The organism is Methylophaga sp. UBA3192 (genome assembly GCA_002363955.1).
In the GTDB taxonomy this organism is placed as follows: Bacteria; Pseudomonadota; Gammaproteobacteria; order Nitrosococcales; family Methylophagaceae; genus Methylophaga.
In genome coordinates this window covers 1-57,671 of sequence record DEXE01000006.1, presented here as the reverse complement: position 1 = coordinate 57,671, position 57,671 = coordinate 1, and the positions used below count along the sequence as shown (strand labels likewise).

Sequence of the window (57,671 nt, the reverse complement as noted above, 5' to 3'; positions counted from 1 at the left end):
GACTTCGATATTAATATCAAACCTGAAACTTGGCACAATAACCAGCCAGCCATCTCTAACTTGTGTAACTTCCAGACCCAAACGTGTCAGCTGTTCTTCTACTTCAGCAGCTTCCAGCTCAATTCCCAATACCCGTTTAATACGATTTGCACGTAGCAGAATTTGCGGCGTTTCAGGTAATGCACTTTCTTCACTGACTACAGTAAGCGGGCCTGCCTGACCACCGACAATCTCCAGAATCAAGCTGGTGGCACGTTGCATTGCTTGCTGTGCCAATTCGGGATCAACTCCACGCTCAAACCGATGAGATGAATCAGTATGCAAGCCATAACTTCTGGCTTGGCCAGCGATAGCATCCGGAGCAAAAAAAGCGGCTTCGAGGAACAATGAGCTTGTAGCAGAATCCACTGCCGACGCATCGCCGCCCATAATGCCTGCAAGTGCCAATGGTCCAGAAGCATCTGCAATGATCAGTGTTTGTTCAGCAATCTCAACTTGCTGACCGTCTAACAAAGTCAGTTTTTCATTAGCTTTAGCAAAGCGCACGGTAATTGCTTGTTGTAATTTTTGCAGGTCAAAAGCATGCATCGGCTGACCGAGTTCCAGCATCACATAATTGGTGATGTCGACAACGGCACTCAGGCTACGCAAACCGCTTCGACGCAGTTTTTCCTGCATCCACAACGGCGTTTTGGCTTTTGGATTAATATTTTCAATTACCCGGCCAATATAATTGGGGCAGGCTTGTTTGGCTTCTACCGAAACCGGAAATGTTGTCTGTATCGTCGCAGGCACTTCATTAATCGTTACAGGTGTCAGATTGGTACGACTGATCACGCCCAGTTCACGGGCAATACCGGCTACGCCCAGACAATCACTACGGTTTGGCGTTAAATCAACTTCAATGGTGAAATCATTTAATGCCAGATAATCACGAATATCGTTACCAACCGGAGCATCTTCAGGTAATTCCAATAATCCTTCCGAAGATTCTGCCAAACCAAGTTCTTTAGCAGAACACAACATTCCGAATGACGGTTCCCCGCGTAATTTGGCCTTTTTGATTTTAAAATCGCCGGGTAATACTGCCCCAACGACAGCCACTGGAATTTTCAGGCCTTCCCGAACATTGCTGGCACCACAGACAATATGCAATAACGCATCACCGGCAACATCCACTTCACAGACGCGCAATTTATCTGCATCAGGATGTGGGGCAACTGATTTTACCTGACCAACCAACACACCAGAAAAATCACCAGCAACCGGTGAAACAGAATCTACTTCCAACCCTGCTTGCGTCAGTTTCTCGGCAATCAACTGCACGTCAAAATCAGGATTTACCCATTCACGTAACCAGTTTTCACTTAATTTCATGGCGAACTTCCTATCCTATTTGAACTGACGCAGGAAGCGCAGATCGTTCTCAAAAAATAATCGCAGATCATTCACGCCATAACGCAGCATCGCCAGACGCTCAACGCCCATACCAAAGGCCAGACCCAGATATTTTTCACTATCAATGTTTACATGTTCGAATACTTTTGGATGCACCATGCCGCAGCCTAATACTTCCAACCAACCGGTATGACTACAAACACGGCAACCTTCACCACCACAGATCACACACTCAATATCAGCTTCTGCTGACGGTTCGGTAAACGGAAAATAGGATGGACGAAAACGTACATTCAACGGTTTTTCGAAAAAAGCCTGCAGAAAGTCTGCCAGAATGCCTTTCAGATCGGTAAAACTGACATTCTCATCAACCATCAAGCCTTCGACCTGATGGAACATCGGAGTATGCGTTAAATCAGAATCACAGCGATACACACGACCCGGGGCAATGATGCGTAACGGCGGTTGCTGTTCTTCCATTACACGGATTTGTACTGGCGACGTATGGGTACGCAGCAGCATTTCAGCGTTGAAATAAAAGGTATCATGCATCGCACGCGCCGGATGGCTTTCAGGAATATTCAATGCAGTGAAATTATGATCACCGTCTTCGATTTCCGGCCCTTCGGCAATTTGAAAACCAATTTGACGAAAATATTGTTCAATACGCTGCAAAGTTCGGGTCACCGGATGCAAACCGCCTACTTCGGCGTTACGACCAGGCAAGGTGACATCAACGGTTTCAGCCGCCAAAGCAGCATTCATGGCCTGTTCAGCAAGCAACTTGGACCTGACTTCAGTCAGACCTGCAACCTCCTGCTTGGCCAGATTCACTTCCTTACCAATGAGTGGCCGTTCTTCAGCACTGAGGTTACCCAGTTCTTTTACATACCCGGTAATCAAACCTTTTTTTCCCAGATATTCGACCCGGACGTTATCCAGTGTTTTAGCATCGGTCGCGTTTTCAATCGCGGTCTTCGCTGCCTCAACAATATCTTTTAATGCCAATAACTGCGATGACAGTTCAGCCATATTTCCTCCACCTGAGGATCAATCAGAAATAAAAAAGGGCCGTCATCAACGGCCCTTTCCTGTGCAACTAATAATATGATTCGCCTTAGCGAACCGAGTGATTAGTTAGCCAAAGCCGCCTTTGCTTTTGCAGCAATAGCAGCAAATGCAGCAGAATCGTGATAAGCAATATCTGCCAATACTTTACGATCGATTTCAATAGATGATTTTTTCAGACCATCGATCAAACGACTGTACGAAATTCCACATTCACGGGCAGCAGCGTTAATACGCGCAATCCACAATGTACGGAATACACGTTTTTTCTGACGACGATCACGGTATGCATATTGACCGGCTTTGGTAACTGCCTGGACAGCTACACGATAGACATTCTTGCGACGACCATAATAGCCTTTGGCCTGCGCGATAACTTTTTTATGACGGGCTCTGGCTGTTACACCACGTTTTACTCTAGCCATTGGAATACTCCTTAATTATAGAAGAGGCAATAATTTGCGGACTGACAAATGATCTGCTTTACAGATTGTCAGAGTGGAACGCAGTTGGCGTTTCCGCTTAGTGCTTTTCTTGGTCAGGATATGGCTGGTAAACGCTTGAGCGCGTTTGAACTTTCCGCTACCGGTGCGTTTGAAACGCTTCGCTGCACCGCTATGATTTTTCAATTTTGGCATTTGGAACTCCGCATTGTTAATTTAATTAATAGTTATTTTTTATTACTTGGCGCCAAAACCATAATCATTTGCCGACCCTCTTTCTTCGGATGCTGCTCAATAACCGACAGTTCTTTCAGATCATCGGCTACTCGTTCGAGCAGTTTCAGTCCTAAGTCCTGGTGGGCCATTTCACGTCCACGAAAGCGGAGGCTGACTTTGGTTTTATTACCTTCTTCGAGGAAACGTGTCAGGTTGCGTAGTTTTACCTGATAGTCACCCTCTTCCGTCCCTGGTCGGAATTTTATTTCCTTTACCTGTATCTGTTTTTGCTTTTTCTTAGCAATGGCTTTTTGTTTATTAGCCTCAAACACATACTTGCCGTAATCCATAATACGGCAGACTGGCGGTTCTGCCTGAGGGGCAATCTCCACCAAATCCAGCTCGGCTTCTTCCGCTAACTCCAAGGCTCTCGCCAATGAGATAACGCCTAGTTGTTCACCGTTTGCATCGGTTACACGAATTTCTTTGGCTGTGATTTCAGAATTCAGCCTTTTTTGATCTGTAGCGATGTTTTTAATCCTCTAAAATAATTCGACCGCGGCGAGCAACGTCTTCTTGAAGCAATGAAACGAAGCTCTCAAGCGACATAGCGCCTAAATCTTCGCCTTTGCGAGTACGTACTGCCACGGCATTTTCTTGTGCTTCGCGATCCCCAACAACAATCAGATAAGGTACGCGCCGCAATGTGTGCTCGCGTATTTTAAAGCCAATCTTTTCATTTCTCAAGTCCGTATCGGCTCTAAATCCCTGATTTTTCAATTGTTGGGCAATTTGTTGAACATATTCTGACTGTTTATCGGTAATTCCCATGACCATTACCTGACGAGGTGCAAGCCATGCCGGAAACGCGCCAGCATATTCTTCGATGAGTATACCGATAAAACGTTCAAGTGATCCAAGAATCGCACGATGCAGCATTACCGGTACCTGTTTCGAGCCATCATCGGCCACATAAGTTGCATCCAAACGGCCCGGCATCGAGAAATCAACCTGAATGGTCCCGCATTGCCAGACCCTTCCCAGACAATCTTTCAGGGAGAACTCGATCTTCGGCCCATAGAATGCCCCCTCGCCAGGTTGTAGCTCCCAGTCCAGATCTTTGGCATTTAATGCCTGTTCAAGTGCATGTTCCGCTTTATCCCAAACAGCATCACTGCCCACACGATTCTCCGGACGTGTTGAGAGTTTGATAATAATCTCGTTAAAACCAAAATCGGCATAGACGTTAAACAGAAGATCGATAAAGGTAGCCACTTCGGACTGAATTTGGTCTTCAGTACAGAAAATATGCGCATCATCCTGAGTAAAACCACGCAGGCGCATCAAACCATGCAAGGTACCTGACGGTTCATTACGGTGGCATGATCCAAACTCCGCCATCCGTAATGGCAAATCACGGTAGCTCTTCAGACCCTGATTAAATATCTGGACATGACAGGGGCAATTCATCGGTTTAACCGCGTAATCACGATTTTCAGAATGGGTGCTGAAAATCATGTCACCAAATTTGTCCCAGTGACCGGATTTTTCCCAGAGGCTGCGATCGACTACTTGCGGTGTCCGCACTTCCTGATAATCATTTTGAGCCAACACGTCGCGAATGTATTTTTCTACTTCGCGATAAATCCGCCAGCCATTGTCATGCCAGAAGATCATGCCGGCCGCTTCATCCTGCAGATGAAACAGATCCAGACTTTTCGCCAGTTTACGATGATCGCGTTTTTCAGCTTCTTCAAGACGGTGCAAATAAGCCTTCAGATCTTTTTTATCCGACCAGGCAGTACCGTAGATACGTTGCAGCATTTCATTTTCAGATTTACCACGCCAGTAAGCACCGGCCAGTTTCATCAGTTTGAATGCTTTGAGTTTGCCGGTATTTGGCACGTGCGGACCACGGCATAAATCCATGAACTCGCCCTGACGATACACTGACAACACTTCATCTTTTGGAATATCTTCAATGATCTGCGCTTTATATTCTTCGCCCATTTCACGGAAGATCTGCACGGCAGCATCACGAGTGACTTCTTCACGAACCACTTCAAGATCCTGTTTGACCAGCTCTTCCATACGTTTTTCGATCTTTTGCAAATCTTCCGGTGTAAAACCTTTGGGATAGGAAAAATCGTAGTAAAAGCCATCTTCGATAACCGGGCCAATCGTGACCTGAGCATCCGGATAAAGTTGTTTGACGGCTTGAGCTAACAGATGCGAAGTCGAATGTCGGATGATATCCAGCCCTTCTTCATCACGTTCGGTAATGATGGCCAGTTCTGCATCATCTTCAATAACGTAATTGGTATCGACCAGTTTGCCATTCACTTTGCCAGCCAGAGCAGCACGGGCTAGACCGGCACCGATATCGGCGGCAACATCATGAATTGAAACGGGATGATCGAACTGGCGTTGACTGCCATCAGGAAGGGTAATTGAAATCATGCTATATCCTTGGTTGTGGCCAATACGAGAGGCCTTAAAAACCAAAAAGCACCTGCAAGAGGTGCTTGATGTATATATCTGGTAGGCACGATTGGATTCGAACCAACGACCCCCACCATGTCAAGGTGGTGCTCTAACCAACTGAGCTACGTGCCTACTGTGAAGCGCGAAATTATACGCAGTCGGGCAGTTTTTGCAAGCGCTTTATACCACCGATAAAGCTAAAGTCTCGTAATACATTCCAGCAATTTAATGGGGTGCTATTGCAGAACAACAGGCCCTAATGCCATCTTTCTCACTTTGTCTAACTCATCACGTAACTTAGCCGCTTCTTCAAACTCCAGATTCTGTGCATGTTTATACATTGCACTTTCAATCTGTTGAATACGTTTGGCCAATTGTTGTGGAGACAGCGAGGCATATTTAGCATGCTCTTCGGCCACTTCGGCAAACCGCAGTTTTTCCTCTTTCTTGCTCTTCGAATCATCCATGCCACCACGAATCGATTTGATAATACCCATCGGCGTAATGCCATGTTTCAGATTATGAGCAGTCTGTTTTTCACGACGTCGATCAGTTTCATCAATCGCCCGCTTCATCGAGCCAGTGATCTGATCTGCATATAAAATCGCTTTACCATTGAGGTTTCGGGCGGCACGGCCAATTGTCTGAATCAACGATCGATCACTACGCAGAAAGCCTTCTTTATCCGCATCCAGAATCGCCACCAGTGAAACTTCAGGTAAATCGAGACCTTCTCTCAACAAGTTGATCCCCACCAGCACATCAAATTCGCCCAGACGTAAATCACGCAAAATTTCCATCCGTTCGACGGTATCAATATCCGAATGCAAATAACGTACTTTGACATTATGCTCACGCAGATAATCGGTGAGATCTTCAGACATACGCTTGGTCAATGTGGTGACCAGCACCCGCTCGTTAACAGCCGTGCGTTTCGTAATTTCGGACAGCAAATCATCCACCTGCGTACCCACCGGGCGAATTTCAACTTCAGGATCGATCAAACCGGTTGGACGCACGACTTGTTCAACGATATTACCGGCATGTTCGGCTTCATATTTCCCAGGCGTAGCCGAAACAAAAATGGTCTGTGGCGCCAGTTTTTCCCATTCATCAAACATCAATGGCCGGTTATCCAGGGCCGAAGGCAACCGGAAACCATAATTTACCAGCGTTTCTTTACGCGAACGGTCACCTTTATACATCGCGCCAATTTGCGGAATCATGACGTGGCTTTCATCAATAATCAGAATCGCATCATCTGGCAGATAATCAAATAAGGTCGGTGGCGCTTCACCGGCCTGACGGGTGGATAAATGTCTGGAATAGTTTTCGATACCGTTGCAGTAACCGAGCTCAAGCAACATTTCAATATCAAAACGGGTGCGTTGCTCCAGTCGCTGTGCTTCTACCAGTTTATTTTGCTCGTTTAATTCAGCTAATCGCTCACGCAACTCGTCTTTGATTGAATCTACTGCCCCCAAAATGGTTTCGCGTGGCGTGGCATAGTGGGTTTTCGGGTAAATCGTAATGCGGTTCATCCGTTGCAATACCTCACCGGTTAACGGATCAAAATAGCTGATCTGTTCGACTTCATCATCAAACAGTTCAACCCGCACCGCATCGCGTTCGGATTCCGCCGGGAAAATATCAATCACCTCGCCGCGAACCCGGTAGGTACCGCGGGAAAGTTCAATATCATTTCGCGAATATTGCAACTCGGCCAGACGCCGTAAAATTTCGCGTTGATTAATGATATCGCCCTGAACCAGATGCATGACCATCGCAAGATAGGCATCTTTATCACCCAAACCATAGATACACGACACACTGGATACGATAATTGCATCGCGCCGCTCCAGCATGGCTTTGGTGGCCGATAAACGCATCTGCTCGATCTGTTCATTGACCGACGCATCTTTATCAATAAAGGTATCGGAAGAAGGCACATAGGCTTCCGGCTGATAGTAGTCGTAATAGGAAACGAAATATTCCACCGCATTGTTCGGAAAGAACTCTTTCATTTCACTATAGAGCTGGGCAGCCAGCGTTTTATTGGGTGCCAGAACCATCACCGGACGCTGCACAGCTTGCGCAACATTGGCGATGGTGAAGGTTTTTCCCGATCCGGTGACCCCTAACAGGGTCTGCCACATTTCACCGTTGTTTAATCCCTCAACCAGCGACGCAATCGCAGTTGGTTGATCCCCCGCCGGTTCAAACTCGCTGACTAATTCAAATTGTTTTTTCATACTCTTTAGCAATGTCCGTGTTTATCGTATATTACGGTTTTCTAATCACTTATCGTTTCTCGAAGGACAGATTTTGACTATCAAACTCTCACAGCGCGTACAAAGCATCAAACCCTCGCCTACTTTAGCCATCACCGCACGCGCCGCGGCCTTGAGAGCCGAAGGTAAAGATATTATTGGTCTGGGAGCCGGTGAGCCGGACTTCGATACCCCGGATCATATCAAGCAAGCGGCTGTCGAAGCACTTAACAAAGGCCAGACCAAATATACAGCGGTTGATGGTACAGCTGAATTGAAAAACGCCATTATCAAAAAGTTTTCCCGTGATAACGGCTTAAACTATGAGGCCAATCAAATTCTGGTTTCATGTGGCGGTAAACAAAGCTTTTTTAATCTGGCACAGGCCTTATTAGAGTCAGGCGATGAAGTTATTATCCCGGCACCTTACTGGGTATCTTATCCTGATATGGTTTTACTCGCTGATGCCAAACCGGTCATCATCATCGGTGACCGTGATCAACGTTATAAAATCACCCCGCAACAACTTGAAGACGCAATCACTGACAAAACCCGTTTATTTGTTATCAACAGCCCTTCCAACCCAACCGGCATGACCTACACCAAAGCCGAACTCGAAGCATTGGGTGAAGTGCTGCGTAAGTACCCGGACATTCTCATCGCCACGGATGATATGTATGAACACATATATTGGGCCGATGAACCATTTTACAATATCGTCATGGCCTGTCCTGATCTCTATGACCGTACTGTTGTCATGAATGGTGTATCCAAAGCCTACTCGATGACCGGCTGGCGTATCGGTTATGCCGGTGGTCCTGCTCAATTGATTGGCGCGATGAAAAAGATCCAGTCGCAAAGTACTTCCAATCCAACCTCTATCTCGCAAGCGGCGTCTGTTGAAGCGTTAAATGGCGATCAAGGTTGCGTACAAACCATGCTGATAGAATTCAAAAAGCGCCATGACTATGTGGTTGAAGAATTAAACAAAATGCAAGGCATCACTGCTTTGGAAACAGATGGTACGTTCTACGTATTTCCGGATATCACAGGCGTTTTATCCAACAAACCGGAATTAAACGATGATATGGACTTTGCCGAAGCTTTATTGGTAGAAAAAGGCGTTGCTGTCGTTCCCGGAACGGCATTTGGCCTGAAAAATCATATTCGTTTATCCATCGCTACCAGCGAAACAAATCTGAAAAATGCCTTGCAACGAATCGCAGAATTTATTGGTTAACAAAAAAACTTAATAGAGGCTTGACCCATCCGGTTCGAGTCTCTATCATACCCATCTTTCTGTTCCCCGATAGCTCAGTTGGTAGAGCAAATGACTGTTAATCATTGGGTCGCTGGTTCGAGTCCAGCTCGGGGAGCCAATGATTATAAAGCCTCAGAAGATTCGTCTCCTGAGGCTTTTTTGTTCAATGTAACTCATATGTAACTTCACTGCGTGATACTGGAGTAACTATAGTGAACTCCAAGTATCTCACCTCCCCTATCTTTTACTCAAAACGCGCAAGTTGAAGATGTGTTTATTTCATTCTACGCATCTTGTTATACCACCACTCACGGATATCCATAATCGCTTTTGGCACAGGCTTTCTGCCGGTTTTCAAATCTTTACGGCCCTCTTCCCAGAATCTTTCCGCCGCTAACGCTTCAGGAAGCTTACGAACAAGGTATGGCTTAATTAGTTCTATAGTTCGAAGCGCATATTTACCGTTAATATGGAGCGTGTAACATTGCCTATTTGTACCCATGTTTCTTTTGTTTTTAAATATCTTTGCATGAATATCCAAAACATCAATTATCCGCTCTAAAACTTCTAGGTTGTTCTGCCCTATACTAATTCTAAGTGAATGTGTAATGCCGCCATGCTCGCCAGTTGAGCGAGACTTATATTTTTGCTTGTAGATATGTATACAACCTTCCCCATCAATAAATCCTGCGACCCACGCAGTCATGTGGGAACGAGATACCAAATCGTCATATTCAGCCATGTAACTCTCCAATAATATACACATTGTGTATTAGATAGGTTTAAAAAAACCGCGTCAAGCGGGCAATGCATAATCTACACAATGTGTACACCATTGTCAAGTACAGTGTATTTAATTTTATTTTTAATACAAAACAGCTCTAACAAACCCTCTGGCATATTACGATGATTATCTGTTGCTTCATCTAATTCCCAGCTCATCCAGGTACGCGGAGTAACGAATATATATTTAGCGGCTTCTTCTCGGCTTAAGCCTAAGTTGTCGCGTAATTTTCTAAGTTGTTTAGACGTTATGGGCATATGTTATTAAGTGGTTGACTGCATAATCATCATATTGTGCCATAAACAAGAATCGCTAATCGATTCATAACATTGCGCCCTTGACACAAAACTACACATTGTGTAACTATATTCGCATGAACAACTAACCAAAAAGCTACGCAGCTTCTGGTTATTTTTGCCCATAATTATACACTTTGTGTATTTATGATGATGCTAATGAGACATTTGAGGAGATAAAACATGATGGATTCAAATTTCAATGAATTTATTCCAAATTCTGCTCTTATTAAAAATGAGTGTAAGAATTCAAATGAAACTGAAGCTGAAGCTGAAGCAAATGAAGCAGATCAAGTTATTAATATTTTTGACAAGACCTCAGTAACTAAAGCAATCGATGCTGAGACAAACCGCAATAGAATAATGATATTGCGTGACTTGTTAAAAGAATCTGATCACAAGCCTCTTGCTATGTTCAACTCGGACATCATCAGCAAACTTGAAAATTTGGCAGAAAAATTTGGAAATTTCAATGAAGTCATTGCTAGGGTGAAAAGCACGCTATGTTTAAGCGGCCTAGAAGACCCCAAGACGCTCTACATCCCTCCACTTCTTCTTACAGGCCCACCAGGTGTAGGTAAAACAAGATTTATCTCTGAACTGGCCGCTGTGCTTGGAACTGACTTCTTCTCGTTGGATTTTGCATCAGTTTCATCTAGTTTCGTTGTGGCTGGAGGATATAGCAGTTGGATGGATAGCAAGCCGGGTTTTGTTAGCAAGAGTATTCGCAAAAGTACCTATGCCAACCCAATTTTTATGCTCGACGAAATTGATAAAGTAACCACCGATTCACGCCACAATCCTCTCGGGCCAATGTATGGGCTACTTGAACGGCACACTGCAAAACACTTTGTTGATGAATATTTGGAAATTCCTTTTGATGTGAGCTTCGTTATTTGGATCGCTTCTGCTAATTATCCAGAACAAATCCCTGAGCCTATTCGCTCTCGAATGATTGAAATTGCCATTCATCCTCCAACGACAGCTCAAGCGAGAGCGATTATTTGTTCAATTTATGACGAACTTTTAAATATGAATGCTTGGGGCAAGCATTTCGCTACGAAACTGGATAAAAAAGTTATCGATAAACTTTCTACTCTTTCACCTCGATTGGTACGCATCCAATTAGAAAATGCTTTGGCAAATGCTGTTCAGCGTTCTCCAGCAAATAAGCGACCAATAGTTGTGATCCCGAAGGACGTAACGATTGCTTCTAATAGAACAAAATCACGCGGCATCGGTTTTATGGCCAATATCTGACGTTTCTTTAGTTCAACACCAAAATTCATGAACAGCTAATGGCTCATTTGAAAGCTGCCTGTTCGACTGTTGTTGACATCAATCCGCGTGCCTGCGTGAGGCGCAAATCCCGAAAGGAATTTTTTATTTCACCATGACTCCAGCACCGAACTTCGCTGGACTACGCCTAAGCCCGCTACAGCAGGTTTATCAATAACTTAGGCTAATTCATCATATGCCGGTGCTTTCCGAAACTTGACCCGGCTTCCGACCGCTTGGCTCCTAACAGGCTCCTGGAAACGGGTCTTTTAAAGAAGGAGTCAGCTATGGCTAAGATAAAACTCACCAAATCTGCCGTCGATGCGGCACAACCCCAGGCGCAGCCCATTGAGTTGCGCGACACGCTTGTTCCCGGCTTTCTGTGCAAGATCACACCGGCCGGTCGCAAGGTGTTCATGCTTCAGTATCGTACAAATGCTGGAGAGCGCCGCAAACCTGCGCTTGGCCAGTACGGCGAACTGACCGTCGAGCAGGCCCGTTCGCTGGCGCAGGAGTGGCTGGCCCAGGTACGCCGGGGCGGCGATCCGGGTGCAGCCAAGACCGAGGCTCGTAAGGCGCCTACTGTTGAGGAGTTGTGCAAGAAGTTCATGGAGGACTACTCCAAGAAACGCAACAAGCCCAGCACCCGAGTCGGCTATCAAGGCGTCATCAACCGCTGCATCATCCCTCTGCTGGGCCGTAAGAAGGTTCACGACGTGAAACGGCCTGACGTTGCCGGACTGATGGAAAAGCTTTCGTACAAGCAGACCGAGGCGAACAAGGCGTTCAGCATCCTGCGCAAGATGTTCAACCTGGCCGAAGTGTGGGGTTATCGGCCTGACGGCACCAATCCGTGCCGCCATGTCCCGATGTTCCCTGCTGGCAAGTCCACCCACCTCATCAGCGACGAGGACATGGGCAAGCTGTTCCGGAAGCTCGACAAGATCGAGGTCGAAGGGCTAGAGAACTATGTCATCCCTCTGGCGATCCGCTTGCAATTCGAGTTCGCTGCCCGCCGCTCCGAAATCGTCACGCTCGAATGGGAATGGGTCGATCTGGAAAACCGTCGCGTCGTCTGGCCTGACAGCAAGACCGGCGGCATGTCCAAGCCCATGAGCGAAGAAGCCTACCGGCTGCTTTCGACGGCACCGAGGCGGGAAGGCAATCCCTACGTGCTGCCGTCGCCACGCCATCCGAGGCAACACCTGACTGCGGGTGAGTATTACAGCGGCTGGAGCCGCACCCTCAAGGCGGCGGGTGCGACGCATGTGGGGACGCACGGCATCCGCCACTGCTCGGCCACCGACATTGCTAACTCAGGTATCCCGGTGAAAGTTGGCATGGCCCTGACCGCGCACAAGACCGTAGCGATGTTTATGCGCTATGTCCACACCGAGGACGATCCGATACGCCAGGCCGCAGAACTGGTGACGAACCGGCGTAAGACGATCACGGGTGCGCAGCGTGCCGAGGAGGCTACAGCATGAGTAAGAAAAGGCTTTCGGCGGCGGGAAAAGGCCCCGCCGCCTTGCCGGCCGGTTATGTCGGTATCCACAGCGGTATTGTGGAACTGCTCGATGCCGCGCGACATGCGGCAGCGCGCAGCGTCAATGCGCTGATGACGGCGAGCTATTGGGAAATTGGCCGCCGTATCGTGGAGGCCGAGCAACGGGGCAAGCGGCGTGCGGGTTATGGCGAACAGTTGATCGCTCGCTTGTCCGCCGACTTGACCGCGCGGTTCGGGCGTGGTTTCAGTGCGGATAATCTGGAGAACATGCGGCGCTTCTTCCTCGCATATCCCCTGGCTGCAATTTCCGAGACAGTGTCTCGGAAATCTGGAAACGAGCTGCCTGCCGGGAAATCCGAGGTACTGTCTCGGAAATTGGACCTCGCCGAACTTGCGCTGGTCTTCACGCTGCCGTGGTCGGCCTACGTCCGGCTGCTGTCGGTCAAGGACGACCATGCCCGCCAGTTCTATGAAGCCGAAGCCCTGCGCGGCGGATGGAGCGTCCGCCAGCTCGACCGGCAGATTGGCAGCCAGTTCTACGAGCGCACAGCGCTGTCCAAGGACAAGGCCGCGATGCTGACCAAGGGAGCGGCGTCGAGGCCAGAGGATACAGTCACGGCCGACGACGCGATCAAGGACCCGTATGTGCTGGAGTTTCTGGATCTCAAGGACGAGTATTCGGAGTCTGACCTTGAAGGCGCTTTGATACAGCGGCTGGAAGATTTTCTGCTCGAACTCGGTGAGGGGTTCACCTTCGTCGGGCGGCAGCGCCGGTTGCGTATCGACCAGACCTGGTACCGGGTGGACCTGCTGTTTTTCCATCGCCGATTGCGCTGTCTGGTCATCATCGACTTGAAGCTCGGCAGCCTGACGCATGCCGATGTGGGCCAGATGCACCTGTACTGCAATTATGCCAAGGAGCACTGGACGTTTTCCGATGAGAACCCGCCTGTGGGCCTAATCCTCTGCGCCGACAAAGGCCATGCCCTGGCGAGGTATGCACTGGAGGGCCTACCCAACAAGGTCATGGCGGCAAACTATCGGACAGTGCTGCCGGATGCCGAATTGCTGCAAAAGGAACTTGAGAATACGCGGCAATTGCTGGAATCGCGCGGTGCGATTCATCCCAAGCATCATCAATGATAACTACGTGTCCCGGCGTACCGCCGTCGGGCTCGCGGGCTAGGCCCCGCGACTCTGCAAGTCACGGCCATCCGGCTTTGATCCCTGACTTCTCCGGCCCTTGAGGGCCTGCGCGCTGCGCTTGCCTGTTGGTGCCTTCGTTGGGGTTTGGGTAGGCAGTCTTGCTGTTTCTCTGAATGTACCACGGCGTTCTCGCCGTCAAGGGCTGCGCGTGCGGTGCACGCTTGCGTCGTAGCCGTCGGTGACCCCTGACTGCTTGCGCTGCGCCGTGTTGCCACGGTTCCAGGCAATTCCGCCTGAGAAACCGGAGCACAATCATGTCGCACTCATATCCTGTTACTGAATCTTCATTGTTGGTACGTGATGCACAAGGTCATTACCTGCCAGCTACACCGGATCAAATCCTGGCAGCGGCTCGTCAGGCTGTTGAACAAAAAATTCATCGCGGAGAACCTTTTACTGCCCCGGCGGTTGTTAAAAGCTATCTCTGGAACAAGCTGGTTGGCTTCGAGCATGAAGTCTTTGCAGTGCTTTTTCTGGACAGCCAGCATCGGCTGATTGAATACGTCGAGATGTTCAGGGGGACGATTGACGCATCTCCAGTGTATCCACGCGAAGTGGTCAAAGAAGCGCTACGGCTTAACGCAGCAGCCGTTATATTTGCACATAATCATCCGAGTGGCATGCCTGAGCCAAGTCATGCTGACAAGGCGATTACCGTGCGGCTTAAAGAGGCGCTGGCAATGGTTGACGTGCGCACACTGGATCACATTGTCATCGGTAGCGAGGATACAGCGTCTTTTGCTGAACGGGGGCTGTTGTGATTACAGGGGGCTTCGGCCCCCTTTTTGCTGTGATCTATGTCGAATTCTCCGTGGCAGCGTGTTCCTTATGCTCTGGAGTACCTACTATATCTGCTGCCCACTTTTATTGAATATGGTTAAACTCAACCAATGTACGATTGACGTATGTCGTCAAAACTCTTACTCTCGGGTCATAGCCTGTCCATTTCGAGGCGCAATATGACCGCAGCAGCCCATCATCCAGGTGAAGTTCTCGCCCAACGGCTTGAAGCTGTTGGTGTGTCGCCGACAGAGCTGGCGCGCCAACTCGGCGTCCCAGCCAATAGGATCACTCAGATAATCAACGGCAAACGCGGGATTACCAGCGACTCAGCACTTCGGCTTGCTCATTGGTTCAGCGATTCCCCGCAGTTCTGGATGAACTTGCAAGCACTGTACGATTTGGAGCTTGCCGAAGCTGAATCAGGAATGGCTATCAGATCGCTCCCTACTGGCCCAACTGTTTACGGCCATAATATCAACAAGCATATGAAGCCTGAATAGGGAAAGTTTTATGACGGAAGGGAGCAAATCCTTTGCTTACATTGATGAGTGTATTGGGAGGGGAAGTAGCGCATGACTGATGCACCCTCAGATATCACATTCCACTATCCACCGGAGCTGTTCAATCTGCTGGTGGATGTCGTGCCGCTACTCAATCGCTCGAAGCAGGATGTGCTGGTGTTCTTCCGGGGCGCAGGAGTGCCTGACAACATAACTTCTGATATTGCAGCTCACTTGAGGGCTGCACCAAAGGATGTCAACAAGTACCAGATGGTTCGCACGGTGCTTGAACGCCTCAATGCGAAGGGAGAACCCGCTCTCCGTGAACGGCGCGAGGTGCTGCGGCGCGTGGTGGACTTTGCGAACTTCGATTCATGCTGGCCCGCCGACCAACTCAAGGCTAAGGGTCTTGTCGCTAGTATCCGCGAAGTCGTCAACCAGAAAGACGCTTTCACGCGTATGAACAATGCCCGCGAAGAAGAACGGCAAGCTCGCCTCGCTGAGTCACAGCGGATCGCAGCAGAAAAGCGTGAGCGCAGTGTCAGGATCGAGAATGCCAAGCAGGGTTTATATGCATTGTTTGGCACTACTGCGACGGCACAGGAACGCGGGAAATTGCTGGAGACGGCTCTCAACAATCTTTTTCAAGCCTACGGCGTTCTCATTCGTAAATCCTTCCACTTGGTTGGTGAGGCTGGTGAAGGGATCGTCGAACAGATTGATGGGATCATTGAACTCGGTGGTGTTCTGTACTTCGTTGAAATGAAGTGGTATCGCAATCCGGTGGGTAAGCCTGAGATTTCAGAGCATCTTGTTCGCCTCATGTCGCGTACCGAGGTTCGAGGCATCTTCATTTCTGCCAGTGACTACACGGAACCTGCCATTCATACGGTACGTGAATTTCTGCAACACAAAGTTCTAGTCCTCTCGACGCTTCAGGAGATCGTCCGTCTGCTTGAGCAACAAGACGATCTCGCGGAGTTTTTCACAAAGAAAGTTCAGGCAGCGCAGATACACAAAAACCCGTACTTCTGCCCTCACGATAGCCAAGGACAAGGTGCGTTATGACGGTGAGTTGGAAGGACATCAATAAGCCGCCGAGCTCATCGACCGCCGTTACGGCCGCTCAGGTGGCGAATGGCCCTGTTATGCCGCCACAGCAAAGGCTTCTGACCTACTCGCCAAGCGAGTGGGAGGGCTTCGTCGAGGAGTGGGCTTATTACTGCCTCACGACGAAGTACAAGCACGTCCAGCGTTTCTCTGGTGCTGGCGACATGGGGATCGACGTCGCCGGGTTCGTCGATGACAAACGCCTTCAGGGGGCGTGGGAAAACTTCCAGTGCAAGCACTACGACCATGCCATCAGACCCAGCGATGTTTGGGCTGAGTTCGGCAAGGTCATCTGGTACTCGTACAAAGGTGAATACACGGTTCCCTGTCGCTATTACTTTGTTTCGCCGCGCGGCGCTGGCACGTCGCTTAGCCGCCTATTTTCGAATGCTACGAAGTTGCGTGAGGAATTGTTTGCGAACTGGGATAAGCATGTAAAAGCTGCGATCACTAGCACGCAAGAAGTGCTACTCGACTCGAAGCTCCGAGCCTATGTGGATGCCTTCGATTTCTCCATCTTCGACGCCAAAACTGCACTCCAGCTTGTTGACGATCACCGTGTCACGCCGGTTCACACAGCGCGCTTCGGTGGTGGATTGCCAATGCGGCCTGCATCCGAAAAGCCGCCCCAGGAACTCGCTGCCACCGAGAGTCGCTATGTGACGCAGTTGTTTGGTGCATATAGTGAGCACACGGGAACAATCGTGACGGACCCTTCGGCCCTGTCCGTGCCGAAGCTCAAGGATCATTTCCGCCGCCAGCGCGAGGCGTTCTATGAAGCTGAGTCGCTGCGCGTCTTCGCACGCGACAGCGTGCCGCCCGGCACATTCGAGTCTTTGCTGGACGACATTCACGATGGTGTTATCGACACACACGACGGGAATCATGCCGATGGTTATGAAAAGGTCTGCGCTGTCACCAAGGCAGCCCGCGATATGCAGATTACGGCAAATGCCCTCATCACTTGTACGAACCCCAAGGATAGAGACGGAATCTGCCACCAACTTGTGAATGAGGAGCGCCTTCGGTGGACACGATCATGAGCCAAGAACATAAGCCAATTACCTTCAATAGCCCACTTGAGGCTGGTATCCGTGCGGTCTCGATTCTAGGCGCTGCCTATCCGCAAACCTATGACCTCCAGCGGCTTGTCGCCCTTGACTACCTTCTTGTTCATACAGGCGATATTGACGGACCAGACAATTTGCACCCACCGACGCCAATGCACTCGGCTGAATTGCTTGTGCGTCGCAAATTGGTCGAGCAATCGCTGCTTCTGATGATGACTCGGGATCTCGTGGAGCGCGAAGTCACGCCCGAAGGAATCAAGTACGGCGCAGGTGAGAATGCTGCGACGTTCCTATCGTCAGTATCTTCCAACTATTTGCTATCCCTGAAGGATCGCGCTGTATGGCTTGTCGAAACCATTGGTGATCTGACGGATGAACAGTTCAAAGGCATGATGCGCCGTTTCTTCGATAAATGGGTCGAGGAATTCCAGAACGTTGAGCAGAGCCTGGGAGGTGAGGCATGACGGCAGTAACTCCCGGCTTACGCTTGCGCTTCCTCGGTTTCTTCGGGCCACAGAAGCCACCCGCAACGGTGACCTTCGGTGCCGGACTCAATGTCATTTACGGCGCATCGAATACTGGAAAATCTTTTATTGTCGAAGCTATCGACTTCATGCTCGGTGGAAAACCACCCCTGCGCGATATCCCTGAGCGCGTCGGTTACGACCTTGTTCTCCTGGGGCTTGAGACCCTTGATGGGAAGTCATTTACACTTTGGCGCAGCATAGATGGCGGTGGTTTTCGGCTCTACGAAGACTTGCACCAGACGCCGCCAACGCCCGACATCCCGTACTCGCAGCTTGACGAAAAGCACAGCGATAAGAACGACACTAACCTTTCCTCATTCTTACTGGATCTATGCGGCCTTGGTGGCAAGCGTGTTCGCAAAAACTCCCGGAACGAAACCATCAGCCTGAGCTTTCGTAACATTGCGCGCTTGATGATCGTCGATGAGACAGAGATCACACAACAAAGCTCTCCGCTCATTGATGGCAATCCCACCGCCAATACACCGAACCTGGCGACGTTCAAGTTACTTCTAACCGGGGCAGACGACTCCGCATTGGTCGCCGCCAGTAATAAGAGCGAGCCGGAGGAGTTGTCGCGTGAGGCGCAATTGCATCTTCTCGATCAGCTTCTTGACGACTATCGCGACCGGCTCAAGGAGTTGACCAAGAGTCCGAGAGAACTGGAGGAGCAGCTAGAAAAGATCGACACCTCACTTCGCCAACAGGCGGCCCAGGTAAACACCACAGAAGCTGAGTTTCAGGAGGCTGCTGGGAAGCGGCGAGAACTGCGCAAGAAACTGGAGGAAAGCCGAGAGCGACGTGCAGAGGTCGGTGCGATGCTTGAGCGATTCAGGCTGCTCGACAGACACTACGTGTCCGATATTGAAAGGTTACGTGCCATTGAGGAAGGCGGGACGCTGTTTAGCGTACTGGGCGCCGGGCATTGCCCTCTCTGCGGCGCGGACCCCGATCATCATCGCGCCGATACTGGGTGTAATGGAGACATTGATGCCGTCGTTCAGGCCGCACGAATGGAGATAGCCAAGATAGAAGTTTTGCGCACTGAGCTTGTAGCGACCGTCCAAAGCCTTGAGCGCGAAGGTGCCAACTTTGATCGCAGGATGCCTACTGTTGTTCGAGAGTTGGAGGCAATCTCTAAGTCGGTTGAAGAATTGATCGCACCTAAGCTCTCGACCTTTCGTAAGTCCTATTCCGACTTTGCCGACAAGCGGGCCGAGGTGCGCGAAGCGCTGGCACTCTACGCCACCGTGCAAGACATGGAGCGCCGTCGCACCGATCTTGAGAAGGGGACTGAGGACGAGAAGGCCGGGGTGGTTGCTAACGCAGACCTCTCAACCACTGTGACCCATAGTTTTGCCAAGATTGTCGAGGGCATACTGACTGGTTGGCACTTCCCAGAGGCTGGGGATGTGTACTTCGATTCCAAGACTCGGGATCTTGTCATTGCTGGAAAGTCGCGTAGTGCTTTTGGTAAGGGCCTTCGCGCCATTACGCATGCAGCCTTCACCCTCGGGTTACTTGCTTTCTGCCGTGCGCGCCAGACACCGCACACGGGATTCGTCGTGCTCGACTCTCCTTTGCTGGCATACCGGGAGCCAGACGGAACGGAAGATGATTTGACCGGTACTGACCTTCAAGATCAGTTCTACGCATACCTTGAAGCGCTGCCTGGTGACACACAAGTCATCGTTGTTGAAAACACCGACCCGCCTGATGCAATCATGAAGCGTGAGCAGTCTCTTATGTTCGGCAAGAACCCGCATCATGGTCGGTACGGTTTGTTCCCTTTTACAGCGGACCCTGCACAATAAGCGAGTATGGAAATGGGAAGGCACCAATGGCTTGGTGACGATCCAGCGTTCTTTATCGAATAGTACACGGTACAATTCCGTGCATCTCCGCTTCGCGGATCTGGTTACTCCAGATTCGCTGTCCGCTTATCCCTGACGGGACTGGCTTAGCCAGCCTTTCGCATCCCTGACACCTCCGCCCCTACGGGCCTGCGCGCTACGCTTGCCTGTTGGTGCCTTCGTTAGAGTTGAGTAGGCGGTCTTGCTGTTCCCTTCACTGTACTATTTTTAACGAAGTGAGATGCTTTAGATAGTTTAAACATATTAAGCCTCCTCTCAGTTCTAGAACATTAGCATTTCTCAACCGCAAGCTAACATGAACTCATTAATAAAAAAATGCTAATACATTAAATGCACTAAATATTGATAATTTGTGATTCGCATCACATAACTTTGCACGTAATGTATAAAACTTCTTACAGACCCTCTTCAGAAAATCACGCATCGTTCACATTAACAGTCATCTGATCTTGCTTTATGGACTATATTTTAGAGAATTTTCAACATGCAAAATAACCGGTCCGTGATTCTTCCACTCAGACTACGGCACAACATGCATTTTGGACCGCCCTAGGAATCATAGACCAGTAAAAAAGCGAGCTGGCGTACTAACAAACATAATCTCATTATGTGGGAGGTCCCCGGACAAAGTACCGTCCTCGTTTGGCTTCAAAAAAATGGTCGCCAGAAATGGTATCAAGTGAGGTTAATGCCTATGTCCCAGTCCAATCTCCGAACAAAGAATCAAAGCGCTTGAACGCCAGATTGAAGATGAAAAACCGGGAAATCTCGTGCTCAATGAAGTGATTGATTACGTTAATTCAACACAAGAGACACATCTGCGAACAAAGCTTGTCACTATATGCTCGAGTTGAGTAGACGCTCATCGGCCACAAAATAGGCGTGGATGCGTCCCTTAACACTGAATACACGCGCGCCTCAACGATTCGGCTGCTTGACCATACGAAGGTAAGGCTTGAGGGCCTTCCACCCCCTCGGGAAAAGCCCTTTAGCCTCATCGTCTGACAAGGAAGGTAAAATGATTACATCGTCACCATCATGCCAGTTCACCGGTGTGGCAACCTTATAGCCATCGGTCAATTGGATCGAGTCGAGCACCCGTAAGATTTCGTTGAAGTTTCGGCCCGCACTCTTCGGATAGGTCAGCGTCATTCTAATCTTCTTATTCGGATCGATCAGAAATACCGAACGCACTGCCGAGCTATCATCCTCCCCGGGATGCAGCATATCGTAAAGCCGAGAGATTGCTTTGTCTTCATCTCCAATAATCGGGAAGTTGACCGCGCGTCCTTGGGTCTCCTCAATATCGCTGACCCAGGCTTTATGCTCTTTCACCGAGTCAACCGAAATAGCGATTATTTTGCATTGCCGCTTGTCGAATTCTTCCTTCAGCTTGGCGGTCTCACCTAGTTCCGTGGTGCATACTGGCGTAAAGTCGGCCGGGTGAGAGAACAGGATCGCCCATCCGTCGCCAATCCAGTCATGAAAGTTAATCGTTCCTTCTGTGGTATTCGCCTCAAAGTCTGGGGCAATATCGCCTAGATGTATGTTCATGATGCTAGTTTCCTTGAGTTAAATTATAAAGTGGCGTAGACCGATGCTTCACCATTCATGATCGTATAAATCTCAAATGGTTCCTGCTTCTGCCCTGTCATACCGGGTGATCCTGACGGCATTCCCGGCAGGGATACACCACGGATCTCCGGCTGTTCATGTAAAAGCTTCTCAATTACGGTTACCGGCACATGACCTTCAACAGCATAGCCATCGACCAGCATGGTATGACAACCTTGCAGATTTAGAGGTATAGCCTGTTCACGCTTAAATTGCTCTAAATCAGGACTTTCCACAACAGTCACATTAAAGTCATTTTGGCGTAGATAAGCCGCGTAGTCATCGCAACACTGGCAACCCGGATTTTTATACAAAGTTGCTTCAACGGCTTCTGTAGCTCTCGTTGATTGCAATCCAGCGACTGTCAACAGTAGCAGACCCACAATAACTAGCATATATTGCCATTTGCTATATTTGTGATTACTCATCATAAATCTCTTTTTTTAGATTTGCTTAAAAACAGGAACTTTATTAGCGACAGGATCGCCAGGATCAAGGCAATAAACAGCAGCACCAGAAATGCCATACATACCAGCATAAAGCCACCGTCCATCATGCCGAATTCCTCCATCATTCCGGGGTAAGTTTGCTCAACCGCCAATGCAGTGTTTGTAAACAATGTCAGTAGTACCAATAAAAAAGAAAGCCCCAGTTTTTTCATGATTAATCTCCAAATATAAATAAACGTGTATTTGAGCTGCTTGGCGGCACGCGTGAGAATGCCTTAACTGCAACGGGAATAAATAATAAAGATCCAAAAACTAAAAGGATTCAAATATCATCCCTCTCGCATGTAATATTACGGCACTTACTCAACCGCTCGGCGTGCTCTATAAGGTGTTTTTCCTGGTGGGCCACGCCGAGTACTCTTGGCTTTGGCTTCAGATTTTGATTGTTGGCCCTTTTCAGTTTTGTGTTCCATGTAACGGCGGGGACCTTTCCCGGGTGGACCATACGGATGCTTATGTTTTGCCTCGGCAGGTTGAATAATTACTTTGTCAGAATTTGTCGACGAGTTGCGTTGAGTGTCAGCATTGACAATACTGTAAGACGTCGTCAATAAAGTAGCTAAGAGCATTCCAGCCCAAGATTTAAACTGTGTTTTCATGGTTGTTTACCTCAAGTAAAGGGTGCAAGACCCAGTTTTCCTATTTTTAGACAATTATTTTTAATCGCTCATTCCAAACTGTTTGCATATTGTCAGTTACTTGACTTCAGTAATGACATAACCTTGTTCTGCTTTCATAAACTCAAAATCAACCGTATCGCCCACATTAAGATTATTAAGTAATTGCTCATCCTGGACCATAAATCCCATGGTCATGGCAGGCCAGCTGAGGCTTTCAACCGGTTCATGAGCCAAAGTTACTTTTTTTGAGCTGGCATCGACTTTAGTGACGGTGCCTTTAGCTGAATGGGTGATCTGTTGATCCGATGTCTCCGCTTTTGGAGCCATGTTCTTCATATCGTCATGATTCATTCTCTGCTCCGCTAGTATCGAGGTTGCCGAAAAGGACAGAATGATCGTCAAAGAACTTACTAATAATTTTTTCATTTTAATTTTCTCCACTGCGTTAAAAAATATCCGGATCAAGAAACGCTAAATGACCCGGCGTGATTCATCACTCGTTATTTGCTTGTGATTGAATTGGTTGGTTTTTCGTCTGCCGCTGTGCACGCGGTCTACGAATCATTAGATAAATTACTGGGATCACCAGCATCGACAGCAGCGGTGCCGTCACCATGCCGCCAACCATTGGCGCAGCAATGCGCTGCATCACCTCACTACCAGTGCCGCTGCCAAACATAATGGGTAGCAGGCCTGCAAGGATAACGGTCGCGGTCATGGCCTTGGGTCTAACCCTGAGCACGGCGCCTTCACCGATGGCATCAAGCAGATCAGCTTCCGTTCCTTTATGTTGATCCAGCCGTTTTTGCCAGGCTTGCTTAAGATACAGCAGCATAATGACGCCAAATTCGGCTGCCACCCCGGCTAGCGCAATAAAGCCGACGACACTTGCCACCGATAAGTTATGTCCCAACAGATAGAGCAGCCAGATGCCGCCCACTAAAGAAAACGGCAAGGTCACCATCAGCAGCAATGCTTCACCGAAATTCTTAAACGTGAGGTAGAACAAAACAAAGATGATAAGCAAAGTGAAAGGCACCACTAGTTTCAGCTTGGCAGTGGCACGTTCAAGATATTCAAATTGCCCCGACCAGGTAACTGAATAACCGGTCGGCAAATCAACATTCTCGGCGACGGTTTGTTGCATATCAGCTACCGCCGAACCCAAATCCCGATCCCGAATATCGACATACACAAACCCCGCTAACCGCGAGTTTTCACTGCGCACCATGGGTGGACCGTCACTGATGCTAATGTTCGCAACATCTGACAGTATCAACTGCTGGCCGCTAATAGTCACGATAGGCAAGGTCCGTAACGAGGCTAGTGAATCCCGGATCTCCCGGGGGTAGCGAACATTAATGGGAAAGCGCTGCAATCCCTCCACCGTTTCGCCAATATTCATGCCTCCCACAGCCGAACTGATAATCAACTGCACATCATTAATATTAAGGCCATAACGCGCCGCGGCATCACGTTTAATATCAACATCGACGTAACGACCACCGGTGAGGCGCTCAGCAAAAACACTGGTGACCCCAGGTACATCTTTGAGGACTTTTTCAATGTCGCCAGCAATGCCATCAATAACGTTTAAGTCTTCCCCCAAAACTTTTACGCCCACAGGACTCTTGATACCGGTAGCCAGCATATCAAGTCTGTTACGAATCGGTGGTACCCAGATATTGGTCAGGCCAGGCACCTTCACTGTCCGATCTAATTCGGCGATCAATTTTTCTTTGGTCATACCCGGCCGCCACTCTTCACGGGGTTTGAACTGAATGGTAGTTTCAAACATAACCAGTGGCGCAGGATCAGTTGCCGTATCCGCACGTCCGGCTTTGCCATAGACGGTTTTTACCTCCGGCACGCTTTTGATCATTCGATTAGTCTGCTGTAACAATTCGGCTACTTTACCGGCCGAAAGACTGGGTAAAGCACTGGGCATGTAAAGCAGATCCCCTTCATCCAACGGTGGCATAAACTCACTGCCGATATGTTGTAAAGGCCATAAACTTGTCAGTAATAATACGCTAGCGACCACTAAGGTCATCTTTGGAAACTTCAGTACGCCTGCCAATATTGGTCGATACAAAGCAATTAAAACCCGGTTCAACGGATTAGCGTTTTCTGCTGGAATTTTGCCCCGAATAAGGTAGCCCATGAGTACCGGAATAAGCGTTACAGCAAGGCCTGCTGCTGCGGCCATCGCATAAGTCTTGGTAAATGCTAATGGAGAGAATAGTCGGCCTTCCTGAGCTTCCAAGGTGAAAATTGGGATAAAAGACAGCGTAATAATCAACAACGAGAAAAACAGCGCGGGGCCCACCTCGACGGCAGAATCACCTATCACCTTCCAGCGGCTGTCGCCCTCAAGCTTTGATCCGGGATGTTTTTCATACCAGCGTTCTAAATGTTTATGAGCATTTTCAACCATCACCACCGCTGCATCGACCATGGCACCGACAGCGATGGCAATACCGCCCAGCGACATGATATTAGCGTTGATCCCCTGCCAGTGCATCACAATAAAAGCCATCAAGATCCCCAGCGGCAGTGAAACAATAGCCACCAAGGCTGAACGAAGATGGAACAGGAAAATAAGGCACACTAATGCCACAACAATAAATTCTTCAATAAGCTTTTCAGTGAGATTATCGACAGCGCGTTCTATTAGCCCAGAGCGATCATAAACCGTCACAATCTCAACACCCTCGGGCAAACTCTTTTGCAGCGTTTTCAATTTGTCTTTCACAGCAGCAATGGTGGTCAGGGCGTTTTTGCCAGAACGCATCACGATGATGCCCCCCACAGCTTCACCGACTCCGTTTAGCTCGCTGATAGCCCGCCTAATTTCAGGGCCGATTTGAATATGCGCGACATCGCCCAATGTCACTGATATACCAGCATCAGTGGTTAGTAAGGGAATGGATTGAAAATCTTCCAAGCTTTGCAAGTAGCCCGAGGCGCGAACCATATATTCCGCTTCACCCATTTCCAGCACCGCACCGCCGGACTCTTGATTACCATTATTTATAGCCTCAATAACACGGGAAAGCGGTATGCGATAAGTGGCTAATTTGTCGGGATCGACAACCACCTGGTATTGCTTGACCATGCCGCCGACAGTTGCGACCTCTGCTACATTGGCGACGGTTTTCAGTTCGAATTTAAGAAACCAATCCTGCAAAGCGCGCAGCTGCGAAATATCCTGAGTACCGGATTTATCTACCAAAGCATACTGATAGATCCAACCCACACCGGTGGCATCCGGACCGATTGAGGAACTTGCCGTATCCGGCAGCCTTGACTGCGCCTGATTAAGGTATTCCAGCACCCGACTGCGGGCCCAATACAGATCGGTACCCTCTTCGAACAAGACATAGACATAGCTATCGCCGAAGAATGATAAACCACGAACCACTTTGGCACCGGGCACCGATAACATGGTCGTGGTTAATGGATAAGTCACCTGATCCTCGACCAATTGTGGTGCTTGTCCCGGCCAGCTCGTTTTAATTATCACCTGAACATCCGAGAGATCAGGCAGCGCATCCAGCGGCGTGCGTGATAAAGATACCAAGCTCCAGGCAAGCATCATCAGCGTCGCCAATAACACCAGAAAACGGTTGTCGATCGACCAACGTATGAGTCTAGCAATCATTTTGCACCTTCCATTTCAGTCTCGGCTGACAAAGGCTGCAGGTCGATAATTTTAGGTGCCGAGCCTTTTTCTAAGCGAAACTCAATTGCTATTTGCTCGCCCACTGTTAGCCCATCAGGATCCAGCGAGGATGACAGTTCAAAGTCCATGGTCATGCCCGGCCAATTTAAGCTGGGAATATCTGGATGGGTCAGCGTCAAAATCTGCCTGTCTATAGCTTCGATTTTAGCCTGCGTCTCATGACTCTCCATTGCCATTTCAGGAGCTTTTGAGAGCGGTTGAAACTCAACAATCAATGGCGCCGCGCCTTTTTCTAAACGAAAGGCAATTTCAATTTGCTCACCCACCGTCAGTTCATCTGGATTGAGTGATGACGAAAGTTCAAAGTCCATGGTCATACCCGGCCACTCCAGGGTGGGAATATCTGGATGGGTCAAAGTCAATATCTGCCCGTTTATGGCTTCGATTTGTGCCTCGGTCTGATGAGTCTCCATTGTCATCTCAGACATTGAATGGTCATCGGCTTTCGACGTGTTATCGTCACTTAGTCGGGCTTCAACACCTCTCAGGCTGGCTTCTGAATCCACCAAAAACTGACCTGATACCACAACCCGTTCACCTTCCTGCAGTCCTTGCTGGATTTGGGTTTTATCATCAGTTACGCGTCCGGTTATGACTTCAACCGGGCGAAAACTGCCGTTATCGAGTGCCAGCATGATTAAGGTGCGTTTGCCCGTTCGGATAAGCGCTTCGGTTGGCACCATCAGCGCATCGTTAATTTGTTTGCCTGCCAACTGCATATTGACGAACATACCCGGCGCCAATTCACCCTGTGGATTGTCCAACACCACACGCGCTTTAAGGGTGCGTGTTATAGGGTTCACTTCCGGTAATAATCTTTGTATTTGACCTTTAAATTGTTTGCCGGGAAAAGCCGGGCTGCTGGCGGTGATGGGATCACCAGGATTGAGTAATGCAATCTGACTCTCCGGTACCTCAGCATTCGCCCAGACGGGGTCTAATCCATTAATACGCATCAATGTGGAACCGGTTGATATGGTCATGCCTTCGCGGGCAACTAATTCTGTGATGACGCCATCAATGGGGGCGGTAATAATCAGCTGCGTTTGAAGTCTGCCGGTGCTTTTTACCTGACGGATTTGTGCTTCGCTCATCCCCACTTGGCGCATGCGGGCAATTGAGGCTGCTATCAGTTCATCTAATCCTTCACCTTGCATATTGTTAAGAGCCAGAAATTCTTCTTGTACGGCCACCCAGTCAGGTACGTAGATAGCCAAAAGCGGCTGGTCTTTATTGACCTGCTCCAGGGTGGCCTTTACGTAAAGCTTTTCCACATAACCCAGCGCACGGGCTTGAACATTCACTTCCTCGCGCTCGTTCCATGCAATAGCACCTACCGCCGTCACCTGTGTCGCTATGTCCTGTTTGGTTACCAAAGCCGTCCGTATGCCAATATTTTGTTGTAGGCGGGAGTTAATGCTAACGCCGGGCTCATCGGTTGCACTCTCACCACCAGCGCTACCCTTATAAACTGGCACCAGCATCATATCCATATAAGGTGATTTACCGGGCGTCTCGAATTTATTGCCGGGGACCATCGGATCTTGGTAAAAAAGAATCTTTTGACCCGTGACCGGATCAATATCACCGGCTTTAATTCCAGCGTCGATATGACGGCGGGTCGCTTTTTCGCCTTCGGCAATCCCCCAACTTGAAGGATCTTCAGTGGTCTTGGCATTACCCGCCATGCTCTCTGAACTCGATGAAGACATGTCCATCCCTTGCTGCATTCCCCATTGATAAGCAGCATAACCAGCAATAAGCGTCATCAGAGCCATGACTAAAAATAAAAAAATGTATTTGCGATTCATTAGTTGAACTCCATGGTGCGGGATGAAGGAATGACGGCACTATCGGGCAATATCAGATATTCCAATGTGGCCCAAAGCGCTGCGGTTTCCATTTCGATCCGCAGTTTTTCTATACGCGTAGCAATTTCCATTTTTCGGGCATCAAGCACTGCCACTAACTTGCCTTTCCCGCCACGATATTCGGCGAGTGCCGCATTAGTGCGCTGGCTGGCAAGGGGAATCAAAGCGGCTTCATAGTCACTGAGCCGGACTAAATTACTTTTCCAGGTATCAAGCCAGCGCGCTGTCTCAGCGATATGTTCCCGGGTCATTTCCTCACGTTCAGCTCGCACCTGGTCCGCTTGGGCCAATTTGGCGGCTACCACCCGATCCTGGCGGTTCTCCTGATTCCATTGCAGCGGCACGCTGACACCAATCGAAATCATGTCCGAAAAACCTGAACTTCGTTCGCCATACATTACTGACCAAGTCCAATCAGCTTGCTTCTCTTGACGTGCGGCCTTAGCTTCAGCCATTGCAACCGCCTCCTCAGCCCTCATTACAGCAATATCTGGATGTTCAGTTACCTGATGATATAAATGCTGTGTGTCGAGCGAAGACTGAGTAATGTCAGGCGCAGCGTGTAAAGAGATATTGTTAATATCCCCGACCCAACGCGATAGCGTTGTTTTGGCATTATCAAGGCGCGCTTGAGCTTGATAAATACGATCCTGGATTTCTGCGACAGTCGATCTGGCTAGAAAAATATCGGATTGTGGACCGGTGCTACCACGATAGGCAGCTTCAGCAGCCTGAACTTGTAAGCTTGCCTCTTGCTGCTGGCGTGTTAATAGTTCCAACATTTGCTGCTGGTAATAAACATCAAACCAGGCCAATGCAGTGTTTTGGCGAATTTCAGTAAGTGTCAGTTTTTTAGTTATCTGCGCCTTATCTGCTTTACGTTCAAACACGTTGGCACGGGCATGGCGCTTGGCTTCACGGGTATATGTCTGAGAAATGCCAATATTGCGAGAGGTCATAAAATCTTCCGTAAGGCTATAAGGCATGGGACCATTGACTGGCAGGTTATTTACAGATAACTCCAGCATGGGATCGGGAAGTTGACCGGCTTCAATGGCCAGCTCTTGGGAGGCTTGCGCTGCAGCATCTTGCGCTAACAAGGCCTGAGAGCGATGCTCAGCAAGTTGCAATGCATTCTCAAGGCTTAGTGGCTCAGATGAAACTTGTGGTTGCGCCATGACGGCAGTTGCAAAACTGGCAGTCAATAATGCAATAAAGCTTAGCCAGTGAATTCGCCAGATTGGTGGCGAATAACTTTTGAGCACAACGGCTCTGGTAAATAAGTTTGACATAAGCTGGATCCGATGAGTTCAGAGGCGTTGCAGCAAATGCAACGCAAATGTTTCAAGCATGGAGATAAGTCGCAGCTTGAAACGCTACGGAAAAATGGGATCAGCTTAAGGTTGGCGGACGCCAAAGGTCAGTAGGCGCCAAGGTAGGCACAAACGGTATACCCGCTCGTGCCAAACGCCTATCAGTGAAAACGAAGTTCCATGATGGAACAGAAAAAAGGTTAACCACATTAGAGATGCTGCAATCTTGATCTGCTTTACAGGATTTACCTGTTTTAGCGGCAGTCTCGGCATCATTACAGCAGTCTGGCATATTGGCATGATCCATATTACTCATGCTGCCGTCTTGCTCCATAGGGCAATTTTTTTCATGGTTCTGCGCATAACTAACATTGGCGAAAGCCAACGAAAAACAAAGCAGTAATAGACTTACTATGCGCATTTTTTCAATAATACTTTATTGTCTAAATTAATAACAAAATGACCTGCACACCATAATCCAAGTTTCAAGCGCCACATGGCATCAAAGCTTTCTAAACAGATCATCCATAAATCCAATCATACACAACTTTATGAAATTTATGATTACGATTTTGTAATCTTGACCAACCCGTTGTAAAAGGACGCAGCGCAATACAACAGGATAAACAGTTTATGGCCATAACGAGAAAAGACTTCACAAGCACTGGAAACAAAGCTAAAAAAGTTGATAGTGATCCAGAAAACTGTATTCAAGTGCGCGGTGCGCGAGTTCACAATTTAAAAAACATCGATGTCGACTTACCTCGCAACGCACTGGTGGTTTTTACTGGTATCTCTGGCTCTGGAAAGTCTTCTCTTGCCTTTGGTACTTTGTTTGCAGAATCACAACGTCGCTACTTAGATTCAGTGTCGCCTTATGCGCGTAGATTAATCGACCAAGTAGACGAGCCAGATGTTGATGCTGCAATTAAATAGGCTGGTTGACGCAGGCAATACTGTTATTATGGTTGAACATGATATGCAGGTCGCGAGCAATAGCGATTGGGTTATTGATATAGGCCCTGGTGCAGGCGATGAAGGCGGATTGATTGTCGCTCAGGGCGTACCAGCAGAAGTCGCAAAATCTACAACCAGCCGAACCGCACCTTTTTTGTCGGCGAGGTTCTAGACATTAAGAACATGTAAAATATTGCTAGTTTAGTCAATTACAGAAGAACTGACTTACCAGCGCGGGTAAGTCAGTTCTTGTTACTAGTTGCTGTTAAAACTGCATATCATAACCATCTACTTTAGCGTAAACCTTGCTAGTACCATCTTTAAGGAATACCAATATCTCATACGGCATAAAACGGTCGCCCACTTCCATACCTGGTGAACCTAATGGCATGGCTGGTACCGTAAGGCCAATAGCATTGGCCACTGGTTCGGCTAAAAACATAAGGATATATTTTGCTGGAATATGGCCCTCAAATACATAGCCATTCTCAGATACTGCAGTATGGCATGAGATATGATTGGGCTGAATGCCATAACGATTTTTAATAAAGCTTAAATCATCATAGTCTTTTGCGATAGCTGTTATGCCATTTTGCTCTATATGCGATATCCATTTTTTACAACAGCCACAGCTACTTGTTTTATAAACAGTTAATAAAGGCTCGCTCTGTTGTTGGCTCACCACAGGCTCTGCCGTAACTTTCGGATCATTATTAGTTACAGCGGGTTCAGAGCATGCTGTTAGCAAAAATACTGCTGCAAATAAGGCAGTTAAAGTTGTAATTTTTGGCACAGGGTTCTCATAAAAAAAATAAGTCTTAATAACAAATAAAGCTAAGATTAACTTTGTGGCCCAACAAGTGTCGTAAACACGCTAGTCGTCACTAATACTGAGACCACCAATAGCGTTTCAATTAAAATTGACAGCCGCAGCGGTTGGGCATTTTTATGCTGCGCCAACTCAGCAACAAGTTTAAGTTTATGCCAAGCTGCTAACAGCAACATACCACTGACAAATATCAGCTTTAACATCAATAACTGACCATAATTGGTAGTGAATAAATTGCCAATAGGCTCTACAAGCTGCAGTAGTAATAGCACACCACAAGCGATTAATATGGATACAAAAAACACCGCTACCTTGCCAAAGTTTTCCATTAATGTCACTAAACTATCAGCTGGCAACGCTTTACAACTTTGATGTAAGGGCCACAAAGAACCAGCCCAAGCTGCCATGGCAAGTATATGCAACATTAACAAGCCTTTAAACACCGTATTGAGCTCTACCGTATGGCCCGTAAAAGTAAAGCTAATTGCTAGCAGAATAAAGCCAGTCACTGTGACTATTCTTAGTATGGTTTTAAACCTTGCCAGCTTGTTTATCCCCCACTCACTAAGTAACAACAGCGTAAAACCGACAACAATGAAACTGACTTGGCTACCCACTGCTGATTGCCACATGATACTAAGCATTAAGGGGTCAAACATGCCTGCTAAGCCATTTTCAGCCATAGCACCGGCTTGAATTGGCAATTGTAACAGTGATATTACTAGGCCTAAGCCCGCCCATTTTAAAAACCAACGGCTAAGCCAAACATCAAAAGCCTCCAGCTTAGTATCAGTAGTCCTTAATTGCTTTGATCGTAAAGTTTGCATTAATATGCTGCCGACACAACTGCTGACTGCAGCATAAGTGGCAAACTTTGTTAGTAATAGCATTAACTCCCAATTGCCAACCATCTCTAAGTTACCTTCTACTAATGCTAATGCTAATGCTAATGCTAATGCTAATGCTAATGCTAATGAGAATGTGAGTTGTGACTAGATGGCTGTTTTGCTTCCATCTTCATATCGCCATGGAGCATAAAACTATAATCACCGGTCATTTTATGGCCATCTTGGCCCATAACAATCCAACTCACCTGATACTCGCCCTCTTTAAGGGTTGGCAGTGGCCACTCAAATTCTGAGGCGGCTGTAGCTGAAGCCGCAAAACCAAATTTAACCGCTTTTTTCTCTGCATCAATTAAGCTTAATTTCATCATCCGTACTGGGGCACTGAATGTCAGCTTTAACGTTGCAGGGCTTTGCATTAACATCGCCTCATCTGCTGGTACTGTCTCAGTTAAATCAACATGTGCAGACACCGTAGTCGCCATTAATAAAACAGCTATAGCACTCACTATTTTTAATGTTTTTAATATTTTCATTTTTATCACCTTAATTATTAAAACCAGAACTGCACACCCGCGACCGCACTCGTAGTATTAGTCGCTTCATTATTCGCTCGGGCAAAGTCAGCGCTATTGCCATACTTAGCCATCCACTCAACACCGATATAAGGCGCAAACTGGCGTGAGAACTCATAACGTAAACGCATTCCAGCATTTAAAGACGCTAAGCCTTTTCCGATACCATTAATGGCATCGTCTTTACCATAAGCAGTTAATCCCACTGTGCTTTGTAAGATTAAACGTTGCGTGAATAGCAATTCATATTCAGCTTCTGCTGCTATGGCTGTCCGCCCAGAGTTGCCTAAATAGGCAGTTACATCGACCTCAAACCAATACGGCGCTAAGCCTTGGACACCCAATGCCAACCACTGCCGACTCTCCCCTTCCGTGTAGGTATCAACCCGGGCTCCGAGCTGGGCATCCCAAAACGTATAAACCGCACGGCTCCATAGCAAATCGGTTTGGCTTTCCTCTAACTTACCATCGCTTACCTCACCTTCCAGCTTTATTGCTAGTCGATTAAAAGTAGTGCCATACCAGCCTTGTAAGTCAAATGCTAAGCTATCCGTAGCAAACTGGTGCTCCAACTTATCTGCTTTAATTGCGTAAAAACGGTGTTCATCTGCCAGTTTTAACTGGCGACCGCCGCCTATAGCATAAGGCCCGTCGGCTAAGGTAAAACCGCCAGAATAAGCATGAGGATCTCGGGCATCTGCAGGCGCTTTTCCGCCCTGCATTTTCATATCGCCATGATCCATTTGGCTATGATCCATTGCCATATCGCCATGGTCCATTTGACTGTGGTCCATTGCCATATCGCCATGGTTCATTTGGCTGTGGTCCATCGCCTTATCGCCATGGTTCATCTTGCTATGGTCCATTTCGCTGTGGCTCATCGCTTTATCGCCATGGTTCATCTTGCTATGGTCCATCTGGCTGTGGTCCATCGCCTTATCGTCATGGTTCATCTTGCTATGATCCATCTGGCTGTGGTCCATCGCCTTATCGTCATGGTTCATCTTGCTATGATCCATTTCGCTGTGGTCTATTGCCGTATCACCATGCTTCATCTTGCTATGATCCATTGCGCTGTGGTCCATCGCCTTATCACCATGCTTCATCTTGCTATGATCCATTTCGCTATGGTCCATTTGGCTGTCTGCCATCACCCCAGCATTTACTAGCAATAAACTCGCTGTTAACGCAATCACCGGCGCGCTACTGACTAATTTTGTTATTTTCATGACACCACCACTTCTCTAAACATACCTGCATCCATATGAAATAACAGATGACAATGCCAGGCCCACCGTCCTACATCATGCGGCGTTGTTAAAAAACTAATTCGCTGAGCAGGTTGCACCGGAATAGTATGGCGTCTGACTTGGACTTCACCACTTTCACTTTCTAAATCACTCCACATTCCATGCAAATGCATAGGGTGAGTCATCATGGTGTCATTATGTAAAATCACCCTAACGCACTGATGTAACTTCATATGCACAGGTGTACTTTGGCCAAACTCTAAACCATCAATTGACCAGCTATAGCGTTCCATATTGCCAGTTAGGTGCAATTCAATTTCAGCTTCAGGACGCTGTGGTTCAATAACACCTTCTAGTGAGTGTAAATCGGATAACGTCAGCACTTTTCGGCCATTATTGCGTAAACCAATGCCCGGATCGTCCAAGTTAGTTCTTGGCGTATCTACCCGCATATCAACCGAAGGGCCATATTCAGTACTGGCATGGCGCACTTGCGTGCTGGCTTTAGCATAAGCAGCGGCCGGCCCTGCATGCTGACTTAAATCCATCGGCATAGCTGCGCCATGTTGGCTATGATCCATAGCGCCCTCTGTCATTGAACCGCCATGGGACATATTGCCCATCATGTCGGCCATCGCTAACCACTCTACTGGATCGACTGCCGGTACGGGTGCATTAATATTGTCGGCTACCGCTAGGGTGCCTCGAGCATAACCGGTGCGTTCTATGGTCTGGGCGAAAATGGTATAAGCATCAGATTGCGGTGTGACCAGTACATCATAGGTTTCACCCGGGCCGAATCGGAACTCATCAATAGTTACTGGATGGACATTTTGGCCATCAGACTGCACTACGGTCATTTGCAGTTCCGGGATACGGACATCGAAGAAGGTATTGCTGGCGCCATTAATAAAGCGCAAGCGAACTTTTTCGCCTTTTTTAAACAGGCCTCGCCAATTGGCCAGCGGTGTGCTGCCGTTAAATAAGTAGGTTAGTGCAGCGCTTGACACATCTCCCAAGTCTGTCGGGCTCATGCGCATTTCTTGCCACATTTTACGTTTTGATAATGCTGAACTAAGCCCTTTTTCTGACAGGTCTCGGAAAAAATCTCGTACTGTTGGTTGATTATAATTGTAGATATCACCTTGCACTTTTAGTTTACTAAATACTTTCATCGGGTCATCATCGGTCCAGTCTGAAAGCTGTACCACATACTCCCTATCAGCAACGATGATATCTTGCTCTCTAGGCTCGATGATTAGTGCACCGTACATGCCAGTCATTTCTTGGAAGCCACTATGAGAGTGATACCAGTAAGTACCGCTTTGTTGCAAAGTAAACTTATAAACAAAGGTTTCACCGGGCATAATGCCCTTAAAGCTTAAGCCTGGTACCCCATCCATTTGATAAGGTAAAATAATGCCATGCCAGTGAATAGAGCTAGGCACAGATAAGGTATTGGTCACTTTAATCGTCACCTCATCGCCTTCGCGTAAGCGCAGCGTTGGTGACGGAATAGAGCCATTAATGGTGGTTGCTGTACGTACTACACCGGTAAAATTGACTAAGGACTCAGCAATAGTTAGCTCGATAACTTTGCCACTTAATTCAGGTGCTGAACCTGTCGCGGCATTGTCTTTAAAAGAGCTACCGGCGCGAACAACATGCGGGAAACTAGCTATTACGCCTCCGATGGCAAGCCCTTGGACAAATCGGCGCCGCGAGATAGAAGCCGGTAACTTGAACTTGTTATCATTCATTTATATAACCCCTGAACTTATTTATTTCATCTAGCTTAGCTATTTATAACTGTCAGCAACATGACTCTGACATGACAAAGTTGTAATTTTGTTGTCATCTAGCTGGCAGCCTGTGTATTGCAAGCTATCAATTACCCCTATTTACAGGAAAGGTTATGCGATTACTGATTGTTGAAGACGAAATCAAAACGGGTGATTATTTAAAGCAAGGCCTCACTGAAGCGGGTTTTCAAGTTTCACTGGTTAGAAACGGCTTAGACGGCCATCACCTTGCAATGACCGAAGTATTTGATCTGATTGTGCTGGATGTGATGTTGCCTGATGTTAATGGCTGGCGGATAGTACAATCTATTCGCGAAAGCAATAACCTTACGCCAGTATTGTTTTTATCCGCCCGTGATAGCGTTGATGACAGAGTTAAAGGCTTAGAATTAGGCGCGGATGATTACTTAATTAAACCCTTTGCTTTCTCAGAAGTGTTGGCGCGGGTACGCAGCCTAATACGCCGCGGCCAAACCATAACCACCCCAGATTTACTTCAGGTGGCCGATTTACAATTAGACGTCCCCAAAAGAAGAGTCATGCGCAGCGGAGTCAAAATTGCCTTGAGTAATAAAGAGTTTTCTTTATTAGAGTTATTAATGCGCCGCAGCGGTGAAGTCTTACCCCGATCTTTAATCGCCTCACAGATTTGGGATATGAACTTTGATAGCGACACCAATGTTATTGATGTCGCTATAAGAAGGTTACGGGCTAAAGTAGACGATGATTTTATGCCAAAATTAATCCACACCGTGCGCGGCATGGGCTATAAACTTGAAAACGAGCAAGCGGATGAAGCATAACACTAAACGGCCACTGTCCTTGACCCTGAGAGTGGTACTGTCTGTCGTTGTCACTATTGCGGTTTGTTTACTGGTTGTTAGGCAACTGCTTATCAGTTCTATAGAGCACCATTTTATCGAACAAGATGCCGATGAACTTGGCGTTATTGTTCACTCTGTTCAGCAAGTGTTCCTTAAAGAACCTACAGATCCGAAAACTTTAGCTCAATCATTATCGCAAGCTGTTGCCGGACATCATGGCGTGTATTACCAAATAAACAATTCTCAGCAGCAAATTATTTATAACAATGCTAATTTTGATTTAAGCCAACTTACAGATACTGATGAATCCATAGATACATTTAAAATTGAAAATATCCAACACTGGCAATATCAAGATAAAGCCTATCGGGGTATTGCTCTGAACATAGCCACTGCAAACGATAACTACCGGTTAATTACAGCGATTGATATGGATTTTCACATCCACTTTTTGCAGCAACTCGGTCAAAGTCTTTGGGTGATTCTACTCGGTTCCTGCCTCCTTACTTTATTAGCAGCTTGGATTGCGGTGCATCAAGGTTTAGCGCCACTTAGAGGACTAAGTGACAATATGCGCGACATTCAAACCAGCAAACTCGACATTAGATTAAACGCCAACGAAGTACCTTCTGAGTTAACGCATATGGTGCAGTCATTCAACCACATGCTAAACCGCTTAGAGGATGGCTTTACTAAGTTATCGCACTTTAGTGCCGACATTGCTCACGAAATTCGCACCCCTTTAACCAATATTATTACCCAAACCCAAGTCAGTTTATCTCGGCAACGAACGGCTGAGGAATACCAAAACGTGTTATTTTCAAATTTAGAAGAGCAAGAACGGCTTAGCAAGATGGTTAGCGATATGCTGTGGCTAGCCAAAAGTAAAAATGGTTTAATTACCCCGAACAAACAGCCTTTAAATATTGCCGATGAAATCTCGGCCATATTCGAGTTTTTTGAAGCTTTAGCAGAAGAAGCAGGAGTCAAACTTGCTTTTGCCGGTCAGCCTAGCGTCATTAATGCCGATCGCTCTTTACTAAGGCATGCCTTAACTAATTTGTTATCAAATGCGATACGACACACCGCTTCTGGCCACAGCATTGTGGTTAACAGCTATCAGCATGCTGCTAACACGCTTTGTATCAGTGTCGAAAACCCCGGCCCAGCAATATCCGCCGAGCATTTGCCGTATTTATTTGAACGTTTTTATCGCGCCGATCAATCAAGACAACGCCACAGTGATGGTGCAGGTTTAGGGCTAGCTATTACTAAAGCGATTATCGAAGCACATGACGGTGATATCAGCGTCACCTCAGATAAAAATCTTACACGTTTTGTTATTACACTACGCATGACTTAACGATATAAAACCCCGACAAACCCTGATAAAGCCCTGCGTAATGTGATCCCTACCGCCAACATCGGACAGTTAACTAACATACAGTTCTTGCTTCAAACCGCTCAGGGCTAATAAAGCCAATTGCGCTGTGGCGGCGGTACCGATTGTAATCTACTTCGATATATTCAAAAACAAATTCGCGTGTTTGCTTTCCATCCTGTAACGGCTCGCCCTGAATCAGCTCAACCTTAAGAGAGTGGAAAAAGCTTTCCGCACACGCATTGACGCTCCTATGTCAAACCTGTGAAATTAATACGCTTCAAATCACTCAATATAAGCGGATATAACTCACGGACTATATAACGCTTTAAACACCGATAAATTTCTTTAGTCGTTAACCCCTCAGCGGTTCGTCTCTCGACATAAAGCCGAGTTCTTGGATCGCTGCGCGCTCTTACCAATGCTATAGTCCATAAAGCATTATTTGCCTCACGGTTGCCACCGCGATTTAAGCGATGTCTGATAGTTTTACCTGATGATGCAGGTAACGGATTCACGCCACATAATGCGGCTAATGCCGCTTCGTTACGCAGGCGCTCAGGGTTATCACCAGCCACTGTCACTAAGATCCCTGCTGTATATGGACCTACCCCCATTCTTGTTCTTAATTGCTGGCAATGTTCATTGGTTAGCTTATCCAGCCTTTTATCGAGTAGCGCCAGCTCATCAGTCAGCATAAGCCATCTTTGCGCCAGAAGCTTTAAGGTTAATGTCATCGATTCAAGTAAATCTGAATTGTCAGAAGAGAGCATTTCAATACAAGCTCTTGCACAATCATGGGGCTTAGTTTTCCAGACTTGTTCTCGAATATCCTGTGGGCCGCTGACTAATATGCCTCGTATCTGATTCATCGCTTGGGTTTTGGCTTTGACAGCGCTTCGCCGTGCTACAGAAATTATTCTAATGGCTTCACAGGCTCCGTTTTGCTTTTTTGGTATCGCGGTTGCCGTTCCTGAATGTACAGCTCTTGCAGCATTCTCCGCATCTAAAGGATCTGACTTTCCCTGCCTTCGGCGATTGCTGCGATCAGGACGATTAACTTCTATGACAACAATCCCTCTACTGCTGAGGAAACGGCAGAGTCCTGCACCATATGTACCGGTACCCTCTATACCTGCTTGTTTAAACTTTCCCAGTGATTCCGCGGGTTATCGATTCCGCCGGACAGACCCCGCCAGCCGGATTCGCAATTGAGAACCCTGTCGGTATCCTCGGGCGTCCAACCCTCCTGCCACTGCAACCAGGTCAGCAAACCGGGATCGATATCTCCGCTGCGCGTGCGCATCAACAACCCTTCATTGGGCGTAAAGCCCATGGTGGTATCGACTGGTTTGCCGTTGCCGAAAATTATCGTCGTTGATGGGTATAGGTTTATGATATTCAGAGCCCCCGTGTACGACTCTGATAATCACCGCGCGAACAGCATGATTTGTCAGCACATCGGTCAGCCAAGGGGGCGCGCCAGGATAAGTCTGCGCAGCTGATTGGCCGACACCTGCTTGCCCAATAGCAACAGGCACCGTTGCACCCGCATATTCAAGCGCCGAGACGTTATGCCTGCTCCACTTGATGGATGAACTACCCGGATTCAACACCAACAGAACCGGTTTGTCATAGCGCGGCAAACTGCTCATCAGCTGGATAATCAGTCGGATGACTGCAAGCGGTTATAAATGGCCGCCAGCAACCACCCGGCGATACCCGCTACCACGAACCAGGCCACCAGCCCGATAACGACACCAGTGAGAGTCAAGTGCCAACCCATCTCATTCAGTTGCATATGCACCATTTCTCCGGACATGGACAACATCGTGGAAGGCATTAACATCACCAGCAGACTGCAAGCCAGCCACAGTATTGCCGCGGTAATCGCGCTGGCCATCCCGAATTTGAACGCATTAAGTGTCATGATTATTCCTCCGTTTATGGTGGTGTATCTGTGAGAAATTAGTGTCTCTACAAATCCCCGAACCGGTTGGCAGACTGCGCCATACGCATCATTTCGTGCTCCTCCAGCGACCGGAGTGATTCCATCAACTCTTTGGCAGAGGGGATCTCCGCCCTGGAGGCGAGATAGCGATACAGTTCAATCACCTGCTGGTGTTGATCGACTATCACCTCCATGATTTGCGTCGCATCCAGCTCGGCAAAGGGGGCGTCGCAATGCGCATGCCGAACGATGGGGTGCTTTGCCACATATTCGTAACACCAGGTGTTCAGTGCATGCTCGTCGCCTGAGGTTTCAAACCCGCTGACTACCTTGGTCAGTGCCTTCTCATGATCGGACAGATACGCAAGGATCATCCGGGCCCGTTCATCCATATTCTTGTCCGCACAGTGGGATAAACACTGGCTGAGGTGTTGGTGAAATTCCCGAGTCCAGTGCAGCACATCTTTTAAGGTTTCAATTTGCATAACTTTTTCTCCGCTGTGGATTATCTCTTCGATTACAGGCGCAAAATATCGCGATAACCCGCCACATTCACCGCAAACGCGGTGTGCTCCTGCAAGTGCACCCGAAGGGTTTCAAGGGCTTCCGGGTCACCGTGAATCAGTTGAATTCGAGTAGTATCGGTCAGCGCTGACTGCTGTAACCACTGGGTCAGTTCGAGGTAGTCTGCGTGCCCCGACAAACCTGAGATGACTTTGACAGTGGCTCTCAACGGTACCCAGCCTCCGTGGATTTTCACCGCATCAACACCCTCCAGCATTTTTGCGCCGCGAGTGCCGCCCGCCTGATAACCGGTAAACAGTACCGTGGTTTTAGAACTGCCTAACAGGCGTTTGAAGTGGTGGAGAATACGACCTCCGGTAGCCATGCCGCTGCCAGCGATAACAATATGGGGGAAAGCCTGTCCGGCAATCGCCTTCGATTCGTCCACCGTGCGGGTATAGGTCACGCCATCGCATAGGCGGTAGCATTGCTCGTGACTCAACCGGTGCTGATCACTGAACTGGCAGAAAATATCCGATACTTTGATCGCCATGGGGCTGTCGAGATAGATGGGCATTTTGGGGATATCGCCCTGATCCATCAGGGTCGCCAACAGATGTTGCAAGGCCTGCGCCCGCCCTACCGCAAAGGCCGGGACTAGCAGCACGCCGCCGCTTTTGGCGACACGGTTAACAATTTCCGCCAACTGCTGAAACGGATCTTGGGTGTCGTGCCGGCGGTTGCCGTAGGTGGACTCCATCAACAGCAGATCCAGCTCCGGCAATGGTCGAGGGGGGGGCATCAGCACATCATCGAAGCGACCGACATCACCAGAAAAGCCGATTCGTTTCCCTTCCGCTTCAACGATAATGCTGGCGGCGCCGAGAATATGACCGGCAGGCTGTAAATAAAAACGGATATCCCCGACCTCGATCTGTTCATCAAACTCCACAGACTGAAATAGCCTCATGCTGGCTTCCGCCGTTTGACGGTCGTAAAGCGGCTCAGGGTGCGCGTGCTTGCCCAATTTATGTTTGCTGTAATACTTAGCGTCTTCCTCCTGGATATGGCCGCTGTCGGCCAATAAAATCTGACACAGGGCCTTAGTGGCGTGATGGGTAAACACCGGGCCGCGAAAGCCGCGCTTGTATAGCACCGGGATATAACCGGAGTGATCCAGATGTGCGTGAGTGAGCAGCACCGCATCCAGTTTGTCGATGTCCAGGGGCAAGGTTTGCCAGTTGCGTTCCCGCAGCCACTTGTAGCCCTGGAACAAACCGCAATCGACTAATACGGTTGTCGTTTCAGTTTCCAGCAGAAATTTTGAGCCGGTAACGGTCTCGGTGCCGCCGACAAAGGTAATTTTCATAATGATTTTCCTGCCAATTTAAGCATGCTGATAACGGGCGCAATCAGTTGCGACGTAATATCAATAGCGTTGGAAGGATGGGGGATGGTATTGGATGTGACCAGTTGGCTCAGGCCTGAGGCCAGTAAGGTTTTATCGGAGTGATCGGCAAATATGCCGTGCACCGCCACGCACTGAATGTTGTCGATACCTTTGGACCGAAGTGTTTTAACGCATTCCAGGATTGTTTGCCCGCTGGAAATAACGTCGTCGATAATCACTGCCGTTCTATCCCTGAATTCGTTGATGTCGGGCAGCATCACTTCGACTTGGCGATCCCCGAAGCGCTGCTTTTCTCCAATCACAAAAGGATGTTGACTAAAGGCAGCAATCTCATCAACCCATTGCTCGCTTTCGCTGTCGGGCCCTACCAACAGTAGGTTGCTTTGCGTTTTGAGCCAGTGCGCCAATGCCGGAGCCCCTTGCACAACACGACTGGGTATGGAATAGATTTCATCCAGAGAATGATAGCGATGCAAATGTGGATCGACCGTAACCAGCCAATCAGCATGTTGAGAAAGGCACTTGGCAAAAATACGTGAAGTAACCGCTTCCCCATCGACAAAACGGCGATCCTGACGCATATAACTGAGGTAAGGCGCCACTAACCCCACTTGCGACGCTCCCAGCTCCCGCAGTGTTTCCAATAAAAACAACAACGGCAGATATTTGATGTTTGGGTGTGACAGATCAGCCACCACAATACAGGCGCGATTTTCTACATCAGATTGAATACGCAGATAGGACTCCCCATCAGGAAACTGCCGAGCGTTAAACTCGCCAGGTTGACCACCAATCGCGTTACTGAGTGACTCAGCCAACGGATGATTGTTCAGGGAAAACACCACTGGAGATTTATCTTTCACAGCCATCGCCTCGCTCATCGTTCCTTCTCGACCGTAAAAATTGTCGATTGGCGATAAAACGCCATCGCATACTGTTGCTCTCCGATCGTATCGGAACAGAGCGTAAATAAAGGTTGTCCGACGGTGACCTTGTCGCCGACTCGAGCATGTAGACGCAACCCCGCAGCCGCTGTCGCCGGAGCGCCTGCCAGCTTCGCCAGACGCGCGAGTTGACGATTGTCGATAGCGGTAAGTGTGCCCACTGCTGTGGCCGCTTCGGTATGTTGGTAGCTGGCGTCAGGCAGGGCTTTCATCCCACCCTGCGCGGCCAAAATGCGCTGGAACTGCTGCCAGGCTTTACCTTCATCCAAAATCGCGATCGCTCTTTCCAGCCCTTGTTCATAACGCTCTTGATAAGCAAGTGAAAACAGATGTGCAGCCAGAAACAAGGCACGCTCCCGAAGATCCTGTGGTGCACTGTGCTCGCGCTGCAATACTGCCAGCACATCCCGCGCTTCTTCTACCGGGCCGATACCACGCCCAACCGGCTGACTACCATCCGTAATAAGGCAGCGAATTTGAATACCACAGGCGGCTCCCACCTGGGTAAAGAGTGAGGAAAGGCGATCGGCGTCGTTCTGGGAACGCACTTTAGCGGTGGGGCCGACGGGAATATCTATCACCGCATGAGTGGAACCGGCAGCGATTTTTTTTGATAAAACCGAGGCGATCAACTGCCCTTCACCATCCAAATCCAGGGCCCGTTCAATGCGAATCAACAAATCGTCGGCCGGACTCAGGTTGACAGCGCCACCCCAAACAAGACAGGCATGGGTCTCAGCCACTACACGTTGAATCTCATTGAGCTCCAGATTGACGGTAGTCAGTGCCTCCATAGTATCCGCAGTACCGGCGGGAGAGGTGATCGCCCGCGAGGAGGTTTTAGGGATGGTGAGTCCCGCAGCGCTGACAATGGACACCACGAGCGGTGTGGTGCGGTTGCCCGGCAGCCCACCGATGCAGTGTTTATCAAGAACCATGGCTTCGTCTGGCCAGTTCAGCCGCTTACCACAGGCCACCATGGCCTGGGTGAGACTGATGATTTCATCTACGTCTAAACGGCTACCCGCGCACACACTGAGGAAGCTGGCGATTTCGATATCCGAATAGCGGTGGTCGCCGATGTCCTCGACAATAGCGGTAATCTCTTGATCACTGAGTTTGTGTCCAAAGATTTTTTTGCGCACGGCGGCAAGTGATGTCACTACCGGTGCGTGGTCGACACTAACCGCGGCGCCATCATCGACGTCCAAGCGCTGCATGGCACTTTTAGACAACCCTGCACTCCCGGAACTCAGTACCTGTTCGTCCACCACATTCAGCGTGGCGATAACGCTGTTTTCCCCGTACCGCAGCATGACACGGCTGTTGGCAGTGAAACCTTCAGAGCGGCAGATGTGACAATCACTGCGCATATACACCACCGGTTCCTGGTGGGTGTCGATGCCCATGTCGATCACCTTAAGTGTGTTAATTTGATCCATTAGCATTTCCTGAACAACAAAATTTAGCCATTGCCTTTCTTTCAGTGGCCAGCAGGCTTTCTCCACCACCATATTTCACGCCTGTAACATGCTTAGGCTTACCAACTGCTAATTACTCCAACCATCAGCCATAAACTAATTGATTTGGGTCGAAGGAAAACCCGCTCGATCCAACGCCTCTATCAGAGCGTTAGACTCGACCATGCCAACGACCGAAGCGACACCCGTCGCCAGATCCATACACGCATCGCTTACGCCGGAAACAGAGCGTAGCGTTTGCTCAATGCTTCTTACACAACCACCGCACGTTGCGCCCTGCACCTGTAGCCGCTGCAGCGGGATATCGCTATCTGAGTCAACACTGCTCCGAGTGTTAGCTGCAGTGGATGACTTGCTGGCGCAACAGCAGCCGCCCCGGTGATGAGTAGGGCTCTCGAATTTCTGTGTATTCATGGCAAATCCTCTATGTTGATTTACTGGGCAAACTCTTCAATCAGGTGACAGATCATATGGCCAGTCGGCACCTTATCTGGCTTTTGGCTCCACTCAACCACGGCCTGCTGCATGCGTTCCCGCAGTTGCAGAGTCTCCGCGAACCGTTGTTCAGTTTCATTCAGGCGTTGGTCAATCAAGCGGCGTACCGTCGGGCAAGGCGATTTCTTCTTATCCGCGTGGTTCAAAATTTCCTGAATATCCTCAACGGAAAAGCCCAGTTGCCGTGCACTCAGCACGAATCGCAAGCGGTTGTAATCATTTTCGCTGTATTCCCGATATCCATTGGTTTTGTTCTTCCCCGGTTTCAGAATCTTGATCCGGGTATAAAACCGCACCGTATCGGCCGTAACCCCTAAACGCCTGGCCATTTCGATAACTTTCACACAGCCCTCCTCGCAGCTCAGTCTGACTATCACAGGATTCAGATTAACCCCGAGGATCTGTTCCTTGCCTTGATATGAGTCAATCATCAGTTCTAAACCCGAGAGTAAATCCGAAGAATTTATCCGGCTTTTTGTCACCTTACACCTGTGTCCAAGACACAGGTCAAGCAATTTTCATTCACAGGTATCCGGTTTCTCGTATTCACTATTACACGCTCCTCGATCTTTAGCCTGTACGCCATCAACCGTTAATATTGGCAAGATATCCTGTCACTGCGTTTCTGCATTGAATCGGCCCGCACACAACTCCCATGGTGCACCTGGACTTATCCATTGTCATAGTAGAGCGGTGTTTCTGACCTTAAGATGACCCATGTATTACATTGCTGTAATGTATGTGTAATCCTGTTTACCCTGGCTAGCAGGCTGTTGAAAAACCCCTGATATGGGATAATAGCGATAAATAACCACCGAGAGAATCGAATGCGCGGAGAAATCAATCCTCAGTCTTCCTTTTTCAGCTATGTTGACCTCGAATCACGTATTCCGCAGCACCACCCGATCCGAAAGATACGCTCGGTGGTTGATCATGCGCTGGAGGATATGCAGTGGTGTTTCGATGAGATGTACTCCAGGGTTGGTCGTCCGTCAATTCCACCAGAACAACTGGTCCGAGCCTTATTGTTACAAATAGTCTTCACGATTCGCTCCGAACGTCAGTTGATGGAGCGCCTTGACTATGACCTGATGTTCCGCTGGTTCGTGGGGCTGGGCATAGATGATACGGTATGGAACCATTCCGTGTTCTCCAAGAACCGGGACCGCCTGATGCTCAATGACGTTGATCAGCACTTTTTTGATGCTGTCAAGAAACAGGCCTACGCCAAGCAATTGATGTCACGGGAACACTTCAGCGTTGATGGCACCTTGCTGGAAGCCTGTGCCTCCATGAAATCCTTCAAACCGAAAGACGATAGTGACGGTCCAGGTGACAACTTCCACGGACATAAGCGCAGCAACAAGACACACCAGTCCACAACCGATAGTGATTCGCGCCTGTTTCGTAAGGGTAAAGGCAAGGAATCGAAGCTCTATCATATGGGCCACCTGCTAACCGAAAACCGAAACGGGCTGATCGTTGAAGCCGAATTAACCGAAGCGGGTACCCGCCAGGAGTGGGACGCCGGTACCACAATGTTGGCATATCAAGGCACCCGTCCCGGTATGACGGTGGGTGCCGATAAGGGCTATGACACGGGCGAGTTTGTGGAAGTGTGCCGAGGGTTAAAAGTCACACCGCATGTCGCGGCCAAATCATTAGGCAGTGCCGTTGACGGTAGAACGACATCAGCTATCGGTTACGGTATCAGTCAAGTTAAACGCAAGCGGATCGAAGAATGCTTTGGCTGGATGAAAGAGTTTGGTCTCATGAGAAAACTTCGCCACTGCGGCCGGGACAAAGTCGCCTGGATATTCCGGTTTGTGGCTGCGGTGTACAACGTGACGAGATTGAAGACTTTAATGGCCTGAAAACAGGGAATTAAGGCAAAAACTGCGCATATTTTAAACAGATGCTGTTGCTGATCGTCGATTGAGCATTGCAGGTAATTGTTACACCAAAATCGAGGCAATTGTTTCTACCGATTTATACGTCGTCATTTTCTTAACGGCGGGAAGTTTTTGCTCATCAAACCCCATTTTTCAACAGCCTGCTAAACAGATCATCCATAAATCCAATCATACGCAACTTTATGAAATTTATGATTACGATTTTGTAATCTAAACGTAATGATATTGAAAGAGGCATCTAAGTATCTTCTTATAGGTGTAGTATCTATTTTGTTCTACTGCTAGAAACTCTAACTTAGAGATCCTAGCCGTCATATATTAGTTAGCGAGATTGATTCTACAACAAGATAAATTGGAGCTATATTTGTTGACGGGTTTTTTGATAAATCACGAGATGCATATCGATGTAAGTTTGCTGGAATGTTCGAACTCAGTTTCCGAAATTTGATGTTAACTGTCTGGAACATTCCCAGATAATGTCAAATCAATCTGATTGAATTGCCCAACAACGTCTTAACTATTTGCATACTAAATTGGAGTTAGATGATAGCTATGGACATACCTGAACAACCCTCAAAATCTAAACTTACGAAAACTACTTCGGATGTTGAAACAACACAGTTTTTGGTGTCCGGCATGGGCAGCAATCACTGCGCTGGCCTCATAACAGCTTCTATTAATCGACTATCAGGCATCATCAATATCAGTACCAACATAGCTAACCACCATGTCACTGTGGAATTCGATCCAAACCAGCTAAGTGATAAGAACATTTGGGACGCAATCGAAAAGGCCGGCTACGATGTAGATAGTATGTCATCACCAATGTCTAGCGGAACTAGCGAAGCCTTGTTCACAGTACCTAGCATGGGCAGCGATCATTGTGCTGGGCTAGTCTCAACCTCCATCAAACGCCTTACCGGCATTAATGATATTTCAACTAACATTGCCAATCATAAGGTGACGGTTAGTTTCGATCCGGTAACAGTAAACACAAAAAACATCAAAGAAGCTATTGAGCAAGCGGGATACGATGTAGCAGCCATCAGTGAAAGTCGTTCGCAGGGAAATGCGGAAGCCGACGCGGCGGTTGAAGAGCGTTACCTTGAACAGGCTTGGAGGCGTTTATGGTTCGCCGCCATCCCAACCACATTGATTATGGTATTGATGATGGTGCATATGTTCTGGGTGCCGGTGCCAAACTATCTCACTTGGGTTGCTTTACTTGGCTTTCCTGTGGTCTTCCTGCAAGGCGGGTGGGCAACCCACCGCTCATCCTGGCGTTCCCTTACCAATCGCACCGCCAACATGGATGTCCTTATTTCCTTGGGAAGCCTGCCCCCTTACCTGATTGGGCTTGTGGGATTTATCTACCCCATGACATCTTTTATTGAAATGGCCACCACCATCATGACCTTCCATATGCTTGGCCGCTACCTGGAAACTCGTGCCAAGGGGCGGGCATCACAGGCGATCAAAAAACTACTAAAACTGGGTGCTAAAACCGCCTCCGTACTACGGGAAGGACATGAAGTTGAAGTAGCGGTTGCGGAGCTTCAGGTCGGAGACATCATGGTGGTTAGGCCTGGCGGCAAGGTACCTACCGACGGCGAAATTGTCGAAGGTAATAGTCATCTGGATGAATCCATCGCCACGGGCGAGTCCGTGCCGGTGGAGAAAGGACCTGGCGAAGCAGTGATTGGAGCCACCATTAATAAGGAAGGCATGCTGCAAGTTCGCGCCACTCGGGTAGGTGCCGATACCTTTTTGTCACAAGTTGTCCGACTGGTGGAACAGGCACAAGGCTCTAAAATACCCATCCAGGAATTCGCCGACAGAGTGACCGCAAAGTTTGTCCCGGCGGTTATCATGATCAGTCTTGCTAGCTTTGTAATCTGGCTAATTTTCGCCGAGTCGCTTAGGCCGATTCTTTACTGGGGTGCCGAGTTCCTGCCATGGGTTAACCCGGAACTTTCACCATTGATGCTGGGTACACTTTCGGCAATTTCCGTACTGGTGATAGCCTGTCCCTGTGCTTTGGGGCTCGCCACTCCCACTGCCATCATGGTGGGCTCGGGATTGGGCGCAGAATCAGGTGTACTTATCCGCTCCGGCGAAGCCATTCAGTCTCTTAAGGACATCAAGGCCGTTGTACTCGACAAAACCGGCACCATCACCAGAGGCGAGCCCGCGCTCACAGATGTGATTGCTACCGCCGGCTTCAATGAAAGCGATGTACTTAGGTTCGCGGCATCTGTGGAAGCCGGCTCCGAACATCCTCTGGGGCAATCCATCGTGAATGGCGCCCGGGAAAAGGGGTTGGAGGTTCCTACAGTGGTGGACTTCCGAGCGATTACTGCGCGAGGAGTGGAAGGCCGTGTCGACGACCAGCTCATTCGCGTGGGCAGCCGCCGGCTTCTCAGCGAAGCCAATATAGAGTTGGGCGACCTCGAAGAAGTCATGATCCGTCTTGAAAACGAGGGTAAGACCGCCATGCTAGTTGCCGCCGGAGACCAGGCAGCCGGTATTGTCGCCGTGGCCGACACCATTAAAGAGGACTCGAAAGCTGCCATTGCCGCGCTTCATGAGATGGGCATTCACACTGTCATGATCACAGGCGACAACGAACGTACAGCTCGCCACGTCGCGAACCAGGTAGGGATCGACGAAGTTATGGCGGGCGTTTTGCCTGAAGGCAAGGTGGATGCAATTATGCGGCTGCAGGAAAAATATGGGCAACTGGTGGCCATGGTGGGCGATGGCATCAACGACGCCCCGGCACTGAAACAGGCCAATGTGGGTATCGCTATTGGTGCTGGCGCCGATGTTGCCATTGAAGCTGCGGATGTCACCTTGGTTAAAGGTGAACTAACCAAGGTGGTGGAGGCTATTCGCCTGTCCCGTGCAACTTTTCGGAAAATCGTTGAAAACCTGTTTTGGGCTTGGTTTTACAATGTGGCCGCGATACCCATTGCAGCTGTCGGCCTACTTCATCCGATGATCGGGGTGATCGCCATGACAACCAGCTCTTTGTCGGTGATTGGCAACTCACTGCGCCTTAAGCGGGTGAAACTGAATGTTGATAAATGACCCTGACATACATCTAACAGCGCTGTCTATAAGGCGGCATAGGAGAAACTAGATGGCAAGCAAACCCGGTTTTTGGACCAGCCTTCATGGTATGGCAACTCTTATACTTATTGGAGTGGCGCTCTATTTTATTTTCGTTGATCACAGTGCCCACATCCTTCCATATCTTCCATTTCTGATTATTTTGTTGTGTCCACTGATGCATATATTCATGCATAAGGGGCATGGCGATCATGGAGAAAACAGTAAAGACGAACATCAACACCAAGATGCGGAAGAAGCCTATCGCCGTGGTCTGGAAGATGGGCGAAAAAAAACGAATGACCGGCTGTAGTGTCATGTCAGGTCACAACCGTTAAACCAGGGGGGAATCTTCCCCTTGAAGTAAACCTAGGAGATAACTATGAAAAATCTTACCCGATCACTCATCATCACCGCCATCCTTACCGCGCCAGCTTTCGCCCAGGATGACCATCAGCATAATGACAAAATGCAAGACAACACCATGAAAATGCAGGATAAGGGAATGACTTCCATGCATGATCATATGCAGGAAATGCAAGCTCTGATGGACCGAATTCAACAAGAACAGGACCATGAAAAACGCCACCAAATGATGCAGGAACATATGACCGCCATGCAAAAAGGTATGAAAATGATGCATGGGGAGATGAAAGGTAAAACCATGGAACACAAAGGCAAGGAAGACTGCATGAGCATGATGGATGAGCGAATGAATATGATGCAGATGATGATGAACCAGATGGGAGAACATCAGATGGAAGAGAAAAAACTCCGCAAGCATATTCACAAGAAATAGCTGGTTTAGGTGTCCAGCATCCGAACTTCACGATGCTGGCCCCCCTGCACTCAAGAGTTTTTGGGGAAGCGTTCTATTTCTTGTTTATTACGCGATTTTTGTCCTTGGTCTTGAAAGCATTGCACCGGGATACATCGAACGTGTATGGAACCTGGATGCACTGAGTGGCCTGTTTCTTATTGGTATACCCTTGGAAGAGTTACTTTTTGCAGCCAGTTTTGGATATTACTGGACGGGCATTTATGAACATTTGACTTGGAAAAACCAAGTCAGATTTAATTAATGACTGCTATCGTCTTTATAGGGGTGTCCGAGATTACCCAATTCACCTTCCTCACTGAGATGAAGGAGAGCATCGTGAACCTTATCAAGCCACGACTGCTCCATATCTACCCCCGAGGCCAAAATATAATGCTCAATTTCATCAAGTGATATTTGAACCAAATCGTATTCAATTTCAAGCACTTTTTGATTAATTTTAGCTTGCGTCACCCCCATCAATGAATTTAAACCATTAATCAATTTAATTTTTAACTCCTCATTGTCAGGCAGTTCAAGCTTAATAAGTCTCTGTTTATTAACCCTTACACCATGTTGCTTGACTGATTTACCATGCTTGGGATCACCAATGTATAAGCTTGGCCGTTGGTTGAATCTGTCCTGACATTGTTGAGAACAAAACCAAAGATCAATGCCACGGAAATTTACAGATAATTTGTTATCTGCGACGGACATTTCACAAACAGGACAATTTTTTGACGGAAACATCAGAACCTCGCTCTTCTATTAGATATGAAACGCTAGAAAAGATTGTTAGTCACAGCAAAAATACCAGCACTTATGTCTACTGAAGATGACCATAAGCTTAGACCCTCAATAAATCCTGATGGTGAACATACCAGTGTTCGGCTGCCTTTATCTCAATCTTTTTTCTACTGGCTAATCGGTACACGCAATGAAATACAGTAATGCCTGATTAATGAAAGGAATCAATATCAGTATTCCCATCCAACCTGGGCACTCTGTACGCTGACAAAAACGCCAAACCGGAATAACAACGACAATGGCAAACACCAGCATCCACTACCAATGTCATGCGCACATGGTGTTACCAAAAATATTATCAGTCATCATGGTACTGCCCTCCACGTAAAATATTGTAATTAATGATGATGATGTAATTCAGCGGATCTTTTCAGGAAAATTTGCTCAGCAACTGCGATAATAATCATAGTAACAACCGCCACACCAATCACAAATGGATCAGTATTCAGTTTTACCCAGACAAAGCCCCCTAGCGCGAGCAAATCTAAAATAATCGCGGTAGTTGGCACCCATCTATTGGCGTTAATGTCTTCTCGCAAATAACGAAGAACGCCCCAATGAATGGCAATGTCCATAATTAGGTAAAACACGATACCCAGTGCAGCAATTCGAGACAGATCAAAAAATGCCGTCAGAATAAGTCCTAAAACGACCGTGTAGACCAATGTATGCTTTTGAATACTACCCGGCATACCGAAATGTCGATGCGGAACCAGTTTCATTTCCGTCAACATTGCCAGCATTCTTGAAACGGCAAAAATGCTGGCCAGAATACCGCCAGCAGTCGCCATCATGGCAATAGCAACCGTAAACCACACACCATATTCACCCAATGCCGGGCGCGCAGCCGCAGCAAGGGAATAGTCTTGTGTTTTGATGATTTCTGCCAACGATAAATTACTCGCCACAGCAAAACCGACCAAGCCATAAATGACCACACAGGCCGCGATAGAAATAACAATTGCGCGACCTACGTTACGTTTAGGATCTTTTACTTCAGAACCACTGTTAGTAATAGTGGTAAACCCCTTAAAGGCCAGTATCCCCAGTGCCGTTGCACCGAGGAAGTTGCCGAAGGTTCCTGCTTCTCCTGGGCTTGTAAAGTCGACAGAGATACTGTCGGCGATCCAAACACCTACCAATCCAAAAATGAGAATGCCCAGAATTTTCAAAATACCAATGAACGAGGCCACCCCCTGAATCAATTGATTACCTAAAAGGTTAATTATAAAAGCGGCCAAAATGAGCGAGACACCAAGCAAAGGCACCATAATGCCGCTTTGATCCCCACCGAAAAGTTGCATGGTGTATGAACCAAATGTGCGCGCGAGAAAGCTCTGGGCGATCACCATTGAAAAATACATCAGCAAAGCATTAAAAGCCGTTGGCAACCGGTTACCATAAGCTTTATGCAAATACATGCCAATGCCGCCTGCAGAGGGATAAGCGTTAGAAATTTTGATGTATGAATAGGCACTAAAACTAACGATTACTGCGGCGGCTAGAAACGCTAAAGGAAATAAAACACCTGTCATCTGCGCCATTTGCCCGGTAAGCGCAAAGATACCAGCACCAATCATCACACCGGTACCGAGCATAACTGTTCCCGCTAAAGTGAGGCTTCCCTCCTTATAATGCGTTGTTCTGTCGTCATTGTTAGTCATTTACTCTCCCTCTTCAGTTTTACTAATTTTGTTACTCTAGTTAAAACCACATCCGAACCCCGGCAACAAAACCTGTTTCGATTTTATCGCCCCCTTCATCAGAGATTTGATTAGCCTTTTGACCTAAGGCCCGGCTCCAATAAACACCTATGTAAGGTGCAAACTCTCTAGAGATTTCATAGCGATAACGCAGTCCTATTCGAACATCGTTGAATCCACTGGGGCGATCGAACGCTTGGGCATCTGTGAGTCCAGCAGAAACTTCCAAGCGTGGCTGTAAGTACGAAACTTGACTGAGGCGAATGTCGTATTCGGCTTCAAGTGATGCTGCTATGTCGCCATCTTCATTAATGATATCTGAAATTAATGTTGATGCTCAGAAGGTTTTTTAACACCTGCTTCCATATCATGGCCAGCATCACCATCTTTAGACATTACTTCATCTTTAGGCATACATTTCTGCATCATGGCTTGCATGACTGGATCCTTCATATCCATTTTAGAATGATCCATATCTTTCATAGCTGCACAGTTAGGTGCTTCTCCTTTGTTAATATGCTCTTCAGGGTTATGAGCTTGAGCAGATAGAGCCAACATTAATGCTGGCAACGCAACAAAATATGGCAAGGTTTGAAATTTCATAAAGTTAGTCCTAAATAGTATTAAAAGTATGAATAACTTGATTAAAGCAAAAATTATTAGCGGCAACACATAGTTAAATCTTGTCATTGCCTCTTAAGCTACATTTAATTGGATGAGCCAACATCACGATAAATTAAATTTGATTTCCGCTTGACCAGCGTTGGCTCAACTATTAAATCAACCTACTTTGAAGACTAACGGACGATTCTGTCACCTTGATGACCTAAACATTACAAAAACCTAATCCTTATGTAATCCTTTTTTTTACCGTTTGTAGAGCATACGAACTATATTCTGCCCTACCTGCCTTTGTTAATTATTCTTTTGTGTTCACGATTTCCTTTGCTTATTACAAGGATTATGTAAGCCTCAGGCAGAATGTTCATCCTGTTTAACTATAGAGGACGTCCAACAAAGGGGCTTTAAGCAGGCTGGTAAAGATTGCAATAACGGTCACTAATCAAACTAAACACCTATGATTTAAAGTTAACCGTTGGACATTAATATAACGTTTTCCGACAGAGGAGAATCAATGAAAAAAATCGATAGTTCTCAAGAGCAGACAAGATCACAACGGCTAAACCATCACTGTACCTGCGTTACTCTAGATTGGTCAGCGATTATTCGCGATCTCAACAACCAATTGGGTGATAACGCTGAAGGCATCCTGTCTACTTCGGGCATGCGCCAATTCTTCTCAAATGCCGCGATTTTTGTTCCAAGTTCTGATCTTGAACAAATGCAGGCGATTGTTAAGGCAATCGAATCCGCTGCTTCACTTGCAGAATATCAGCAACAGATCATGTCTTGGGCACCTGAGAGTGCACGGCATAATCCCGGTCCAGTAGGCGCTTTTATGGGCTATGATTTCCACCTCAGTGAGGATGGTCCTCGTCTTATCGAAATCAATACCAATGCCGGTGGCGCTTTTCTTAATGCCATCCTGACTCGCGCCCAACTAAAATGTTGTAGCGGCAATACACAGGCGTCTTGGGCAAAAGATTTCGATGAAGCAGTCATTGCGCAATTTATAAGTGAATGGCGGGCCCAGAGAGGTAGCGGACAACCTGAGCGAATTGCAATCATCGACGATGCACCGGAAGAACAACATCTCTATCCGGAGTTCAAACTCGCGCAACAGCTATTCATCCAACATGGCATTGATGCCGTCATACTTTCACCAACGGATCTCAAATACGAATCAGGAGTCTTGTATGGTGATAACCAGAAAATCGATTTGGTTTACAACCGTCTGGTCGACTTTGGACTAGATGCACCTGAACATGCTGCTTTGCGTTTTGCTTGGTTAGAATGTGGCGCAGTTATCACCCCGAATCCTTATACACACGCCCTATTTGCTGATAAGCGAAACTTGGCCTTAATGTCAGATCAGCAGACTCTACTAGATTGGGGGTTAAGTACTGAAAATGCTGAACTTTTAAAAAAGGGTATTCCCCACACCATTCAGGTTACCGCCCATGATGAGCAATCACTCTGGCAACAACGGCGGCAGTGGTTTTTTAAACCGGTGGCAGGTCATGGCAGCAAGGGTGTCTATCGCGGCAGCAAGCTGACCAAAAGCACATTTGCACGTATTCTTGAAAGTGATTATGTTGCACAGGCCTATGTGCCACCCTCAGAACGTGTTGTGATGGTTGATAACGAACGTGAAATGCTTAAGGTTGATGTGCGATTGTATACCTACCGAGGGGAGTTATTACTTGCTGCAGCAAGACTTTATCGAGGTCAAGCTACCAACTTACGTACACCGGGTGGTGGATTTGCACCTCTACTTTTGCAGCAAAGTTAGAAGAATGTGAATCAACATCTCGGCGTAATTGTTTATCGAGCCGCATCACCAGCCGGAAGAGTTTATCGCCCTCATAAATCAGCCTCAGATCCTGACCGCCAATGACCATTTGCTAGGCATTTTGTAAGGTTGCAATGTCCAGTCCCAGCAGGGTCAGATGTTCTCGCTGCGGATTAATTGATAACATCGGCAAACTGGTCACTTGTTCCATGCGCACATCTTTAGCGCCACTAATCTGTGCAACTGCTGCGGATGAAACGTACTCAGAGTCAGAACTATCTAGGAGGCAGACTCCGCCAGATAAAATATTTAAGTTAATAGTCGTTTTTATATGTGGTTTTTGTTTATTAGGATATACAGGTGGTATTTGTGTATTCCCCAACACCGAACTACTAGTCCTCACACATTAAATTCTTATTAAATTTATGACTGTGTCTGTTGAGCTAAGCGACGGAGCTTTCATGCAAGTAATAATTTACTTCGGGACTGTGTTAAATCAGGTATTGCTATGTTTGTGGAGAAACAACAGTTAATTTGAGATTAATCTCACCACGGCTGTACATCTGAGTTAACGCATCAAAATAAATTTTCTTTAGTGCGATTTAATGGCTCAATATGAAGTAGAGATTCGGGATGTTGAAAAACTGAGCTGTAAAGCAGCCTCTGAGTCTTCGGGTTTTGTCTGTGACGTAAAAGTAACATCATTTTCTGAGTTCACTGGAGAGCAATCAGCAGCCTCCAGCATTCGACTTGTTGAGAGTGATGACGGTTGGGAAGTCATTCAATAATAAAAAGCAAAACCTAAAAGAAGTACTCACCAGCGCAGTAATGGTTTCGATTCTTTTTTTGTTATTCCCAGCGACAGTAAGCTTTCCTAATACACTTATTATTCAGGGTAAGCGGATTAAATGGTTGATCTTACCTTTGCATGAGAGTGAGACAGACCGGCATCTCATCGGATTATCTGGTTGATGCTTCACCTACTGCTGGTGCATGTTTCCTTCGCTAATTCCAGCAAGAACCCCACACGCCTCAACTTCCCGGTCATCGTTGCAACTCGCTCTCAGTGAAACGAGTTGTTTCTCAAGCGCTTGCAGAGCGGTTATCTGCGACCGCACATGAGAGATGTGATCATCGAGCAAGGCGTTGACGGCGGTACAAGGCTGATGAGGGTCGTCCTGATAGCTCTGTAGTTCGTGAATCTCAGCCAGTGACAGGCCTAGGATTCTGCAGCGACGGATGAAGGCCAGCCCCTCACCATGCTTCTCGGTATAGACACGGTAACCGTTGTCCTGCCGATCAGGCGGCGGCAACAAGCCCTGCTGTTCATAGAAGCGGATCGTCTGTGTTTCGACCCCTACCAACTGCGCCAACTGACCAATGCGCATCAGCCTCCTCCCCAACGGATTCTTTACTCTATTGACCTTATAGTAGCTTTATAGTTTTAAATGGTACCACAACATTGTTCAAGTGGAGTCGTATCATGAGCAAATCCTGTGGTGGCGCCTGTGGCGGTGATGCAACGTCCGCAGCGGATACCGATATACAGGCCTCCTCCGAGGCGCCAGGGAGATGGGTCAGTGTTTATGCCGTGCCGAAGATGGACTGTCCATCAGAAGAACGAATGATTCGCCTAGCCCTGAACGGCTTTGAGGAGATTCGGGCGCTGTCCTTCGACTTGTCGAACCGCCGGCTGAAGGTCGTGCATGACGGCGAGGTCGAGCCCGTCACCTCGAAACTGAAGACCTTGGGGCTAGGCGCCTCGCTTCAGGAAACCGTCGCTGCAAATCCGGAGACCATCAAGGCCGCCGAGTTTTCGGCAGCTTCTGCTAAGCAAGAATCCGGGACCCTGCGCTGGTTGCTCGGCATCAATGCACTTCTGTTCGTGGTGGAAATGACTGCCGGTCTGAT

Annotated in this window: 56 protein-coding genes, 2 tRNA genes and 3 pseudogenes (1 of these 61 running past the window's edge); 23 read left to right on the top strand and 38 right to left on the bottom strand. The window is 48.0% G+C overall.

What is annotated here, in order from left to right; genetic code table 11:
• The 8 genes from pheT to uvrB all read right to left on the bottom strand — a co-directional run.
• On the bottom strand, positions 1–1,377 hold the 5' portion of the coding sequence (gene pheT, locus B2337_RS07350) for a phenylalanine--tRNA ligase subunit beta (RefSeq protein ID WP_292413073.1). Its footprint begins 999 nt before the window's first position; the window shows 1,377 of its 2,376 coding nt (coding positions 1–1,377); it begins with the start codon at positions 1,375–1,377; its stop codon lies beyond the left edge, outside the window.
• 15 nt (positions 1,378–1,392) lie between these two features.
• On the bottom strand, positions 1,393–2,430 hold the full coding sequence (gene pheS, locus B2337_RS07345; RefSeq protein WP_292413071.1) for a phenylalanine--tRNA ligase subunit alpha: 1,038 nt from the start codon (positions 2,428–2,430) through the stop codon (positions 1,393–1,395).
• A 101-nt stretch (positions 2,431–2,531) separates the two neighbouring features.
• Positions 2,532–2,891: a 50S ribosomal protein L20 gene (gene rplT, locus B2337_RS07340; RefSeq protein WP_014706667.1), complete on the bottom strand. Its 360-nt coding sequence runs from the start codon at positions 2,889–2,891 to the stop codon at positions 2,532–2,534.
• A gap of 15 nt (positions 2,892–2,906) precedes the next feature.
• On the bottom strand, positions 2,907–3,104 hold the full coding sequence (gene rpmI / locus B2337_RS07335; protein ID WP_014706666.1) for a 50S ribosomal protein L35: 198 nt from the start codon (positions 3,102–3,104) through the stop codon (positions 2,907–2,909).
• 32 nt (positions 3,105–3,136) lie between these two features.
• Positions 3,137–3,664, bottom strand: a complete 528-nt coding sequence (infC, locus tag B2337_RS07330) for a translation initiation factor IF-3 (protein ID WP_339612374.1) — start codon at positions 3,662–3,664, stop codon at positions 3,137–3,139.
• On the bottom strand, positions 3,660–5,585 hold the full coding sequence (gene thrS, locus B2337_RS07325) for a threonine--tRNA ligase (protein ID WP_292413069.1): 1,926 nt from the start codon (positions 5,583–5,585) through the stop codon (positions 3,660–3,662). The genes infC and thrS overlap by 5 nt, the downstream gene beginning before the upstream one ends.
• 79 nt (positions 5,586–5,664) lie before the next feature.
• Positions 5,665–5,741: transfer RNA gene (locus B2337_RS07320), tRNA-Val, on the bottom strand.
• A gap of 104 nt (positions 5,742–5,845) precedes the next feature.
• Positions 5,846–7,861 carry an excinuclease ABC subunit UvrB gene (gene uvrB / locus B2337_RS07315; protein ID WP_292413068.1) on the bottom strand — a complete coding sequence of 672 codons (2,016 nt, stop codon included), beginning with the start codon at positions 7,859–7,861 and terminating at the stop codon, positions 5,846–5,848.
• Between the two features lie 73 nt (positions 7,862–7,934).
• Here uvrB and B2337_RS07310 point away from each other — a divergent pair, with 73 nt between their 5' ends.
• Positions 7,935–9,119 carry a pyridoxal phosphate-dependent aminotransferase gene (locus tag B2337_RS07310; protein WP_292413066.1) on the top strand — a complete coding sequence of 395 codons (1,185 nt, stop codon included), beginning with the start codon at positions 7,935–7,937 and terminating at the stop codon, positions 9,117–9,119.
• 63 nt (positions 9,120–9,182) lie between these two features.
• A tRNA-Asn gene (locus B2337_RS07305) sits at positions 9,183–9,258 on the top strand.
• Positions 9,259–9,414: 156 nt separating this feature from the next.
• Here the strand turns inward: B2337_RS07305 and B2337_RS07300 are convergent.
• On the bottom strand, positions 9,415–9,882 hold the full coding sequence (locus B2337_RS07300; protein ID WP_168800224.1) for an LAGLIDADG family homing endonuclease: 468 nt from the start codon (positions 9,880–9,882) through the stop codon (positions 9,415–9,417).
• A gap of 521 nt (positions 9,883–10,403) precedes the next feature.
• On the opposite strand from B2337_RS07300, the gene B2337_RS07295 reads away from it, so the two are divergent.
• The 9 genes from B2337_RS07295 (at position 10,404) to B2337_RS07255 (ending at position 20,015) form a co-directional block, all read left to right on the top strand.
• Positions 10,404–11,480 carry an AAA family ATPase gene (locus B2337_RS07295; RefSeq protein WP_247870128.1) on the top strand — a complete coding sequence of 359 codons (1,077 nt, stop codon included), beginning with the start codon at positions 10,404–10,406 and terminating at the stop codon, positions 11,478–11,480.
• Between the two features lie 305 nt (positions 11,481–11,785).
• Positions 11,786–12,985 carry a tyrosine-type recombinase/integrase gene (locus B2337_RS07290; protein ID WP_292413065.1) on the top strand — a complete coding sequence of 400 codons (1,200 nt, stop codon included), beginning with the start codon at positions 11,786–11,788 and terminating at the stop codon, positions 12,983–12,985.
• Positions 12,982–14,148: a PDDEXK nuclease domain-containing protein gene (locus B2337_RS07285; protein ID WP_136555611.1), complete on the top strand. Its 1,167-nt coding sequence runs from the start codon at positions 12,982–12,984 to the stop codon at positions 14,146–14,148. The genes B2337_RS07290 and B2337_RS07285 overlap by 4 nt, the downstream gene beginning before the upstream one ends.
• A 317-nt stretch (positions 14,149–14,465) precedes the next feature.
• Positions 14,466–14,972 (top strand): RadC family protein, encoded by a 507-nt coding sequence (radC, locus tag B2337_RS07280; RefSeq protein WP_136555613.1) that lies wholly within the window; start codon positions 14,466–14,468, stop codon positions 14,970–14,972.
• 198 nt (positions 14,973–15,170) lie between these two features.
• The gene (locus tag B2337_RS07275) at positions 15,171–15,494 is read left to right on the top strand and encodes a HigA family addiction module antitoxin (protein ID WP_136555616.1); all 324 of its coding nucleotides are present in this window, start codon (positions 15,171–15,173) and stop codon (positions 15,492–15,494) included.
• Positions 15,495–15,566: 72 nt separating this feature from the next.
• A complete protein-coding gene (locus tag B2337_RS07270; RefSeq protein ID WP_136555618.1) occupies positions 15,567–16,562 on the top strand; it encodes a restriction endonuclease in 996 nt (331 codons plus the stop codon).
• A complete protein-coding gene (locus B2337_RS07265; RefSeq protein WP_292360120.1) occupies positions 16,559–17,647 on the top strand; it encodes an ABC-three component system protein in 1,089 nt (362 codons plus the stop codon). Before B2337_RS07270 ends, B2337_RS07265 begins: the two co-directional genes overlap by 4 nt.
• Positions 17,644–18,138, top strand: a complete 495-nt coding sequence (locus tag B2337_RS07260) for an ABC-three component system middle component 2 (protein WP_136555620.1) — start codon at positions 17,644–17,646, stop codon at positions 18,136–18,138. The genes B2337_RS07265 and B2337_RS07260 overlap by 4 nt, the downstream gene beginning before the upstream one ends.
• Positions 18,135–20,015 (top strand): ATP-binding protein, encoded by a 1,881-nt coding sequence (locus B2337_RS07255; protein ID WP_136555622.1) that lies wholly within the window; start codon positions 18,135–18,137, stop codon positions 20,013–20,015. The genes B2337_RS07260 and B2337_RS07255 overlap by 4 nt, the downstream gene beginning before the upstream one ends.
• Positions 20,016–20,993: 978 nt before the next feature.
• Here B2337_RS07255 and B2337_RS07250 read toward each other — a convergent pair.
• The 8 genes from B2337_RS07250 to B2337_RS07215 form a co-directional block, all read right to left on the bottom strand.
• Positions 20,994–21,629, bottom strand: a complete 636-nt coding sequence (locus B2337_RS07250; protein WP_292360123.1) for a peroxiredoxin — start codon at positions 21,627–21,629, stop codon at positions 20,994–20,996.
• A 23-nt stretch (positions 21,630–21,652) separates the two neighbouring features.
• Positions 21,653–22,120 (bottom strand): DUF411 domain-containing protein, encoded by a 468-nt coding sequence (locus tag B2337_RS07245; RefSeq protein ID WP_211116192.1) that lies wholly within the window; start codon positions 22,118–22,120, stop codon positions 21,653–21,655.
• A complete protein-coding gene (locus tag B2337_RS07240; protein WP_136555624.1) occupies positions 22,117–22,350 on the bottom strand; it encodes a hypothetical protein in 234 nt (77 codons plus the stop codon). Before B2337_RS07240 ends, B2337_RS07245 begins: the two co-directional genes overlap by 4 nt.
• Positions 22,351–22,497: 147 nt before the next feature.
• Entirely contained in the window at positions 22,498–22,797 is a 300-nt protein-coding gene (locus B2337_RS07235) for a hypothetical protein (RefSeq protein ID WP_136555626.1), read from the bottom strand.
• A 96-nt stretch (positions 22,798–22,893) separates the two neighbouring features.
• The gene (locus B2337_RS07230; RefSeq protein WP_136555629.1) at positions 22,894–23,244 is read right to left on the bottom strand and encodes a copper-binding protein; all 351 of its coding nucleotides are present in this window, start codon (positions 23,242–23,244) and stop codon (positions 22,894–22,896) included.
• 67 nt (positions 23,245–23,311) lie between these two features.
• On the bottom strand, positions 23,312–26,482 hold the full coding sequence (locus B2337_RS07225) for an efflux RND transporter permease subunit (protein WP_292360129.1): 3,171 nt from the start codon (positions 26,480–26,482) through the stop codon (positions 23,312–23,314).
• Positions 26,479–28,374, bottom strand: coding sequence for an efflux RND transporter periplasmic adaptor subunit (locus tag B2337_RS07220; protein ID WP_136555631.1), 1,896 nt, complete (start codon positions 28,372–28,374; stop codon positions 26,479–26,481). Before B2337_RS07220 ends, B2337_RS07225 begins: the two co-directional genes overlap by 4 nt.
• The gene (locus B2337_RS07215) at positions 28,374–29,726 is read right to left on the bottom strand and encodes a TolC family protein (protein WP_292413063.1); all 1,353 of its coding nucleotides are present in this window, start codon (positions 29,724–29,726) and stop codon (positions 28,374–28,376) included. Before B2337_RS07215 ends, B2337_RS07220 begins: the two co-directional genes overlap by 1 nt.
• Before the next feature lie 729 nt (positions 29,727–30,455).
• Between B2337_RS07215 and B2337_RS07210 the strand changes: the two are divergent.
• Positions 30,456–30,671: pseudogene (locus B2337_RS07210) on the top strand (hypothetical protein); the annotation flags it as partial.
• A gap of 40 nt (positions 30,672–30,711) precedes the next feature.
• Positions 30,712–30,876: a hypothetical protein gene (locus tag B2337_RS07205; protein ID WP_168800225.1), complete on the top strand. Its 165-nt coding sequence runs from the start codon at positions 30,712–30,714 to the stop codon at positions 30,874–30,876.
• Positions 30,877–30,969: 93 nt separating this feature from the next.
• Here B2337_RS07205 and B2337_RS07200 read toward each other — a convergent pair whose 3' ends face one another.
• The 5 genes from B2337_RS07200 to B2337_RS07180 are packed head-to-tail and all read right to left on the bottom strand — an operon-like array spanning position 30,970 to position 35,963.
• A complete protein-coding gene (locus B2337_RS07200) occupies positions 30,970–31,497 on the bottom strand; it encodes a DUF411 domain-containing protein (RefSeq protein ID WP_247870131.1) in 528 nt (175 codons plus the stop codon).
• 47 nt (positions 31,498–31,544) lie between these two features.
• Complete coding sequence (locus tag B2337_RS07195; RefSeq protein ID WP_136555639.1) at positions 31,545–32,444, bottom strand: copper resistance D family protein; 900 nt, start codon at positions 32,442–32,444, stop codon at positions 31,545–31,547.
• A gap of 59 nt (positions 32,445–32,503) precedes the next feature.
• On the bottom strand, positions 32,504–32,914 hold the full coding sequence (locus B2337_RS07190; protein ID WP_247870132.1) for a copper resistance CopC family protein: 411 nt from the start codon (positions 32,912–32,914) through the stop codon (positions 32,504–32,506).
• Positions 32,915–32,931: 17 nt separating this feature from the next.
• Complete coding sequence (locus B2337_RS07185; protein WP_292360135.1) at positions 32,932–34,182, bottom strand: copper resistance protein B; 1,251 nt, start codon at positions 34,180–34,182, stop codon at positions 32,932–32,934.
• Complete coding sequence (locus B2337_RS07180) at positions 34,179–35,963, bottom strand: copper resistance system multicopper oxidase (RefSeq protein ID WP_136554432.1); 1,785 nt, start codon at positions 35,961–35,963, stop codon at positions 34,179–34,181. The genes B2337_RS07185 and B2337_RS07180 overlap by 4 nt, the downstream gene beginning before the upstream one ends.
• A 155-nt stretch (positions 35,964–36,118) precedes the next feature.
• Here B2337_RS07180 and B2337_RS07175 point away from each other — a divergent pair, with 155 nt between their 5' ends.
• Together B2337_RS07175 and B2337_RS07170 are read left to right on the top strand one after the other, a co-directional pair.
• Positions 36,119–36,808, top strand: coding sequence for a heavy metal response regulator transcription factor (locus B2337_RS07175; protein WP_111570589.1), 690 nt, complete (start codon positions 36,119–36,121; stop codon positions 36,806–36,808).
• Entirely contained in the window at positions 36,798–38,192 is a 1,395-nt protein-coding gene (locus B2337_RS07170; protein WP_136554434.1) for a heavy metal sensor histidine kinase, read from the top strand. The genes B2337_RS07175 and B2337_RS07170 overlap by 11 nt, the downstream gene beginning before the upstream one ends.
• Before the next feature lie 73 nt (positions 38,193–38,265).
• Here the strand turns inward: B2337_RS07170 and B2337_RS07165 are convergent.
• From B2337_RS07165 to B2337_RS07120, 11 genes and pseudogenes are all read right to left on the bottom strand, one after another.
• Positions 38,266–38,454: pseudogene (locus B2337_RS07165) on the bottom strand (IS3 family transposase); the annotation flags it as partial.
• A 7-nt stretch (positions 38,455–38,461) separates the two neighbouring features.
• Complete coding sequence (locus B2337_RS07160; protein WP_292360235.1) at positions 38,462–39,343, bottom strand: IS110 family transposase; 882 nt, start codon at positions 39,341–39,343, stop codon at positions 38,462–38,464.
• Positions 39,340–39,516: a hypothetical protein gene (locus B2337_RS14445; RefSeq protein ID WP_363104816.1), complete on the bottom strand. Its 177-nt coding sequence runs from the start codon at positions 39,514–39,516 to the stop codon at positions 39,340–39,342. The genes B2337_RS07160 and B2337_RS14445 overlap by 4 nt, the downstream gene beginning before the upstream one ends.
• 10 nt (positions 39,517–39,526) lie before the next feature.
• Positions 39,527–39,865, bottom strand: a complete 339-nt coding sequence (locus tag B2337_RS07155) for a hypothetical protein (protein WP_136554438.1) — start codon at positions 39,863–39,865, stop codon at positions 39,527–39,529.
• Positions 39,866–39,876: 11 nt separating this feature from the next.
• A complete protein-coding gene (locus tag B2337_RS07150) occupies positions 39,877–40,140 on the bottom strand; it encodes a DUF5676 family membrane protein (RefSeq protein WP_292360142.1) in 264 nt (87 codons plus the stop codon).
• A 47-nt stretch (positions 40,141–40,187) separates the two neighbouring features.
• Positions 40,188–40,646 (bottom strand): ATPase, encoded by a 459-nt coding sequence (locus tag B2337_RS07145; protein ID WP_136554440.1) that lies wholly within the window; start codon positions 40,644–40,646, stop codon positions 40,188–40,190.
• Positions 40,647–40,678: 32 nt separating this feature from the next.
• Positions 40,679–42,034 (bottom strand): MBL fold metallo-hydrolase, encoded by a 1,356-nt coding sequence (locus B2337_RS07140; protein WP_136554442.1) that lies wholly within the window; start codon positions 42,032–42,034, stop codon positions 40,679–40,681.
• Complete coding sequence (locus tag B2337_RS07135; protein ID WP_136554444.1) at positions 42,031–42,957, bottom strand: ribose-phosphate diphosphokinase; 927 nt, start codon at positions 42,955–42,957, stop codon at positions 42,031–42,033. Before B2337_RS07135 ends, B2337_RS07140 begins: the two co-directional genes overlap by 4 nt.
• Positions 42,954–44,534, bottom strand: a complete 1,581-nt coding sequence (locus tag B2337_RS07130; protein WP_247870023.1) for a thymidine phosphorylase family protein — start codon at positions 44,532–44,534, stop codon at positions 42,954–42,956. Before B2337_RS07130 ends, B2337_RS07135 begins: the two co-directional genes overlap by 4 nt.
• A 63-nt stretch (positions 44,535–44,597) precedes the next feature.
• Positions 44,598–44,783 carry a heavy-metal-associated domain-containing protein gene (locus tag B2337_RS07125; RefSeq protein ID WP_211116140.1) on the bottom strand — a complete coding sequence of 62 codons (186 nt, stop codon included), beginning with the start codon at positions 44,781–44,783 and terminating at the stop codon, positions 44,598–44,600.
• 152 nt (positions 44,784–44,935) lie between these two features.
• A complete protein-coding gene (locus B2337_RS07120) occupies positions 44,936–45,340 on the bottom strand; it encodes a MerR family transcriptional regulator (protein WP_027948919.1) in 405 nt (134 codons plus the stop codon).
• Positions 45,341–45,823: 483 nt separating this feature from the next.
• Between B2337_RS07120 and B2337_RS07115 the strand changes: the two genes are divergently transcribed.
• The 5 genes from B2337_RS07115 to B2337_RS07095 all read left to right on the top strand — a co-directional run bounded on the left by B2337_RS07115 (position 45,824) and on the right by B2337_RS07095 (position 51,102).
• Positions 45,824–46,870: an IS5 family transposase gene (locus tag B2337_RS07115; protein WP_136554446.1), complete on the top strand. Its 1,047-nt coding sequence runs from the start codon at positions 45,824–45,826 to the stop codon at positions 46,868–46,870.
• A gap of 591 nt (positions 46,871–47,461) precedes the next feature.
• Complete coding sequence (locus tag B2337_RS07110) at positions 47,462–49,999, top strand: heavy metal translocating P-type ATPase (protein WP_292360150.1); 2,538 nt, start codon at positions 47,462–47,464, stop codon at positions 49,997–49,999.
• A 52-nt stretch (positions 50,000–50,051) separates the two neighbouring features.
• Positions 50,052–50,333: a DUF2933 domain-containing protein gene (locus B2337_RS07105; protein WP_041354475.1), complete on the top strand. Its 282-nt coding sequence runs from the start codon at positions 50,052–50,054 to the stop codon at positions 50,331–50,333.
• A gap of 69 nt (positions 50,334–50,402) precedes the next feature.
• Positions 50,403–50,819, top strand: a complete 417-nt coding sequence (locus B2337_RS07100; protein ID WP_104934737.1) for a hypothetical protein — start codon at positions 50,403–50,405, stop codon at positions 50,817–50,819.
• The gene (locus B2337_RS07095) at positions 50,773–51,102 is read left to right on the top strand and encodes a lycopene cyclase domain-containing protein (protein ID WP_339612373.1); all 330 of its coding nucleotides are present in this window, start codon (positions 50,773–50,775) and stop codon (positions 51,100–51,102) included. Before B2337_RS07100 ends, B2337_RS07095 begins: the two co-directional genes overlap by 47 nt.
• Here the strand turns inward: B2337_RS07095 and B2337_RS07090 are convergent.
• From B2337_RS07090 to B2337_RS07075, 4 genes are all read right to left on the bottom strand, one after another.
• Positions 51,099–51,587: a YHS domain-containing protein gene (locus tag B2337_RS07090; protein ID WP_136554448.1), complete on the bottom strand. Its 489-nt coding sequence runs from the start codon at positions 51,585–51,587 to the stop codon at positions 51,099–51,101. The genes B2337_RS07095 and B2337_RS07090 overlap by 4 nt on opposite strands.
• Before the next feature lie 395 nt (positions 51,588–51,982).
• Positions 51,983–53,308, bottom strand: a complete 1,326-nt coding sequence (locus B2337_RS07085; RefSeq protein ID WP_136554450.1) for an APC family permease — start codon at positions 53,306–53,308, stop codon at positions 51,983–51,985.
• 40 nt (positions 53,309–53,348) lie between these two features.
• Positions 53,349–53,660, bottom strand: coding sequence for a copper resistance protein B (locus B2337_RS07080; protein ID WP_256369457.1), 312 nt, complete (start codon positions 53,658–53,660; stop codon positions 53,349–53,351).
• Between the two features lie 11 nt (positions 53,661–53,671).
• Positions 53,672–53,950: a hypothetical protein gene (locus B2337_RS07075; RefSeq protein ID WP_136554452.1), complete on the bottom strand. Its 279-nt coding sequence runs from the start codon at positions 53,948–53,950 to the stop codon at positions 53,672–53,674.
• A gap of 532 nt (positions 53,951–54,482) precedes the next feature.
• Here B2337_RS07075 and B2337_RS07070 point away from each other — a divergent pair.
• Positions 54,483–55,760, top strand: coding sequence for a hypothetical protein (locus B2337_RS07070; protein WP_136554454.1), 1,278 nt, complete (start codon positions 54,483–54,485; stop codon positions 55,758–55,760).
• A gap of 605 nt (positions 55,761–56,365) precedes the next feature.
• Entirely contained in the window at positions 56,366–56,548 is a 183-nt protein-coding gene (locus B2337_RS07065; RefSeq protein WP_168800185.1) for a hypothetical protein, read from the top strand.
• A gap of 192 nt (positions 56,549–56,740) precedes the next feature.
• Here B2337_RS07065 and cadR read toward each other — a convergent pair whose 3' ends face one another.
• Entirely contained in the window at positions 56,741–57,148 is a 408-nt protein-coding gene (gene cadR, locus B2337_RS07060; protein ID WP_004364961.1) for a Cd(II)/Pb(II)-responsive transcriptional regulator, read from the bottom strand.
• Positions 57,149–57,243: 95 nt separating this feature from the next.
• On the opposite strand from cadR, the pseudogene B2337_RS07055 reads away from it, so the two are divergent.
• A pseudogene (locus B2337_RS07055) lies at positions 57,244–57,671 on the top strand (cation transporter); the annotation flags it as partial.

Coding starts and splice junctions, on each gene's coding strand:
- pheS (WP_292413071.1), bottom strand. CDS start 2,430: ATGGCTGAACTGTCATCGCAGTTATTGGCATTAAAAGATATTGTTGAG.
- rplT (WP_014706667.1), bottom strand. CDS start 2,891: ATGGCTAGAGTAAAACGTGGTGTAACAGCCAGAGCCCGTCATAAAAAA.
- rpmI (WP_014706666.1), bottom strand. CDS start 3,104: ATGCCAAAATTGAAAAATCATAGCGGTGCAGCGAAGCGTTTCAAACGC.
- thrS (WP_292413069.1), bottom strand. CDS start 5,585: ATGATTTCAATTACCCTTCCTGATGGCAGTCAACGCCAGTTCGATCAT.
- uvrB (WP_292413068.1), bottom strand. CDS start 7,861: ATGAAAAAACAATTTGAATTAGTCAGCGAGTTTGAACCGGCGGGGGAT.
- B2337_RS07300 (WP_168800224.1), bottom strand. CDS start 9,882: ATGGCTGAATATGACGATTTGGTATCTCGTTCCCACATGACTGCGTGG.
- B2337_RS07295 (WP_247870128.1), top strand. CDS start 10,404: ATGATGGATTCAAATTTCAATGAATTTATTCCAAATTCTGCTCTTATT.
- B2337_RS07290 (WP_292413065.1), top strand. CDS start 11,786: ATGGCTAAGATAAAACTCACCAAATCTGCCGTCGATGCGGCACAACCC.
- B2337_RS07285 (WP_136555611.1), top strand. CDS start 12,982: ATGAGTAAGAAAAGGCTTTCGGCGGCGGGAAAAGGCCCCGCCGCCTTG.
- radC (WP_136555613.1), top strand. CDS start 14,466: ATGTCGCACTCATATCCTGTTACTGAATCTTCATTGTTGGTACGTGAT.
- B2337_RS07275 (WP_136555616.1), top strand. CDS start 15,171: ATGACCGCAGCAGCCCATCATCCAGGTGAAGTTCTCGCCCAACGGCTT.
- B2337_RS07270 (WP_136555618.1), top strand. CDS start 15,567: ATGACTGATGCACCCTCAGATATCACATTCCACTATCCACCGGAGCTG.
- B2337_RS07265 (WP_292360120.1), top strand. CDS start 16,559: ATGACGGTGAGTTGGAAGGACATCAATAAGCCGCCGAGCTCATCGACC.
- B2337_RS07260 (WP_136555620.1), top strand. CDS start 17,644: ATGAGCCAAGAACATAAGCCAATTACCTTCAATAGCCCACTTGAGGCT.
- B2337_RS07255 (WP_136555622.1), top strand. CDS start 18,135: ATGACGGCAGTAACTCCCGGCTTACGCTTGCGCTTCCTCGGTTTCTTC.
- B2337_RS07250 (WP_292360123.1), bottom strand. CDS start 21,629: ATGAACATACATCTAGGCGATATTGCCCCAGACTTTGAGGCGAATACC.
- B2337_RS07245 (WP_211116192.1), bottom strand. CDS start 22,120: ATGATGAGTAATCACAAATATAGCAAATGGCAATATATGCTAGTTATT.
- B2337_RS07240 (WP_136555624.1), bottom strand. CDS start 22,350: ATGAAAAAACTGGGGCTTTCTTTTTTATTGGTACTACTGACATTGTTT.
- B2337_RS07235 (WP_136555626.1), bottom strand. CDS start 22,797: ATGAAAACACAGTTTAAATCTTGGGCTGGAATGCTCTTAGCTACTTTA.
- B2337_RS07230 (WP_136555629.1), bottom strand. CDS start 23,244: ATGAAAAAATTATTAGTAAGTTCTTTGACGATCATTCTGTCCTTTTCG.
- B2337_RS07225 (WP_292360129.1), bottom strand. CDS start 26,482: ATGATTGCTAGACTCATACGTTGGTCGATCGACAACCGTTTTCTGGTG.
- B2337_RS07220 (WP_136555631.1), bottom strand. CDS start 28,374: ATGAATCGCAAATACATTTTTTTATTTTTAGTCATGGCTCTGATGACG.
- B2337_RS07215 (WP_292413063.1), bottom strand. CDS start 29,726: ATGTCAAACTTATTTACCAGAGCCGTTGTGCTCAAAAGTTATTCGCCA.
- B2337_RS07205 (WP_168800225.1), top strand. CDS start 30,712: ATGGTTGAACATGATATGCAGGTCGCGAGCAATAGCGATTGGGTTATT.
- B2337_RS07195 (WP_136555639.1), bottom strand. CDS start 32,444: ATGGTTGGCAATTGGGAGTTAATGCTATTACTAACAAAGTTTGCCACT.
- B2337_RS07190 (WP_247870132.1), bottom strand. CDS start 32,914: ATGAAAATATTAAAAACATTAAAAATAGTGAGTGCTATAGCTGTTTTA.
- B2337_RS07185 (WP_292360135.1), bottom strand. CDS start 34,182: ATGAAAATAACAAAATTAGTCAGTAGCGCGCCGGTGATTGCGTTAACA.
- B2337_RS07180 (WP_136554432.1), bottom strand. CDS start 35,963: ATGAATGATAACAAGTTCAAGTTACCGGCTTCTATCTCGCGGCGCCGA.
- B2337_RS07175 (WP_111570589.1), top strand. CDS start 36,119: ATGCGATTACTGATTGTTGAAGACGAAATCAAAACGGGTGATTATTTA.
- B2337_RS07170 (WP_136554434.1), top strand. CDS start 36,798: ATGAAGCATAACACTAAACGGCCACTGTCCTTGACCCTGAGAGTGGTA.
- B2337_RS14445 (WP_363104816.1), bottom strand. CDS start 39,516: ATGCGCACGCGCAGCGGAGATATCGATCCCGGTTTGCTGACCTGGTTG.
- B2337_RS07155 (WP_136554438.1), bottom strand. CDS start 39,865: ATGAGCAGTTTGCCGCGCTATGACAAACCGGTTCTGTTGGTGTTGAAT.
- B2337_RS07150 (WP_292360142.1), bottom strand. CDS start 40,140: ATGACACTTAATGCGTTCAAATTCGGGATGGCCAGCGCGATTACCGCG.
- B2337_RS07145 (WP_136554440.1), bottom strand. CDS start 40,646: ATGCAAATTGAAACCTTAAAAGATGTGCTGCACTGGACTCGGGAATTT.
- B2337_RS07140 (WP_136554442.1), bottom strand. CDS start 42,034: ATGAAAATTACCTTTGTCGGCGGCACCGAGACCGTTACCGGCTCAAAA.
- B2337_RS07135 (WP_136554444.1), bottom strand. CDS start 42,957: ATGAGCGAGGCGATGGCTGTGAAAGATAAATCTCCAGTGGTGTTTTCC.
- B2337_RS07130 (WP_247870023.1), bottom strand. CDS start 44,534: ATGGTGGTGGAGAAAGCCTGCTGGCCACTGAAAGAAAGGCAATGGCTA.
- B2337_RS07115 (WP_136554446.1), top strand. CDS start 45,824: ATGCGCGGAGAAATCAATCCTCAGTCTTCCTTTTTCAGCTATGTTGAC.
- B2337_RS07110 (WP_292360150.1), top strand. CDS start 47,462: ATGGACATACCTGAACAACCCTCAAAATCTAAACTTACGAAAACTACT.
- B2337_RS07105 (WP_041354475.1), top strand. CDS start 50,052: ATGGCAAGCAAACCCGGTTTTTGGACCAGCCTTCATGGTATGGCAACT.
- B2337_RS07100 (WP_104934737.1), top strand. CDS start 50,403: ATGAAAAATCTTACCCGATCACTCATCATCACCGCCATCCTTACCGCG.
- B2337_RS07090 (WP_136554448.1), bottom strand. CDS start 51,587: ATGTTTCCGTCAAAAAATTGTCCTGTTTGTGAAATGTCCGTCGCAGAT.
- B2337_RS07085 (WP_136554450.1), bottom strand. CDS start 53,308: ATGACTAACAATGACGACAGAACAACGCATTATAAGGAGGGAAGCCTC.
- B2337_RS07075 (WP_136554452.1), bottom strand. CDS start 53,950: ATGAAATTTCAAACCTTGCCATATTTTGTTGCGTTGCCAGCATTAATG.
- B2337_RS07070 (WP_136554454.1), top strand. CDS start 54,483: ATGAAAAAAATCGATAGTTCTCAAGAGCAGACAAGATCACAACGGCTA.
- B2337_RS07065 (WP_168800185.1), top strand. CDS start 56,366: ATGGCTCAATATGAAGTAGAGATTCGGGATGTTGAAAAACTGAGCTGT.
- cadR (WP_004364961.1), bottom strand. CDS start 57,148: ATGCGCATTGGTCAGTTGGCGCAGTTGGTAGGGGTCGAAACACAGACG.